The organism is Streptomyces himastatinicus ATCC 53653 (assembly GCF_000158915.1).
GTDB classification, from domain to species: domain Bacteria; phylum Actinomycetota; class Actinomycetes; order Streptomycetales; family Streptomycetaceae; genus Streptomyces; species Streptomyces himastatinicus.
On record NZ_GG657754.1, the window covers coordinates 6819400 to 6871743 of the forward strand.

Annotated in this window: 6 protein-coding genes and 3 pseudogenes; all 9 read left to right on the forward strand. The window is 73.4% G+C overall.

Annotation, left to right across the window (positions count from 1 at the left end; genetic code table 11):
* Window positions 1-16505, forward strand: a 16505-nt coding sequence (locus tag SSOG_RS46970) for a type I polyketide synthase (RefSeq protein ID WP_106516472.1), incomplete at its 5' end; no start/stop codon positions are given.
* Window positions 16388-22429, forward strand: coding sequence for a type I polyketide synthase (locus tag SSOG_RS56445; protein WP_009717831.1), 6042 nt, complete (start codon window positions 16388-16390; stop codon window positions 22427-22429). The genes SSOG_RS46970 and SSOG_RS56445, both read left to right, overlap by 118 nt.
* Window positions 22430-22545: 116 nt before the next feature.
* Window positions 22546-27504: pseudogene (locus SSOG_RS29050) on the forward strand (type I polyketide synthase); the annotation flags it as partial.
* A gap of 261 nt (window positions 27505-27765) precedes the next feature.
* Window positions 27766-37626, forward strand: coding sequence for a type I polyketide synthase (locus SSOG_RS56450; RefSeq protein ID WP_009717833.1), 9861 nt, complete (start codon window positions 27766-27768; stop codon window positions 37624-37626).
* Window positions 37535-39031, forward strand: a pseudogene (locus SSOG_RS56455) (type I polyketide synthase); the annotation flags it as partial. The gene SSOG_RS56450 and the pseudogene SSOG_RS56455, both read left to right, overlap by 92 nt.
* A 94-nt stretch (window positions 39032-39125) precedes the next feature.
* Window positions 39126-43295, forward strand: coding sequence for a type I polyketide synthase (locus SSOG_RS56460; protein WP_154685993.1), 4170 nt, complete (start codon window positions 39126-39128; stop codon window positions 43293-43295).
* A 51-nt stretch (window positions 43296-43346) separates the two neighbouring features.
* Window positions 43347-50000 carry a type I polyketide synthase gene (locus SSOG_RS56465; RefSeq protein ID WP_009717837.1) on the forward strand — a complete coding sequence of 2218 codons (6654 nt, stop codon included), beginning with the start codon at window positions 43347-43349 and terminating at the stop codon, window positions 49998-50000.
* Window positions 49966-51966 carry a type I polyketide synthase gene (locus SSOG_RS57580; RefSeq protein WP_281048130.1) on the forward strand — a complete coding sequence of 667 codons (2001 nt, stop codon included), beginning with the start codon at window positions 49966-49968 and terminating at the stop codon, window positions 51964-51966. The genes SSOG_RS56465 and SSOG_RS57580 overlap by 35 nt, the downstream gene beginning before the upstream one ends.
* Window positions 51867-52344: pseudogene (locus SSOG_RS29070) on the forward strand (alpha/beta fold hydrolase); the annotation flags it as partial. The gene SSOG_RS57580 and the pseudogene SSOG_RS29070, both read left to right, overlap by 100 nt.

Consider the following 52344-nt stretch of genomic DNA (forward strand, 5'->3'; position numbering starts at 1 on the left):
GGCTGGCCGACCATGTGGTGCGTGGCTCGGTCGTGGTGCCGGGGACGGCGTTTGTGGAGCTGGCGGTTCGGGCCGGTGACCAGGCCGGTTGCGACCGTCTCGATGAGCTGACGCTGCATGCGCCGCTGGTGCTGCCCGAGCGTGGCGGTGTCCGGCTCCAGGTCACCGTCGGCGCCCCGGACGAGGCCGGACGGCGTTCCCTCACCGTCTCCTCCCGCCCGGAGGACGCCGCCCCCGACGCCTCATGGGTCCGCAACGCGAGCGGTGTGCTGGCCTCCGGCGCCCCGAGTCCGTCGTACGACCTGACCGAGTGGCCGCCGACCGCCGCCGAGGCGATCGGGACCGACGCGCTCTACGGCCGACTGGCCGAGGCGGGCGTGCAGCACGGCCCGCTGTTCCAGGGGCTGACGGCGGCCTGGCGGCGCGGTGACGAGCTGTTCGCCGAGGTCCGGCTGCCGGAGGACGCCAACCCCGGCGCCGAACGGTTTGCCGTACACCCGGCGCTGCTGGACGCCGCCCTGCACACCCTGTGCGCCAACGAGGATGCCCCGCAGCTGGCCGCGGACTGGCAGGGCGTCTCCCTGTACGCGGAGGGAGCGTCCGCCCTGCGCGTACGGATCGGGTCGGCCGGAGCCGACACCGTGAGCGTGGCGCTCGCCGACGCTGCGGGTGAGCCGGTCGCCACCATCGACGCACTGCGCTGCCGTCCGCTTCCCGAAGACCTCGGTGGCGACGCGGACGCACTGTGGCAGCACCTGTTCCGGCTGGAGTGGGTGGCCCCGCAGGCCGCCGAGGCCGGGCCGGATGCCGCCGCCCGCCGTGTCGTCCTCGGTGACGAGGACCCGTTCGGCCTGGTCGCGGGCGGCGTGGCCGCCACCTCCGTACCGGATCTGGCGGCGCTGGGCGCGTCCGTCGAGGCGGGCGCCACCACCGCGCCGGAGCTGGTGTTCGCCTGCTTCGCTCCCGTAGCGCAGGGTCCGGACGAGGACGTGGCCGGAGCCGCCCACCAGGAGGCGCAGCGCGCGCTGGCCCTCGTACAGGAGTGGCTGGCCGACGAGCGGTTCGGGGACGCGCGGCTCGTGGTGGTCACCCGGGGCGCGATGGCCGCCGGGTCGGAGGCCGACGTCACCGACCTGGTGCACGCCCCGCTGTGGGGTCTGGTGCGCTCCGCCGAGACCGAGAACCCGGGCCGTTTCGTCCTCGTGGACCTCGACGACGACTCCTCCGTCGCCCCGCTGTCCGATGCCCTGGCCGCCGGGGAGCCCGAGTTGGCCGTCCGGGCGGGCCGCGCCCTCGCGCCCCGTCTGGCCCGTGCCACGACGGAGGACCGTACGAACGGCGCCGCCCCGGCGTTCGACGCCGACGGCACCGTCCTCATCACCGGCGGCACTGGCGCCCTGGGCCGTCTGCTCGCCCGCCACCTGGTCGCCGAGCACGGCGTACGGCACCTGCTGCTCACCAGCAGGCGCGGCGCGGAGGCCGACGGCGCCGCCGAGCTGGCCGCCGAACTCCGCGAGCAGGGCGCCGAGATCACCCTCGCCGCCTGCGACGCCGCGGACCGGGACGCGCTGGCCGCGACCCTGGCCGCCATACCGGCCGAGCACCCGCTGACGGCCGTCGTGCACACCGCCGGTGTGCTGGACGACGGCACGGCGGCCGCCCTGACGCCCGAGCAGCTGGACCGCGTCCTGCGTCCCAAGGTCGACGCGGCCTGGAACCTGCACGAGCTGACACGTGGCCGCGCCCTCTCCGCGTTCGTCCTGTTCTCCGCCATCGCGGGCACCCTCGGCGGCGCGGGCCAGGCCAACTACGCCGCCGCCAACGTCTTCCTCGACGCGCTCGCCGCACACCGCCGCGCCACCGGTCTGCCCGCCACCTCGCTGGTGTGGGGCCTGTGGGCCGAATCCGGTGGCATCACCGGCGATCTGACCGAGACCGATCTGCTGCGGCTGGCCCGCAGCGGCATGGGCGCGCTGTCCGACGACGAGGGCATGGCGCTGTTCGACACCGCCTGCTCCACCAGCCGGACCACGCTGATCCCGGCCCGGCTCGACCTCGCGGCACTGCGTGGCGCCGCCGGTACGGGCCCGGTTCCGGCCCTGCTGCGCGGGCTGATCCGTACGACCGGTCGGCGCACCGCGGCGGGCGCGCTCGCCGCCTCCGGCTCGTCCCTGGCCCAGCGGCTGCGCGCGCTCTCGGCGAGCGAGCGCCGCCGTACGCTGCTGGACCTCGTCCGCACCCATGTGGCCACGGCCCTCGGCCACGCCTCCGCTGATGCCATCGAGGCGCGCCGGGCCTTCAAGGAGCTGGGCTTCGACTCGCTCACCGCCGTCGAACTGCGCAACCGGCTCTCCGGCGCCACCGGGCTCAAGCTGCCCACCACGATTGTCTTCGACTACCCGAACCCCGTCGTCCTCGCGGACCACCTGCGCACCGAACTCCTCGGCCCGGACGCCGACTTGGGTGACGAGGACGACCGGCAGCCGGACGCCGCCGTCACGGCCGCGCCCCTCGCCGACGACCCCATCGCCATCGTCGCCATGGGCTGCCGTTACCCCGGCGATGTGCGCTCGCCCGAGGACCTGTGGCAGCTCGTGGCCACGGACGCGGACGCCATCACCGGATTCCCCGTCAACCGCAACTGGGAGACCCAGTGGACGGACGAGGACGCCGACGCGGCGACCTCCGACTACGCCCGCAGCGGTGGCTTCCTGCATGACGCGGACCTCTTCGACGCCTCGTTCTTCGGCATCTCGCCGCGCGAGGCCCTGGCCATGGACCCGCAGCAGCGGCTGCTGCTGGAAACCTCCTGGGAGGTGTTCGAGCGCGCCGGTATCGACCCGGACGCCCTGCGCGGCAGTTCGGTCGGTGTGTTCGTCGGCGCGGCCTACAGCGGCTACGACGCGGGCCTCGAACAGGCCGGTGCGGAGGTCGCGGGCCATGTGATGACGGGCAACGCGGGCAGCGTCATGTCCGGCCGCATCGCCTACGCCCTCGGCCTCGAAGGCCCCGCGGTCACCGTCGACACCGCATGCTCGTCGTCGCTGGTCGCGCTGCACTGGGCCATCCAGGCGCTGCGGCAGGGCGAATGCACCATGGCCCTCGCGGGCGGTGTCACCGTGATGACGACGCCCGGCCACTTCACCGAGTTCGGCCGCCAGGGCGGCCTCGCCGCGGACGGCCGCTGCAAGGCGTTCGCCTCCGGTGCGGACGGTACGGGCTGGGGCGAGGGCGTCGGGATGCTGCTCGTGGAGCGGCTGTCGGACGCGCGCCGCAATGGCCACCAGGTGCTTGCGGTCGTACGCGGAAGCGCCGTCAACCAGGACGGTGCGTCGAACGGTCTGACGGCGCCGAACGGCCCGTCGCAGCAGCGCGTCATCCGCCAGGCGCTGACCGGTGCGGGGCTCTCGGCTGGCGACGTGGACGCCGTGGAGGCGCACGGTACGGGGACGACGCTGGGCGACCCGATCGAGGCGCAGGCGCTGCTCGCCACGTACGGCCAGAACCGCGAGGCGGACCTGCCCCTGTGGCTGGGCTCCGTCAAGTCCAACATCGGCCACGCCCAGGCGGCGGCCGGTGTCGCGGGCATCATCAAGATGGTCATGGCCATCCGCCACGGCATGCTGCCGCGAACGCTGCACGTGGACGCGCCGTCGCCGCACGTCGACTGGGCGGACGGCGCCGTGTCGCTGCTGACGGAGGCGCAGGAGTGGCCGGAGACGGGCCGTCCGCGCCGCGCGGGCGTGTCCTCGTTCGGCATCAGCGGCACCAACGCGCACACCATCATCGAGCAGGCGCCCGCACTCGTCGTGGATGAGACGCAGCCGGAGAACCGGCCGACCGGTGTGCTGCCGTACGCGCTGTCCGCGCAGGGCACCGACGCCCTGCGGGCCCAGGCCGAGCGGCTGTACGCCCACCTCACGGCGCACCCCGCCCTCGAACCGGCCGATGTCGCCCACACCCTGGCCACCGGCCGCGCCGTGCTGGACCAGCGCGCGGCGCTGGTCGCCGACGGCCGGGACGAACTGCTGCGCGGGCTCGACGCGCTGGCCCGGGGCGAGTCCGCTCCGGGGCTCATCGACGGCACGGCCGCCGAGGGCGATGTGGCGTTCCTGTTCACGGGCCAGGGCAGCCAGCGACTGGGGATGGGGCGTGAGCTGTACGCGGCCTACCCGGTGTTCGCGGAGGCGCTGGACGCGGTGTGCGATGCGCTGGACCCGCACCTCGAACAGCCGCTGAAGACGGTGCTGTTCGGGGACGATGCGGCGGTCTTGGACCAGACCCGCTTCACTCAGCCTGCGTTGTTCGCGGTCGAGGTGGCGCTGTTCCGACTGGTGGAGGCGTGGGGTCTGCGTGCGGACTTCCTGTCCGGGCACTCCATCGGCGAACTGGCCGCTGCCCACGTGGCCGGTGTGCTCTCCCTCACGGATGCGGCGAAGCTCGTGGCCGCGCGCGGCCGTCTGATGCAGGAGCTTCCGGCTGGTGGCGCGATGATCGCCATCCAGGCGTCCGAGGACGAGGTACTGCCGCTCCTCACCGAGCGCGTCAGCATCGCCGCTGTGAATGGCCCGACCTCGGTGGTCATCGCGGGTGACGAGGACGCGGCGCTGGAGATTGCCGCTGGCTTCGAGGCGCAGGGCCGTAAGACCAAGCGCCTCACCGTCAGCCACGCCTTCCACTCGCCGCGCATGGACGGGATGCTGGAGGCGTTCCGCGAGGTGGCGGAGGGGCTTTCGTACGAAGCCCCACGCATCCCGATCGTCTCCAACCTCACCGGGGACGTCGTCTCCGCCGAGGAGATCACCGACCCGGACTTCTGGGTGCGCCACGTCCGCGAGGCCGTCCGCTTCCTCGACGGTGTCCGCACGCTCGAAGCGCAGGGCGTCACCACCTTCGTCGAGCTGGGTCCGGACGGTGTCCTCACCGCCATGGCGCAGGAGAGCGCCACCGGTACCGGCGCGGCGTTCGTGGCCGCGCTGCGTGCGGGCCGTTCCGAGGCGGAGGCGCTGACCGCCGCCGTCGGCCGACTGCACGTCCGTGGGGTGACGCCGGACTGGGCCGCGTACTTCGCGGGGACCGGTGCGTCCCGCGTCGACCTGCCCACGTACGCCTTCCAGCACCGTCGTTACTGGCCCGAGGCGCCGGTGGCGGGTCTCGCCGCCGCCGGTGTCGACGGCTGGCGGTACCAGGTGTCGTGGAAGCCGCTCTCGCTGGGTTCCGCATCCCGTATGTCCGGCGTCTGGCTCGTCGTCACTCCTGCGGAAGACGCGGAGGCCGACGCGTGGACGGCCGGTGTCGTCCGTACGCTCACCGAGCGCGGCGCCGAGGTGCGGCAGCTCGCGCTGGTGGCCGAGGACCGCGCGCGCATCGCCGAGCAGCTGCGTACGGTGGCCGACGGCGTCGCCGTCGCCGGGGTGCTCTCGCTGCTGGGCGCCGGGGACGCCGACGCCCTGCTGTCCACGGCCGCGCTCGTGCAGGCCCTGGGCGACGCCGCGATCGACGCGCCGCTGTGGTGCGCGACGCGGGGCGCGGTGTCGACGGGACGTCAGGGCGAGGCCGTTGACCCGGCCCGGGCGCGGGTCTGGGGCCTGGGCCGGGTCGCGGCCCTGGAACTGCCCGACCGCTGGGGCGGTCTGGTCGACCTCCCCGAGACCCCGACCGTCCGGGTGCTGTCGCGGCTGGCCGCGGTACTGGCCGGGTCCGGTGGCGAGGACCAGATCGCCGTCCGCCCGTCCGGTGTCTTCGGCCGCCGGCTCGCGCACGCCACCGCACGGCCGGTGCCGCAGTCCGAGAGCTGGAGCGCTCGCGGCACGGTGCTGGTGACGGGCGGTACGGGCGCCCTGGGCGGCCAGGTGGCCCGCTGGCTGATCGACAACGGCGCCGAGCACGTGGTGCTCACCAGCCGCCGGGGCCTGGACGCGCCGGGCGCGGCCGACCTGCGCGACGAACTCGCCGCATCGGGCGCCCGGGTGACCGTCGCCGCGTGCGATGTGGCCGACCGGGAGGCCCTAACCGGGCTGCTGGCCGGACTGCCCGCCGAGCTGCCGCTGACGGCAGTGGTGCACGCGGCCGGTGTGCTGGACGACGGCGTACTGGAGTCGCTGACCCCAGAGCGCATCGCTTCCGTACTGCGCGCGAAGGCCGACGCCGCGCTCGCGCTGGACGAGCTGACGCGCGACCTGGACCTGTCCGCGTTCGTGCTGTTCTCCTCGACCAGCGGCACCGTGGGCGCCGCCGGTCAGGCCAACTACGCCGCCGCGAACGCCTTCCTGGACGCGCTCGCCGAGCGTAGGCGCGCCGAGGGCCTGGCCGCCACGTCCATCGCCTGGGGCCCGTGGGCCGCGGGTGGCATGGCCGCGGACGAGGCCCTGGAGCAGCGCATGCGCCGCGCCGGTATGCCACCGATGGACGCCGACCTGGCGCTCGGCGCACTGCGGCGCGCCCTCGACCTGGGCGACGCGGCCGTGACGGTCGCGGACGTCGACTGGGACCGGTTCGCCCCCGGCTTCACCGCTGGGCGGCCCAGCCCGCTGCTGGCCGACCTGCCGGAGGTCCGGCACGCGGTCGCGGCCCCCGGCGAGACGGTGGCCGTCGAGTCGGCGTCCGCGCTGGCCCAGCGGCTCCTTGCCCTGCCCGAGGCGGAGCGCCACCGGGCACTGCTGGACCTCGTACGGACCCATGTGGCGGACGTGCTCGGCCACGCAGACGTGTCCGACATCAGCGCCGAACGGGCCTTCCGCGACATCGGGTTCGACTCGCTCACCGCCGTCGAACTGCGCAACGGCCTCAACGCCGCCACCGATCTGCGGCTCCCCGCCACGCTCGTCTACGACTACCCGACGCCGATCGCCCTCGCCGACCACCTGTTCGCCGAGCTGCTCGGCGAACCGGCCACCGCCACCGCCACCGGCACCGGCGCTGCGCTGGTCGCGGGCGCGGCGGCCGACGACGACCCGATCGCGATCGTCGCGATGAGCTGCCGCTTCCCGGGCGGTGTCCACACCCCCGAGGCGCTGTGGCAGCTGCTCGAAGCCGGTACGGACGTGATCTCGGGCATGCCCACCGACCGCGGCTGGGACCTGGCCTCGCTCTACAACCCGGACCCGGACGTCGAGGGCACCTCGTACGCTCGCGAGGGCGGCTTCCTGCACGACGCCGCCGACTTCGACCCGGCCTTCTTCGGCATCTCGCCGCGCGAGGCCCTGGCCATGGACCCGCAGCAGCGATTGCTGCTGGAGACGTCGTGGGAGGCGTTCGAGCGGGCGGGCATCGACCCGGCCACGCTGCGCGGTTCCACCGCCGGTGTCTTCGTCGGCACCAACGGCCAGGACTATCTGTCGCTGCTGCTCAGCGACTCGCAGGGCCTCGAAGGCCACATGGGCACGGGCAACGCGGCGAGCGTCATCTCCGGCCGACTCGCCTACACCTTCGGCCTCGAAGGCCCGGCGGTCACCATCGACACGGCGTGCTCATCGTCGCTGGTCGCCCTCCACTCGGCGATCCAGGCGCTGCGCGGCGGGGAATGCTCGCTCGCGCTGGCCGGTGGTGTGACCGTGATGTCCACCCCCGGTGTGTTCGTGGACTTCAGCCGTCAGCGCGGGCTCGCCGAGGACGGCCGCATCAAGGCGTTCGCGGCCGGTGCGGACGGCACCGGCTGGGGTGAGGGCGTCGGCATGCTGCTCGTGGAGCGGCTGTCCGACGCCCGCCGCAACGGCCACCCGGTGCTCGCGCTCGTACGCGGCACGGCGGTCAACCAGGATGGTGCGTCGAACGGTCTGACGGCGCCGAACGGCCCGTCGCAGCAGCGGGTGATCCGCGCGGCCCTGGCCGGTGCGGGTCTGTCGGCCGCCGAGGTGGACGCGGTGGAGGCGCACGGTACGGGCACCCGGCTGGGCGACCCGATCGAGGCACAGGCGCTGCTCACCACGTACGGCCAGGACCGCGAGGCCGACCGGCCCTTGCTGCTGGGGTCGGTGAAGTCCAACCTCGGCCACACGCAGGCCGCGGCCGGTGTCGCCGGTGTGATGAAGATGGTGCTTGCCATGCGGCACGGGGTGCTGCCGCGGACCCTGCACGTGGACGAGCCGACGCCGCACGTCGACTGGTCCGCCGGTGAGCTGGAGCTGCTGACGGAGGCGCGGGAGTGGCCGCGGACCGACCACCCGCGTCGCGCGGGCGTGTCGTCCTTCGGCTTCAGCGGCACCAACGCCCACGCGGTTCTGGAAGAGGCCCCGGCCGTCCCCGCCCTTGAGCCCGCCGAGTCCGACGCCGCGACCGATCAGGACACGGTGCTCCCGGTCCTGCTCTCCGCCCGGACGCCGGAGGGGCTGCGCGCCCAGGCCGGGCAGCTGCACACCTACCTGACCGCACGGCCCGACGTACGGACCGCCGACCTCGGCCACGCGCTGGCCGTCGGCCGCTCGTCCTTCGAGGAGCGTGCGGCGCTGGTCGCCGACGACCGGACCGGTCTGCTGTCCGGCCTGGAAGCGCTCGCCGAGGGCCGTACGACGGCCGGACTCATCGAGGGTTCGGCGGCCGGTGGCCGGGTGGCGTTCCTGTTCACGGGCCAGGGGAGCCAGCGGCTGGGGATGGGGCGTGAGCTGTACAACGCCTATCCGGTGTTCGCGGAGGCGCTGGATGAGGTGTGCGATGCGCTGGACCCGCACCTCGAACGGCCGCTGAAGACGGTGCTGTTCGGGGATGACGCTGCGCTGCTGGACCAGACGGGCTTCACCCAGCCCGCGCTGTTCGCGGTTGAGGTGGCGCTGTTCCGGCTGGTGGAGGCGTGGGGTCTGCGGCCCGACTTCCTCTCCGGCCACTCGATCGGTGAGCTGGCCGCTGCCCATGTGGCGGGTGTGCTGTCGCTCGCGGACGCGGCGAAGTTGGTCGCGGCGCGTGGTCGTCTGATGCAGGAGCTTCCGGCCGGTGGCGCGATGGTGGCGGTGCAGGCGTCGGAGGACGAGGTGGCGCCGCTGCTCACCGAGCACGTGAGCATCGCCGCGGTGAATGGCCCGACGTCGGTGGTCATCGCGGGTGATGAGGACGCGGCTCTGGAGATCGCGGCGGGCTTCGAGGCGCAGGGTCGTAAGACCAAGCGGCTCACCGTGAGCCACGCGTTCCACTCGCCGCGTATGGACGGGATGCTGGAGGCGTTCCGCGAGGTGGCGCAGGGGCTGTCGTACGAGGCCCCCCGCATCCCGATTGTCTCGAACCTGACCGGTGCCGTGGTCTCCGCCGAGGAGATCACCAGCCCCGACTTCTGGGTGCGCCACGTCCGCGAGGCGGTCCGTTTCCTGGACGGCGTACGGACCCTCGAAGCGCAGGGCGTCACCGCCTACGTCGAGTTGGGCCCCGACGGTGTCCTTACCGCCATGGCGCAGGAGTGCGTCACCGCTGACGACAACGCCTTCGCGTCTGCCCTCCGCAAGGACCGCCCCGAGGCCGAGGCACTGACGACCGCCATCGCCCGTGCGTACGTCCGCGGCGTCGCGGTGGACTGGACGGCTTACTACGCCCACGCCAAGCCCACGAACATCGATCCGGCCGAGCTGCCGACGTACCCCTTCCAGCGCCAGCGCTACTGGCCGAAGGTGTCGTCGCTGTTCCTCGGCGATGTCGCGGCCCTGGGCCTGGGCGCGGCCGAGCATCCGCTGCTCGGCGCGAGCGCCGAACTCCCCAGTGCGGACGGCACGCTGTTCACCGGCCGCCTGGCGCTGTCGACGCACCCGTGGCTCGCCGACCACACGATCATGGACACCGTGCTGCTGCCGGGCACCGCGTTCGTGGAGCTGGCGATCCGCGCCGGTGACCAGGTCGGCTGTGACGTACTGGAGGAGCTGACCCTCGAAGCGCCGCTGGTCCTGCCCGAGGAGGGCGGCGTCCAGCTGCGGCTGTGGGTCGGCGCCGCCGACGACACGGCCCGCCGCCCGCTGGAACTGCACTCCCGCGCCGAGAGCCTGTCGGCCGAGGAGCCGTGGACCCGGCACGCGTCCGGTGTGCTGGCGTCCGGTGGCATGGCGGAGGCGTCGTTCGAGCTGAGCGCATGGCCTCCGGCGGACGCGGCCGAGGTGGAGGTCGGCGACCGTTACGCGGATCTGCGGGACGTCGGTTTCGCTTACGGACCCTCGTTCCAGGGGCTGCGCAGGGCGTGGCGGCGCGACGGCGAGGTGTTCGCCGAAGTGGCGCTGGACGAGGGAGCGGCCGAGGACGCCGCCGCGTTCGCCCTGCACCCGGCGCTGCTGGACTCCGCCCTGCACGCGCTCGGCCTCGCCGGTCTCGGCGGCACCGAGACCGAGGGGCGGCTGCCGTTCGCGTGGACCGGGATGTCGCTGTACGCGAGCGGCGCGTCCACCCTGCGCGTGCGGATGGCCGCGGTGGGCGGCGACGGCGTACGACTGGAGATCGCGGACACGAACGGCGCGCCGGTCGCGGCCGTGGAGTCGCTGGTGCTGCGCCCGGTGTCGGCCGAGCAGCTCCAGAGCGCGCGTACGGCGTACCACGAGTCGCTGTACCGCGTGGAGTGGACACCGTCCGCACCCGCGGACGTGACCGACGTCCGCTGGGCCGCGCTGGGCACGGACCCGTTCGGGCTGGGCGCGACGGCGTACGAGGACCTGGCGGCGCTGGGCGAGGCCGTCGATGCGGGAACGGCGCTGCCGGAGTACGTAGTGGTGGCATCTCCAGCCCGTCCGGCGTTTGAGGACACGCCCGAAGGGCGTCCTGGGCTGTACACAGACGGCGCGGCACTCCACACCCCGAACGGTGCGGCACCTGAAGGCCCGGGTGCGGCAAATCAAGCCCGTCCGGCGCTTGAGGACCGGGGCCTTGGGGCGGAGCCCCAAGTTTCGGGAAGGGGCGGGCTAGGGGAAACCCCCACTCAAGCCGCACACGACGCCACCACCCAAGCCCTCCACCTCCTCCAAACCTGGCTGGCAGACAACCGCTTCGCGAACTCCCGCCTCGTCCTCCTGACATCCGGCACCGTGGCCACCGAGCCCGGTGAGCCGGTGCCAGACCTGGCAGGCGCCGCCGTACGCGGCCTACTGCGCTCCGCACAGTCCGAGAACCCGGACAGGCTCATCCTCATCGACCTCGACGCCGACGAGGACTCGCGGGCCGCCCTGCCCGCCGCCCTCGCGAGCGGCGAGGCCGAGGTCGCGGTCCGGCAGGGCGTCGTCAAGACGCCACGGCTGGCCCGCACCGCATCCGCGGCGACCGACAATGCGGCCCCCGCCTGGAACCCGGACGGCACGGTGCTGGTCACCGGCGCGTCCGGTTCGCTGGGCGGCCTGTTCGCCCGCCACCTGGTGGCGGAACGCGGCGTACGCCACCTCCTCCTGGTCAGCCGCCGCGGCGACCAGGCCCCCGGCGCAGCCGAACTGACCGCCGACCTCACCAACCTGGGCGCCACCGTCCACTGGTCGGCCTGCGACGTGGCGGACCGTGACGCACTCGCCGCGACCCTCGCCACCGTCCCCGCCGAGCACCCGCTCACCGCCGTCGTACACACGGCCGGTGTGCTGGACGACGGCGTGATCGGCTCGCTGACACCGGAACGACTGACCAAGGTGCTGCGCCCGAAGGCGGACGCAGCCTGGAACCTGCACGAGCTGACCCAAGACCTCGACCTGTCCGCGTTCCTGCTCTTCTCCTCCGCCGCCGGTGTCTTCGGCGGTCCGGGCCAGGGCAACTACGCCGCCGCGAACGTCTTCCTGGACGCCCTCGCCCAGCACCGCGCCGCCCTGGGCCTGCCTGCCACATCCCTCGCCTGGGGTCTGTGGGCCGGTGGCGGCATGGGCGACACCCTGGACGAGGCCGAGATCACCCGGATGCGACGGGCCGGGGTGCCCCCGCTGCCGGTGGCGGAAGGACTGCGGCTCTTCGACGCCGCGCTGACCGTCGACGAGGCATCACTCGTACCCATGCGCCTGGACCTCGCGGCGCTGCGCAACCAGCCCGCGATCTCGCCCCTCCTCCGTGGCCTGGTGCGCGCCCCCGCGCGGCGCGCGGTGGACGCGGTCGCGGCCGGTGGCGACGCCGGGCTGGCGGGCCGACTCGCCGGGCTGAGCGTGGCGGAGCAGGAGCGGCTGCTGCTGGACCTCGTCCGGGCGCAGGTGGCGACCGTACTGGGCTACGGCGGCGCGGACACCATCGGTGCCGGGCGGGCCTTCAAGGATCTGGGCTTCGACTCGCTGACGGCCGTGGAGCTGCGTAACCAGCTCAACGCGGTCACCGGGCTGCGGCTGCCCGCCACCCTCATCTTCGACTACCCGGACCCCCAGGTGCTGGCCCGCCATCTGCGGACCGAGCTGGTGGGCGACGAACCGGCGGAGGTGCACACACCGGTGCCGATGGCGGCCACCGCCACCGCCGCCGACGACGACCCGATCGTCATCGTCGGCATGAGCTGCCGCTACCCGGGCGGGGTCACGACCCCCGAGGAGCTGTGGCAGCTCGTCACGGGTGCCACCGACGCCATCTCCCCGTTCCCCGCCGACCGCGGCTGGGACCTCGACGCGCTCTACAGCGACGACCCCGACCAGGTGGGCACCAGCTACACCCGCGAGGGTGGCTTCCTGCACGACGCGGCCGAGTTCGACCCGGACTTCTTCGGGATCAACCCGCGCGAGGCCATGGCGATGGACCCGCAGCAGCGGTTGCTGCTGGAGACGTCGTGGGAGGCGTTCGAGCGCGCGGGCATCGACCCGACCGCCGTACGCGGCAGCAGGACCGGCGTCTTCGCGGGCGTCATGTACCACGACTATCTGACGCGGCTGACCGCCGTCCCCGAGGGGCTCGAGGGCTATCTCGGCACGGGTGGCGCGGGCAGCATCGCGTCGGGCCGGGTCGCCTACACCTTCGGGCTCGAAGGCCCGGCGGTCACCATCGACACGGCGTGCTCGTCGTCGCTGGTGGCGCTGCACCTGGCCGCGCAGGCACTGCGCAACGGCGAATGCTCGCTCGCGCTGGCCGGTGGTGTCACCGTCATGGCCACCCCGGACACGTTCGTGGACTTCAGCCGTCAGCAGGGCCTGTCCACCGACGGCCGCTGCAAGTCGTTCGCCGCGTCGGCGGACGGCACGGGCTGGGCCGAGGGCGCGGGCATGCTCCTCGTGGAGCGGCAGTCGGACGCCCGGAAGAACGGCCACCAGGTGCTGGCGGTCGTACGCGGCAGCGCCGTCAACCAGGACGGTGCGTCGAACGGTCTGACGGCGCCCAACGGCCCGTCCCAGCAGCGCGTCATCCGCGAAGCGCTCACCAGCGCACGGCTCACCACCGCCGACGTCGACGTGGTGGAGGCGCACGGCACCGGTACGACCCTGGGTGACCCGATCGAGGCGCAGGCGCTGCTCGCCACGTACGGCCGGGAGCGGCCGGAGGGGCAGCCGCTGTGGCTGGGCTCCCTCAAGTCGAACATCGGCCACACCCAGGCCGCGGCCGGTGTCGCGGGCATCATCAAGATGATCATGGCGATGCGCCACGGTGTGCTGCCGCAGACGCTGCACGTGGACGAGCCCACCCCGCACGTGGACTGGGCATCGGGTGACCTCGAGCTGCTGACCGACGCCCGGCCCTGGCCGGAACTCGGCCGACCGCGCCGGGCGGCCGTGTCGTCCTTCGGCGTGAGCGGTACGAACGCGCACACCATCCTGGAGCAGCCCCCGGCCCCCGAGGAGACCCCCGCGACCGCTCCGGCGGCCGTTCTGCCGACGGTGCCGTGGGTGCTCTCCGGCAAGACCGAGGCCGCCCTGCGCGGCCAGGCCGAACGGCTCCTGGCCCACCTCGGCACCCACGCCGACCTGGACGCCACGGACGTGGGCCACGCGCTGGCCACCGGCCGGGCGGCCCTGGACCACCGTGCGGTGGCGGTCGGCGAGGACCGCGCCGCGCTGGTCGCGGGACTGGAGGCGCTGGCGCGGGGTGAGTCGGCTGCGGGGCTGGTCGAGGGCTCGGTGGGCGATGGCAAGGTGGCGTTCCTGTTCACGGGACAGGGCAGCCAGCGGCTCGGGATGGGGCGTGAGCTGTATGCGGCGTACCCGGTGTTCGCGGAGGCGCTGGACGCGGTGTGCGACGCGCTGGACCAGCACCTCGAAACGCCGCTGAAGACGGTGCTGTTCGGCGACGACGCCTCGGCGCTGGACCAGACCGGTTACACCCAGCCCGCGCTGTTCGCCATCGAGGTGGCGCTGTTCCGGCTGGTGGAGGCGTGGGGTCTGCGTGCGGACTTCCTCTCCGGCCACTCCATCGGCGAGCTGGCCGCTGCCCATGTGGCGGGCGTGCTCTCGCTGGCGGACGCGGCGAAGTTGGTCGCGGCGCGTGGTCGCCTGATGCAGGAGCTGCCTGCCGGTGGCGCGATGATCGCCGTCCAGGCGTCCGAGGACGAGGTGCTGCCTCTGCTCACCGAGCGCGTGAGCATCGCCGCCCTCAACGGGCCCACCTCCGTGGTCATCGCGGGTGACGAGGACGCCGCCGTACAGATCGCCGCGTCGTACGAGGCGCAGGGTCGTAAGACCAAGCGGCTCACCGTCAGCCACGCCTTCCACTCGCCGCGCATGGACGGGATGCTGGAGGCGTTCCGCCAGGTAGCGGAAGGGATTTCGTACGAAGCCCCCCGCATCCCGATCGTCTCCAACCTCACCGGGGACGTCGTCCCCGCCGAGGAGATCGCCAGCGCCGACTTCTGGGTGCGCCACGTCCGCGAGGCGGTCCGCTTCCTCGACGGCATCCGCACACTCGAAGCCCAGGGCGTCACCACCTACGTCGAGCTGGGCCCGGACGGTGTCCTCACCGCCATGGCGCAGGAGTGCATCACCGACACCGCCACCTTCGTCCCGGCGCTGCGCAAGGGCCGTGCCGAACCGGAGTCGCTGACCGGTGCTCTGGCCGCGCTGTACACCCGGGGCGTCGCCCTCGACTGGCGGGCCTTCTTTGCCGGTACGGGCGCCGCGCAGGTCGACCTGCCGACGTACGCCTTCCAGCGGCAGCGCTTCTGGGTGGAGAACCCGGAGGAGGTCCGCGAGGCGGTGGCGGCCATGGATTCCGTGGACGCCCGGTTCTGGGAGGCCGTGGAGCGCGAGGATCTGACCGCGCTCGCCGGGGCGCTCCAGTCCGAGGACGCGGACGAGCTGTCCTCGCTGAGCGCCGTCCTGCCGATGCTGTCCTCGTGGCGGCGTCGGCAGAGCGAGCGGTCGACCGTCGATGCCTGGCGCTACCAGGTGACCTGGAAGCCGGTGACCGCCCGTGGCGCGGGGACGTTGAGCGGCCGGTGGCTGGTCGTCGCGCCCGCCGACGGAACGCTCAACGGGACAGGCGACATCTGGGCCGAGGGGATCGTACGGACGCTGTCCGCACGCGGCGCCGTGGCGCAGCGGATCGAGCTGGCCGCCGACGACCGTGCGGGCATGGCCGAGGGGCTGCGCGAGGCGGTCGCGGAGGGCCCGGTGGCGGGTGTGTTCGCGCTGCCGTCCGTCGCCGCGGGCACCGATGGCCTGCTCCGTACGGCCGCCCTGACGCAGACGCTGGTCGACCTGGGCGTGGACGCGCCGCTGTGGGTCGCCACGCGCGGCGCGGTCTCCACCGGCCGGTCCGACGGTTCGGTGGACGCGTGGCAGGCACGGGTGTGGGGCCTGGGGCGGGTTGCCGCCCTGGAGCTTCCCGAGCAGTGGGGCGGGCTCGTCGATCTGCCGGAGACGGTGGACGACCGGGCGCTGTCCCGACTGGTGGGCGTGCTGGCCGGGGTTGACGGCGAGGACCAGGTGGCGGTGCGCGCTTCCGGTGTCTTCGGCCGTCGTCTGACCCGCGCCACCGCGTCCTCGCGTGGCCGCACCTGGCAGCCGGGTACGGGATCCGTCCTGGTGACCGGCGGTACGGGCGCGCTGGGCGGGCAGGTGGCCCGCTGGCTGGTGGCCCAGGGCGCCGCACACGTGGTGCTCACGAGCCGCCGCGGTCCCGACGCGCCCGGCGCGGCCGAGCTGCGGGACGAACTCACCGCCGCCGGGGCCAGGATCACGGTCGCGGCCTGCGACGCCGCCGACCGTGACGCGCTGGCCGCGCTGGTGGCCGGGCTGCCGTCCGAGCTGCCGCTGACGGCCGTCATCCACGCGGCCGGTGTGCTGGACGACGGCGTACTGGAGTCGCTGACGCCCGAGCGTTTCGCCACCGTGCTGCGCGCGAAGGCCGACGCCGCCGCCAATCTGCACGAGGTGACGCGGGACCTGGACCTCACGGCCTTCGTCCTCTTCTCCTCGTTCGGCGGTTCGTTCGGCGCCGCGGGCCAGGGCAACTACGCGGCCGCCAACGCGCCTACCTCGACGCGCTGGCCGAGTCGCGCTGGGCCGAGGGCCTGCCCGCCACGTCCATCGCCTGGGGCCCGTGGGCCGAGGGCGGCATGGCCGCGGACGACGCGCTGGAGCAGCGCATGCGCCGCGCCGGTGTGCCGCCGATGGCGGCGGACCTGGCCATCGCCGCGCTCCAGCGCGCCCTGGACCTGGACGAGACGACCGTGATGGTCGCGGACATCGACTGGGAGCGGCTGGCCCCCGGCTTCGCCGTGTCCCGGCCGAGCCCGCTGCTGCGGGATCTGCCCGAGGCGCGTACGGCGCTGGAGGCCGAGGCCGGGCAGTCGGCCGATACCACCGGTGGCGGCGAGACCTCGCTCGCGCAGCGGCTCGCGGCCGTTCCGGCGGCGGAGCGCGCGCGCGTGCTGCTGGACCTGGTGCGTTCCGCCGTGGCGGACGTACTCGGCCACGCCGATGCCGAAGCGGTGGAGGCGAGCCGGGCGTTCAGCGAGCTGGGCTTCGACTCGCTGACCGCCGTCGAGCTGCGCAACCGGCTGAACACCGTGACCGGGCTGCGGCTGCCGCCCACCCTGGTCTACGACTACCCGACGTCGACGGCGCTCGCCGACCACCTCCGTACGGAAGTCCTGGGCGAGGAGAGCGCGGCCGAAACCGCGACCACGTCCGTGGGCGTCGTGGTCGACGACGATCCGATCGCGATCGTGGGCATGAGCTGCCGTTTCCCGGGCGGGGTGGACTCGCCCGAGGAGCTGTGGCGGCTGCTGTCCTCCGGGCAGGACGCGGTGACGGACTTCCCGGCCGACCGCGGCTGGGACATCGAGTCGCTGTACGACCCGGAGCCGGGCGCCGAGAACACCACGTACGTCCGCGAGGGCGGATTCCTGGCGGACGCCGGGGACTTCGACGCGGCGTTCTTCGGGATCTCGCCGCGCGAGGCCATGGCGATGGATCCGCAGCAGCGGTTGCTGCTGGAAACCTCCTGGGAGGCGTTCGAGCGGGCGGGCATCGACCCGACGACGCTGCGCGGTCAGCAGGTCGGCGTGTTCGCCGGTACGAACGGCCAGGACTACATGTCCCTCGTCCTCCACTCGCAGGACGGCGGCGACGGCTTCATGGGCACGGGCAACGCGGCCAGTGTGATGTCCGGCCGCGTGTCGTACGCGCTGGGGCTCGAGGGCCCGGCGGTCACCGTCGACACGGCCTGCTCCTCATCGCTCGTCGCGCTGCACTGGGCGATTCAGGCGCTGCGGGCGGGGGAGTGCTCCCTCGCCCTGGCCGGTGGTGTGACGGTGATGTCGACGCCGGGTTCGTTCGTGGACTTCAGTCGTCAGCGTGGGCTGGCGGCGGACGGTCGGATCAAGGCGTTCGCGGCCGGTGCGGATGGCACCGGTTGGGGCGAGGGCGTGGGCATGCTCCTCGTGGAGCGGCTGTCGGACGCCCGCCGCAACGGGCACACCGTACTGGCGACCGTGCGCGGCAGCGCGATCAACCAGGACGGTGCGTCGAACGGCCTGACGGCGCCGAACGGCCCGTCGCAGCAGCGCGTCATCCGGCAGGCGCTGACCAGCGCCGGACTGTCGGCCGGCGACGTGGACGCCGTCGAGGCGCACGGCACCGGTACGACGCTGGGCGACCCGATCGAGGCGCAGGCGCTGCTGGCCACCTACGGTCAGGACCGGCCGGAGAACCTGCCCCTGCTGCTCGGCTCCATCAAGTCCAACATCGGCCACACGCAGGCCGCGGCCGGTGTGGCGGGCGTGATGAAGATGGTGCTGGCGTTGCAGCACGGCGTACTGCCGCAGACCCTGCACGTGGACGAGCCGACCCCGCACGTCGACTGGTCCGCCGGTGAGCTGGAGCTGCTGACGGAGACGCGCGAGTGGCCGGAGACGGGCCGTCCGCGCCGGGCCGCGGTGTCGGCGTTCGGCATCAGCGGTACGAACGCGCACACCGTGCTGGAGCAGGCCCCGGCCCCCGAGGAGACCCCCGCCGCCGGTCCGGCGGCCGTTCTGCCGACGGTGCCGTGGGTGCTGTCCGGCAAGTCCCGGGCCGCCGTACGCGGTCAGGCCGAACGGCTGCTGGCCCACCTCGGCGGCGACGAGGCACCCATCGATGTTGCGTACTCGCTGGCCACGACCCGCACCGCTATGGACCACCGGGCCGTGCTCACCGCGGACGGCGGGGGCGGGCTGCCGGCCGGTCTCGCGGCGCTGGCGCGCGGCGAGTCCGAGGTGCCGGGCCTGGTCGAGGGCTCGGTGGCCGGTGGCAAGGTGGCGTTCCTGTTCACGGGCCAGGGCAGCCAGCGGCTCGGCATGGGGCGCGAGCTGTACGCGACGTGCCCGGTGTTCGCGGACGCACTCGATGAGGTGTGCGCCCACCTGGACGCGCATCTGGAACGGCCGCTGCGGGACGTCCTGTTCGGGGACGACTCCGCCGCGCTGGACCAGACGGCGTTCACTCAGCCCGCCCTCTTCGCCATCGAGGTGGCGCTGTTCCGCCTGGTCGAGGCGTGGGGGCTGAAGGCGGACTTCCTGTCCGGGCACTCCATCGGTGAGTTGGCCGCCGCCCATGTGGCAGGTGTGCTGTCGCTCGCCGACGCGGCGAAGCTGGTCGCGGCGCGTGGCCGTCTGATGCAGGAACTCCCGGCCGGTGGCGCGATGATCGCGGTGCAGGCGTCCGAGGACGAGGTGCTGCCGCTGCTCACCGAGCGCGTGAGCATCGCCGCCCTCAACGGGCCCACGTCGGTGGTCGTCGCGGGTGACGAGGATGACGCCGTGCAGATCGCGGCGTTCTTCGAGGCGCAGGGTCGTAAGGCGAAGCGGCTCACCGTGAGCCACGCTTTCCATTCGCCGCGTATGGACGGGATGTTGGAGGCGTTCCGCGAGGTGGCGGAGGGGCTTTCGTACGAGGCCCCGAGCATCCCGATCGTGTCCAACCTGACCGGTGCCGTCGTCTCCGCCGAGGAGATCGCCACTGCCGACTTCTGGGTGCGTCACGTCCGCGAGGCGGTCCGCTTCCTCGACGGCGTACGCACCCTCGAAGCGCGAGGCGTCACCACGTACGTCGAGCTGGGCCCGGACGGTGTGCTCACCGCCATGGCCCAGGAGTGCATCACCGACACCGCCGCCTTCGTCCCGGCCCTCCGCAAGGACCGCCCCGAGGCCGAGGCGCTGACGAACGCCCTCGCGCGGCTGTACGTCCGTGGCCTGGCCCCGGACTGGGAGGCGTTCTTCGCCGGTACGGGCGCGCGGAAGGTCGGGCTGCCGACGTACGCGTTCCAGCGCAGCCGCTACTGGGTGGACGCGCTGCTCAACCTGGACGAGGTGGCCTCGGCCGGGCTCGGTTCGGCCGGTCACCCGCTGCTGGGTGCGGCGGTGGAGCTGCCCGACGCGGACGCGTACCTCTTCTCCGGGCGGCTCTCGCTCGCGTCGCACAGCTGGCTGGCGGACCACACGGTCGCCGATACGGCCGTGCTGCCCGGCTCCGCGTTCGTGGAGCTGGCAGTGCGCGCCGGGGACCATGTGGGCTGCGGGCTGCTGGAGGAGCTGGACCTTGAGGAGCCGCTGATCCTGCCGGAGCGCGGCGGGGTTCAGCTGCGCGTGTCGGTCGGCGAGCCCGACGGCGAGGGCCGTCGCCCGCTGGCGGTGTACTCGCGCCCGGAGGGTGCGGAGCAGGACCAGGTGTGGACGCGGCACGCCGGTGGCGTACTCGCATCGACCGAGGCCCCGGCTCCCGTTGCCGAGTTCGCCGTATGGCCGCCCGCCGGCGCCGAGCCGGTGGACACCGATGCGCTGTACGCCGGCATGGCACGCGTCGGGCTGCTGCACGGCCCGGCGTTCCAGAGCCTGCGCCACGTGTGGCGGCGCGGCGAGGAGCTGTACGCGGAGGTGCGCGTCGGCGAGGCGCAGCAGGCGGACGCCGCCCGCTTCGCGCTGCACCCGGCCCTGCTGGACGGTGCGCTCCAGCCGCTGGGGCTGGGCGGTGGCGGTGCCGTGGTGGCGGCCTCGTGGCGGGGGCTGAGCCTGTACGCGGTGGGCGCCGAGGCGCTGCGCGTACGGCTCGCGCCGACGGAGAGTGGCACGGTGTCGCTGGCGGCGGCCGATGAGACGGGTGCGCTCGTCGCGTCGGTGGACGCGCTGACCGCCGAGCCGCTCGACGCGGAGCGGATCGCCGGAGCGGCGGCGACGTCCGAGCGGCGGGACACGCTGTTCCGGGTCGACTGGGCCCCGCTGGCGGCGGCTTCGGAGAGCGCACCGACGCGCTTCGCCGTGGTCGGCGGCGACGACCTCAAGTTGAGCGTGGCCCTCGACGCGGCCGGGCACACCGCCACGGTCCACGACGACCTGACGGCGCTCGACATGGCGGTCGTGATGGACGGGACGGCGCCGGACACGGTGCTGATCCCCTTCCTGCCCGACGGCGGCGATGACCTCGTCGCGGATGCGCACGCGGCCACCCACCGGGCCCTGGGCCTGGTCCAGGAGTGGCTGAACGGCGGTCGTCCCGACGGCGCCCGGCTGGTGCTGGTCACGCGCGGCGCGGTCGCCGCGGCCGGGGACACCGAGGTCGCTGACCTGGTGAACGCGCCCGTATGGGGGCTACTGCGGTCCGCGCAGACGGAGAACCCGGGCCAGTTCGTCCTGCTCGACGTCGACGGCGAGGTGTCGTACCCGGCGATCGCGGCGGCGCTGGACTCGGGCGAGCCCGAGATCGCGCTGCGCGCGGGGGCGGCGTACGCACCGCGCCTGGCCTGGGTCGAGGCCCCGGCCGACGAGCCGGTACGGAACACCCTCGACCCCGAGGGCACCGTCCTGGTCACCGGTGCCACCGGCGGTCTGGGCAGGCTGGTGGCCCGCCATCTGGCCACCGCGCACGGCGCCCGCCATCTGCTGCTGACCAGCCGCAGCGGACCGGCCGCCGAGGGTATGGCCGAACTCGTCGCCGAACTGGCCACGTTGGGCGCCGAGGCCGCCGTCGTCGCGTGCGACGCGGCCGACCGGGAGGCGCTGGCCGGGCTGCTGGCCGGGATTCCGGCGGACCGTCCGCTGACGGCCGTGGTGCACACCGCGGGCGTCCTCGACGACGGTGTCATCGACATGCTGACGCCGGAGCGGGTCGACCGCGTCCTGCGGCCGAAGGTCGACGCGGCGGTCAACCTGCACCAGCTGACCCGCGATCTGGACCTGTCCGCGTTCGTGCTCTTCTCGGCCGCGGCCGGCACGATCGGCGGCGCGGGCCAGGGCGGTTACGCGGCGGCGAACGTGTTCCTCGACGCGCTCGCCGGACACCGCCGCGCCACCGGCCTGGCCGCGCAGTCCCTCGTGTGGGGCATGTGGGCCGAGGCGCGCGGCATGGGCGGCCGGATCGGCGAGGCCGACCTGAAGCGGGCGGCGCGCGGCGGTGTGCTGCCGCTGTCCGCCGAAGAGGGCCTCGCCCTGTTCGACGCGGCGCGCACGGTGACCGGTGAAGCGGTGCTCGTGCCCGTACGGCTGGACCTGGCGGCGCTGCGCGGCGCCGCCTCCGCCGGGGAGCTGCTGCCGCTCTACCGCGGCCTGGTGCGCACCCCGGCGCGGCGGGCCGCCGACGGCGGCGGCCCGGCCGTGCCCGAAAGCGCCGCTGAGACGGACACCCTGGCGCAGCAGCTGGCGCGGCAATCGGAGGCCCAGCAGGAGCGGACCGTTCTCGACCTGGTGCGCCGCCAGGTGGCCGCCGTCCTGGGCTACGCGTCGAAGGAGCAGGTGGGCGCCGAGCAGGCCTTCAAGGAGCTGGGCTTCGACTCGCTCACCGCGGTCGAACTGCGGAACCGGCTGAACACGGCCACCGGGCTGAAGCTGACGGCGACGCTGGTGTACGACTACCCGACGCCGGTGGCGCTCGCGCGGCAGCTGCGCCACGAGGTGGCGCCGGAGCCCGCGGACACCGGACTGTCCCTCACGGAGGAGCTGGAGCGGCTGGAGAACAGCCTGTCCTCGCTGCGCCGGGAGGACCTGGCGTGGTCGCGGCGACGAGCCGCGCATGCGAACATCACGGTGCGCTACGACGCTGCTGGCGAAGTGGCACGACGTGCGTCGCACCGCGGACGACGACGGGGCGGACGCCGAGGCGGACGCGTTCGAAGAGGTCAGCGATGACGAACTCTTCGACTTCATCGACAAGAGGTTCGGCAACGGCTGAACGCGAACGGCACCCACTCCCGCACCCCCGACGATCCAGAGCACTTGCGAATAGGTGAAGGTCCATGGCGACTGCCAACGAAGCCAAGCTCCGCGAATATCTGAAGAAGGTCACCACCGATCTCACCGCCGCCCACCGGCGTCTCCAGGAGGTCGACGAACAGGCCCATGAGCCGATCGCGATCGTGGGCATGAGCTGCCGCTTCCCCGGCGGTGTCGACACCCCCGAGGAGCTGTGGCAGCTCATGGCCTCCGGTGGCGAGGCGCAGACGGCGTTCCCCGCCGACCGGGGCTGGGACCTCCAGAACCTGTTCGACGCGGACCCGGACACCCCGGACACCACGTACACCCGCGAGGGCGGATTCCTCGGCGACGCCACCCGGTTCGACGCGGCGTTCTTCGGGATCTCGCCGCGTGAGGCGATGGCGATGGACCCGCAGCAGCGGCTGCTGCTGGAGACGTCGTGGGAGGCGTTCGAGCGGGCGGGCATCGACCCGGCCGCGCTGCGCGGCAGCCGTACCGGTGTGTTCGCGGGCATGAACGCCTCCGACTATCTGACGGTGGCGCTCGACGCGGACGACGACTTCGGCGGACACCTGGGCACGGGCAACGCCAGCAGCGTCGTCTCCGGCCGCCTCTCGTATGCCTTCGGCCTGGAGGGCCCGGCCGTCACCGTGGACACGGCCTGCTCCGCGTCCCTGGTGGCGCTGCACCTGGCGGTGCAGTCGCTGCGGCTGGACGAGTGCTCGCTCGCGCTGGCGAGCGGTGTGCATGTGATGTCCACGCCGGGTCTTTTCATCGAGTTCAGCCGTCAGCGCGGGCTGTCCAAGGACGGCCGCTGCAAGGCGTTCTCGGCCGACGCCGACGGCTTCGGCCCGGCCGAGGGCGTGGGCGTCCTGCTGCTGGAGCGGCTGTCGGACGCGCGGAAGAACGGCCACCAGGTGCTCGCGGTCGTCCGCGGCTCGGCGGTCAACCAGGACGGTGCGTCCAACGGCCTCACCGCGCCCAACGGCCCGTCCCAGCGGCGCGTCATCCAGCAGGCACTGGCCAACGCGCGGCTGTCCGGCGCCGACGTGGACGTGGTCGAGGCGCACGGCACGGGTACGTCGCTGGGCGACCCGATCGAGGCGCAGGCGCTGCTCGCCACCTACGGCGCGGACCGGCCCGAGGAACTGCCGCTGCTGCTGGGGTCGGTGAAGTCCAACATCGGCCACACCCAGGGCGCCGCGGGTATCGCGGGCGTGATGAAGATGGTGCTGGCCATGCGGCACGGTGTGGTGCCCGAGTCGCTGCACATCGCCGAACCGTCCCCGCACATCGACTGGTCCTCGGGCGCGGTCTCGCTGGTCAGGTCGGCCACGCAGTGGCCCGAGACGGGCCGTCCGCGCCGCGCGGGCATCTCCTCGTTCGGCTTCAGCGGCACCAACGCGCACACCATCATCGAGCAGGCGCCCGCCGAGGAGCGGGAGCCGGTCGAGCTGGTGGCGAAGCAGCCCGGCGTGGTGCCGTGGGTGGTGTCCGGCAAGAGCGAGGCGGCGCTGCGCGCCCAGGCCCGGCGGCTGCTGGACCGCCTCCACGACGAACCCGCGCTGCGCCCGGTGGACATGGGCCTGTCGCTGGCGACGACCCGCGCCGCGCTGGACGTACGCGGTGTCGTCCAGGGCCGGGACCGCGACGAACTGATGGCCGGGCTGACGGCGCTGGCCGACGGCGGCATGGCGGCGGGCGTCGAGCGGGGTTCCGTCGTCGCAGGTCAGACGGCGTTCGTCTTCCCGGGGCAGGGGTCCCAGTGGGTGCGGATGGGCGTGGGTCTCATGGACGCCTCGCCGGTGTTCGCCGCCCGTATCGATGAGTGCGCCGCCGCGCTCGCCGAGTTCACCGACTGGTCGCTGGTCGATGTGCTGCGCGGGGTGGACGGGGCGCCGTCGCTGGACCGGGTGGACGTGGTCCAGCCGGTGCTGTTCGCCGTGATGGTGTCCCTGGCGGAGCTGTGGCGCACACTCGGCGTCGAACCGGCCGCCGTGGTCGGCCACTCGCAGGGCGAGATCGCCGCCGCGTGCGTGGCGGGCGTTCTGTCGCTGAAGGACGCGGCGCGCGTGGTGGCGTTGCGCAGTCAGGCGATCGGCCGGGTGCTGGCGGGCAAGGGCGGCATGGTGTCGCTGGCGCTGCCGGTGTCCGAGGTACGGGAGCGGATCGCCGCGTGGGGCGAGGAGCGCATCTCGGTGGCGGCCGTCAACGGCCCGTCGGCCGTGGTGGTGTCGGGCGAACCGGCGGCGCTGGACGAACTGCTGGCCTCGTGCGAGGCGGACGAGGTGCGGGCGCGCCGGGTGCCGGTGGACTACGCCTCGCACTCCGCGCAGGTGGAGTTGCTGCGCGACGAACTCCTCACGCTGCTGGCCCCCGTACAGCCCAGGACCGCGCGGGTGCCGTTCCTGTCGACGGTGACGGGGGAGTGGGTCGAGGGTCCGGAGCTGGGCGCCGAGTACTGGTTCACCAACCTCCGTCGCACGGTCGAGTTGGAGAACGCCGTCCGCCGTCTGCTGGACGAGGGCTTCGGCGTGTTCATCGAGTCCAGCGCCCATCCGGTGCTGACGATGGGTGTGCAGGACACCGCCGAGGACGCCGGTGTGGACGCCGCCGCGATCGGTTCGCTGCGCCGCGACGAAGGCGGTCTCGACCGCTTCTGGGCGTCGGTCGGCGAGGCGTGGTCGCGCGGCGTCGCCGTGGACTGGCACGCGGTGTTCGACGGTACGGGAGCCCGCCGTATCGAACTGCCCACGTACGCCTTCCAGCAGCAGCGCTACTGGCCGGAGGCCGGGCCGGGGCGCGCGGCGGGGGAGACCCGGCACGATGCCGTGGAGGCCAAGTTCTGGGCGGCGGTGGAGGCCGAGGACTGGCAGGCCCTGGCCGCCGAGCTGACCGTCGACGGCGACCAGCCGATGAGCGCCGTCCTGCCCGCCCTCGCGTCGTGGCGCAAGCAGGCCCGCGAGCAGTCCACCGTGGACGGCTGGCGCTACCGCGTGACGTGGCGGCCGCTCGCCGAGGCGCGGTCCGCGCGCCCGGGCGGCAGCTGGCTCGTCGTCGCGGCCAGCACCGACGACGCGTGGACGGCCGCCGTGACCGGCGCGCTGACCGGGCGCGGTGCCGCCGTCCAGCAGATCGTGGTGAAGCCCGGCACCGATGGCCGCGAGCAGCTCGCCGAGTGGGTGCGTACCGCGCTCGCGGAGGCCGATGGTGAGTTCACCGGAGTGCTGTCGCTGCTCGCCCCGGCCGGGGAAGGCGGTGACGCGGGGAACGCTGGCCTGCCCGCCGGAGCCGCCGCCCAGCTCGCCCTGATCCAGGCGCTCGGTGACGCCGGGGTCGGCGCCCCGCTGTGGTGCCTGACGCAGGGCGCCGTCTCCACTGGCGGCGACGACCGGCCGGAATGCCCCGAACAGGCCCTCGTCTGGGGCCTGGGCCGGGTGGCCGCGCTGGAGCACCTGGAGCGCTGGGGCGGTCTGGTCGACCTGCCCCGGGCGCCCGACGAGCAGGCGCTGTCCCGGCTCATGGGGGTCCTCGCCGCCGAGCACGACGAGGACCAGGTGGCGATCCGTGAGGCGGGCGTCTTCGGGCCCCGGCTGGTGCGCGCCCCGCTCGCCGACACGCCCCCCGTACGCTCCTGGAAGCCCTCCGGCACCACACTGGTCACCGGCGGTACGGGACGCCTCGGCGCGGAGGTCGCCCGCTGGCTGGCCCGCAACGGCGCCGAACACCTGGTGCTGGCGAGCCGCCGGGGCGCGGACGCGCCCGGCGCGGTGGAGCTGGAGGCCGAACTGACCGGGCTCGGCGCCAAGGTCACCCTCGCCGCCTGCGATGTGACCGACCGCGCCGCGCTCGCCGACACCCTCGCCGCCATCCCGGCCGACCAGCCGCTGACGGCCGTCATGCACACCGCCGCGGTCATCGAGGACGGGGTGATCGAGGGGCTGACCCCGGATCAGGCCGAGCGCGTACTGCGGCTCAAGGTGGACGCCACGCGCCATCTGCACGAGCTGACGCGGGAGCTGGACCTGACCGCATTCGTGCTGTTCTCGCACTTCTCCGCCACGTTCGGCGCACCAGGGCAGGGCAACCAGGCGCCCGGTAACGCGTTCCTGCACAGCTTCGCCGAGCAGCGCCGCGCGGACGGGCTGCCCGCCACCACCGTGTCCTGGGGCCCGTGGGGCGACGGCGGCACGGTCGACGGCGCCACCGGCGACCGGATGCGCCGCCACGGCATCAACGAGATGGCGCCGCTGCCCGCCACCGCCGCGCTCCAGCACGCCCTGGACCGGGACGAGACGGCGCTCACCGTCATCGCCATGGACTGGCGCCGCTTCACCCTCGCCTTCACCGCCGACCGGCCGCGGCCGCTGCTGGACGAACTGTCCGAGGCGCGCGAGGTCGTGGCGGAGATGCGGGCCGACGCGGCCGACGAGGCCGCCGCCGGGGAGGCGCTGGCCGGTCAGCTCGCGGCGCTGCCGGAGACCGAGCGGGAGCGGGTGCTGCTGGAACTGGTCCGCGGCGCGGTCGCCGCCGTGCTGGGGCACTCCGGGGCCGAGGCGATCGAGGCGGGCCGGGCGTTCAAGGACCTGGGCTTCGACTCGCTCACCGCGGTCGAACTCCGCAACCGGCTGGGCGCGGCCAGCGGACTCAAGCTGCCGCCGACCCTCATCTTCGACCACCCGACCCCGGCCGCCGTGGCGGCCCATATGCGGGCCGAGATCGCGCCCGACGCGGCGGCCACCGGCGCCCCGGTGCTCGAAGAACTCGACAAGCTCGAGACGGTGCTCGCCGACAGCGCACCCGACAACATCACCCGGGCGCGCATCACCATGCGCCTCCAGTCGCTGCTGGCGAAGTGGAACGAGTCGGACGACACGGCGGCCCCGGCCGAGCCCGCGGCGGCCCCGTCCGAGGCCCTCGCCCAGGGCGCGGCCGACGCCGATCAGCTCCAGTCGGCCAGCGACGAAGAGCTGTTCGCATTCATCAACAAGGGTCTGGGAAGGGCATGACGAGAATTCTGCTATTGACGTCGTTCTCGATGTCGGACAGGATTTTCCTCACCCTTGAATAGAGTTCTCCAATACCGGCTGCCCCCTATCGGGTTCCCTGGGTCACCAGGGGGTCATAGGGGGCAGCTAGGGGTTGTCGGGAGGGTTAACCCGCACATAGCCTCTCGTGGAGAAGTCGACTAATTGGTTGTTGGTTACCGGCTCCCCTGTGAGGATCTGTGGAGCATTTCCGATGCCGTCTGCCGTAAATGGATTGCGTAAATGGCGAATGAAGAGACGCTGCGGGACTACCTCAAGCTGGTAACGGCGGATCTGCATCAGACTCGCCTCCGCCTGCAAGAGGCCGAGGCGAAGAACCACGACCCCATCGCCATCGTGGGGATCGGCTGCCGTTATCCCGGAGGCGTCCGGTCGCCCGAGGACCTGTGGCGCATCGTCAGCGAAGGCGTCGACGCGGTCAGCGACTTCCCGGTCGACCGCGGGTGGAATGTCGACAGGATGTACCACCCGGACCCGGACCACCCCGGCACCAGTTATGTGCACGAGGGCGGATTCGTCGACGGAATCGCCGACTTCGACCCGTCGCTGTTCGGCATCAGCCCCCGTGAAGCGCTCGGCATGGACCCCCAGCAGCGGCTGCTGCTGGAAACCTCCTGGGAAGCCTTCGAGCGGGCCGGAATCGACCCGCTTTCGGCGCGCGGCAAGCAGGTCGGCGTCTTCGTCGGCACCAGCAATCACGACTATCTCGGGGCGATCCTCAGCTCCAACGAGAACTTCGAGGGCTACTTCGGTACGGGCAACGCCGCGAGCGTCGCCTCCGGCCGCCTCTCGTACACCTTCGGCTTCGAGGGCCCGGCGGTCACCGTCGACACCGCCTGCTCTTCGTCGCTGGTGGCGCTCCACCTCGCCGTCCAGGCGCTGCGCCAGGGCGAATGCTCGCTCGCCCTGGCCGGCGGCGCGACCCTGATGTGCGCGCCCGGCGTCTTCGTCGACTACAGCAAGATGCGCGGGCTGGCCCTCGACGGCCGCTCCAAGCCCTTCGCCCCGGAAGCCGACGGCTTCTGCCTCGGCGAGGGGGTCGGCATTCTGCTGGTCGAGCGGCTGTCGGACGCCCAGCGCAAGGGCCACCCGGTGCTCGCCGTGGTCCGGGGCTCCGCCGTCAACCAGGACGGTGCCAGCAACGGCCTCACCTCCCCCAACGGCCCCTCGCAGCAGCGCGTCATCCTCCAGGCGCTCGCCAATGCCCGGCTCTCCCCGGACCAGGTCGACGCCGTCGAGGCACACGGCACCGGCACCGCCCTGGGCGACCCGATCGAGGCGCAGGCGCTGCTTGCCACGTACGGCCAGGACCGGCCCGTGGGCAAGCCGCTGCTGATCGGCTCCATCAAGTCCAACATCGGCCACGCCCAGGCGGGCGCCGGTGTCGGCGGCGTCATCAAGATGGTCATGGCCATGCGCCACGGGGCGCTGCCCAAGACCCTCCACCTCACCGAGCCCACCCCGCACGTCGACTGGACCGCCGGGGACGTCGAACTGCTCACCGCCACCCGCGAGTGGGCGCACGACCCGGAGAGCGCCGAGCCGCGCCGCGCGGGTGTGTCGTCGTTCGGCATGAGCGGCACCAATGTGCACACCATCCTGGAGGAGGCCCCCGCCCCGGCCGCTCCCAAGGACCTGGTGGCCGAGCCCGTGGCGGCCCGGGAGACGCTGACACCGGTCGCGCTGTCCGGCAAGAGCCAGGACGCGCTGCGCGCCCAGGCCGCCCAGCTCCACGCGCACCTCACCGCCCGCCCCGGCCACCGCCCCGCCGACATCGGCTACTCGCAGGCCGTCACCCGCGCCGCCCTCGACCGCCGCGCCGTGGTCGCCGCGGCCGACCGGGACGAACTGCTCGCGGGCCTCGCGGCGCTCGCCGAGGGCCGCCACCACCCCGAGGTCACCGAGGGCCTGGCCGTCGAGGGCAACGTCGCGTTCCTCTTCACCGGCCAGGGCAGCCAGCGGCTCGGCATGGGCCGCGAACTGTACGAGACCCACCCGGTGTTCGCCGAGGCGCTGGACGCGGTCTGCGCCCAGCTCGACCGCTTCCTCGACCGGCCGCTGAAGGACGTGCTGTTCGGCGACGACGCCGCGGCGCTCGACCGGACCGGCTACACCCAGCCCGCGCTGTTCGCGGTCGAGGTGGCGCTGTTCCGCCTGGTCGAGTCGTGGGGTCTGAAGCCCGACTTCCTCTCCGGCCACTCCATCGGCGAGATCGCCGCCGCCCACGTGGCCGGGGTGCTGTCCCTCACCCACGCGTCCGCCCTGGTGGCCGCGCGCAGCCAGCTGATGCAGCAACTCCCCGGCGGCGGCGCGATGATCGCCGTGCAGGCGTCCGAGGACGAGGTGACGCCGCTCCTGACCGAGCGTGTCTCGATCGCCGCTGTGAACGGCCCGACGTCGGTGGTCATCGCGGGCGACGAGGACGCGGCTGCCGCCATCGCCGCGTCGTTCGAGGCGCAGGGCCGCAAGACCAAGCGGCTCACGGTCAGCCACGCGTTCCACTCCCCGCACATGGACGCGATGCTGGACAACTTCCGCCAGGTCGCCCATCGCCTCACCTACGAGGCCCCGCAGATCCCCATCGTCTCCAACCTCACCGGCGACCTGGTGAGCGCCGACGAGATCACCACCCCCGAGTTCTGGGTCCGCCACGTCCGCGAGGCCGTCCGCTTCCTCGACGGCGTGCGCCGCCTCGAGGACCTCGGCGTGACCACCTTCGTCGAACTGGGCCCCGACGGGGTGCTCTCGGCGATGGCGCAGGAGTGCGTGACCGAGGCGAAGACCAGGACGTTCGCGTTCCTGCCCGCCCTGCGCCCCGGCCGCAACGAGTCCCGCACCGCCCACCAGGCGCTCGCCCACGCCCACGTCCGCGGCGTCCCGGTCGACTGGAACACGTACTACGCGGGCACCGGCGCCCGCCGCGTCGAGCTGCCCACCTACGCCTTCCAGCGGCAGCGCTACTGGCCCGCCAACCCGTTCTCGTACGGGGAGGAGTCCGCCGCCGAGACGAGCGCACCGGCCGTCGCCGACGCCCGGTTCTGGGAGGTCGTCCACAGCGAGGACCTGGCCGCCCTGGTCGACACCCTCGGGCTCGACGGCGACCAGCCGCTCAGCGAGGTGCTGCCCGCGCTGTCCGCGTGGCGCCACCGCAACCACGTCGACACCACCGTCAACGGCTCGCGCTACCGCACCACCTGGAAGCCGCTGCCGTCGTTCCAGGCCACACCGCTCACCGGTACCTGGCTCGTCGCCACCCCCGCCGGACACGACGAACACCCCTGGGTCGCCGGGCCGCTGCGGGCCCTGGCCGAACGCGGCATACGCGTCCACCAGATCACCGTCGACGGCACCACCGACGACCGCGCCACGGTCGCCGAACACCTCCGCGCCGCCGAGCAGGACGCGCGCGTCGACGGCGTGCTGTCCCTCCTCGGCCTCGACGAGCGCCCCCACGCCGCGCACCCCGCGCTCACCGCCGGACTCGCGGGCACCCTCGCCCTCGTCCAGGCCCTCGGCGACGCCGGTACGGACGCGCCCCTGTGGTCCGCCACCCGGGGCGCCGTCTCCGTCAGCCGCTCCGACCGGCTCACCAGCGCCGCCCAGGCCCAGATCTGGGGCCTGGGCCGCACCGTCGCCCTCGAACAGCCCGACCGCTGGGCCGGGTCGATCGACCTCCCCGAGACCGCCGACGACCGCGCCCTCGCCCGGCTCGCCGACATCCTCGCCGGACCCGCCGCCCTCCGCGACGAGGACCACCTCGCGATCCGCCCCCAGGGCGTCCACGCCCGCAGGCTGGCCCGCGCACCGCACCACGAGACCACCGGCGACGGCTGGTCCACCCACGGCACCGCACTGATCACCGGCGGCACCGGCGCCCTCGGCGCCCACGTCGCCCGCTGGCTGGTCGCCCACGGCACCCGGCACGTGCTGCTCGCCGGACGCCGCGGCCCCGACGCCCCCGGCGCGAACGACCTGGCCAACGAACTCACCGCCCAGGGTGCCGAGGTCACCATCGCCGCCTGCGACGTCGCCGACCGCGACGCCCTCGCCGCGCTCCTCGCGACCGTACCGGCGGAACACCCGCTGACCACCGTCGTCCACGCCGCCGGTGTGCTGGACGACGGCGTACTCGACGCGCAGACCCCGCAGCGCATGGCCGACGTGCTGCGCGCCAAGGCCGACGCCGCACGCCACCTGGACGAGCTGACCCGCGGACACGACCTGTCCGCCTTCGTGCTGTTCTCCTCCATGGCCGCCACCTTCGGCGCCGCCGGCCAGGCCAACTACGTGGCCGCCAACGCCTACCTCGACGCGCTCGCCGAACAGCGCCGCGCCGAGGGCCTGCCCGCCACCTCCCTCGCCTGGGGCGCCTGGGCCGAGGGCGGCATGGCCACCGACGAACTCGTCGCCGAACGCCTCCGGCAGTCCGGGCTCCCCGCCCTCGACCCGGAAGCCGCCACCACCGCCCTGGGCGCCGCGCTCGACCTGGGCGAGACCTTCTCCCTCGTCGTGGACATCGACTGGGACCGCTTCGCGCCCGGCCTCACCGCCAACCGCCCGAACCCGCTGATCGCCGACCTCCCCGACGCCCGGCGCGCCCTCGACGCGGCCCGCGCCGCCGCCCAGGCCACCCCCGGCGCCACGCAAGGCGACCCGTCGTCGCTGGCGCGGGAGCTGGCCGGTGCCGCGACCGACGAGGAACGCGACCAGCTCACCCTGGACTTCGTCCGCACCCAGGTGGCCGTCGTCCTCGGCCACCCCGGGCCGGACTCGGTGGAACCCAGCCGCGCCTTCCGGGACCTCGGCTTCGACTCGCTCACCGCGGTCGAGATCCGCAACCTGCTCGGCACGCTCACCGGGCTGCGGCTGCCCGCCACCATCATCTTCGACTACCCGACCCCGATCGCCCTCGCCGACCACCTCCAGGCCGAACTCATCGGCTCGCGCCCGGCCGTCACCGGTGCGTCGTCCGTGGGCGTGGCCGTCGACGACGACCCGATCGCGATCGTCGGCATGAGCTGCCGCTTCCCGGGCGGTGTCCGCACCCCCGAGGAGCTGTGGCGGCTGCTGTCCTCCGGACAGGACGCGGTGACGGACTTCCCGGCCGACCGCGGCTGGGACATCGAGTCGCTGTACGACCCGGAGTCCGCCTCCGAGCACACCAGCTATGTGCGCGAGGGTGGATTCCTCGCGGACGCCGCCGAGTTCGACCCCGTCTTCTTCGGGATCTCGCCGCGCGAGGCCATGGCGATGGATCCGCAGCAGCGGTTGCTGCTGGAGACGTCGTGGGAGGCGTTCGAGCGGGCGGGCATCGACCCGACGACGCTGCGCGGTCAGCAGGTCGGCGTCTTCGCCGGTACGAACGGCCAGGACTACCTGCCCGTGATCCTGTCCGCCCCCGATGGGTCGGAAGGCTTCATGGGGACGGGCAACGCGGCCAGTGTGATGTCCGGCCGCGTGTCGTACGCGCTGGGGCTCGAGGGCCCGGCGGTGACGGTCGACACGGCGTGCTCCTCGTCGCTCGTCGCGCTGCACTGGGCGATTCAGGCGTTGCGGGCGGGGGAGTGCTCCCTCGCCCTGGCCGGTGGTGTGACGGTGATGTCGACGCCGGGTTCGTTCGTGGACTTCAGCCGTCAGCGGGGGCTTGCGGCGGATGGTCGTATCAAGGCTTTCGCGGCCGGTGCGGATGGCACCGGTTGGGGCGAGGGCGTGGGCATGCTGCTCGTGGAGCGGCTGTCCGAGGCCCGGCGCAACGGCCACCCCGTGCTCGCCGTCGTCCGTGGCTCGGCCATCAACCAGGACGGTGCGAGCAATGGTCTGACGGCGCCGAACGGCCCGTCGCAGCAGCGCGTCATCCGGCAGGCGCTCGCTGGTGCGGGGCTGTCCGCCGCCGAGGTGGACGCGGTCGAGGCGCACGGTACGGGCACCCGGCTGGGCGACCCGATCGAGGCACAGGCGCTGCTCGCCACGTACGGCCAGGACCGCGAGGCCGACGTGCCCCTGTGGCTGGGCTCCATCAAGTCCAACTTCGGCCACACGCAGGCCGCCGCGGGTGTCGCGGGCGTGATGAAGATGGTGCTGGCGTTGCAGCACGGGGTGCTGCCGCAGACCCTCAACGTCGACGAGCCGACGCCCGAGGTCGACTGGTCGGCGGGCGCGGTCGCGCTGCTGACGGAGGCGCGGGAGTGGCCGGAGACCGGCCGTCCGCGCCGGGCCGCGGTGTCCTCGTTCGGCATCAGCGGCACCAACGCGCACACCATCATCGAGCAGGCCCCGGCCCTCGATGAGGAAGCCGGGACGGTCTCCCGGACCGGCGGCCCCGCCGCCTGGGTGCTGTCGGCCAAGACCCCCGAAGCGCTGCGCGACCAGGCCGCGCAGCTGCGCGCCCACCTGGACTTCCGCCCCGAGCTGGACGGTCGCGACGTGGCGTTCACGCTCGCCACGCGCCGTACGGCGTTCGAGGAGCGGGCCGCGCTGGTCGCCGACGACCGCGCCGGGCTGCTGACCGCTCTGGACGCGCTGTCAGCGGGCGAGCCCGCCCCGGGCCTGGTCAAGGGGTCGGTGGCCGGTGGCAAGGTGGCGTTCCTGTTCACGGGCCAGGGCAGCCAGCGGCTCGGCATGGGGCGCGAGCTGTACGAGGCGTACCCGGTGTTCGCGGACGCGCTGGACGAGGGGTGCGCGCACCTGGACGCGCATCTGGAACGGCCGTTGCGGGATGTGCTGTTCGGGGACGACTCCGCCGCGCTGGACCAGACGGCGTTCACTCAGCCCGCCCTCTTCGCCATCGAGGTGGCGCTGTTCCGGCTGGTCGAGGCATGGGGTCTGAAGGCGGACTTCCTGTCCGGCCACTCCATCGGCGAGATCGCCGCCGCGCATGTGGCGGGTGTGCTGTCGCTGGCGGACGCCGCCGCGTTGGTGGCGGCGCGTGGCCGTCTGATGCAGGAGCTTCCGGCTGGTGGGGCGATGATCGCGGTGCAGGCGTCCGAGGACGAGGTGCTGCCGCTGCTCACCGAGCGCGTGAGCATCGCCGCTCTCAACGGGCCGACGTCGGTCGTGATCGCGGGCGACGAGGACGCGGCTGCCGAGATTGCGGCGGGCTTCGAGGAGCAGGGTCGTAAGACCAAGCGCCTCACCGTGAGCCACGCCTTCCACTCGCCCCGTATGGACGGGATGCTGGAGGCGTTCCGCGAGGTCGCGCAGGGGCTTTCGTACGAGGCTCCGAGCATCCCGATCGTCTCCAACCTCACCGGGGACGTCGTCTCCGCCGAGGAGATCACCACCCCGGACTTCTGGGTCCGCCACGTCCGCGAGGCCGTCCGCTTCCTCGACGGCGTACGCACTCTCGAAGCGCAGGGCGTGACGACGTACGTCGAGCTGGGCCCGGACGGTGTGCTCACCGCCATGGCTCAGGAGTGCGTGACCGGCGAGGAGGCGGCCTTCGCCTCCGTCTGCCGCAAGGACCGCCCCGAGGCCGAGGCGCTGTTGTCGGCCCTCGCGCGGGCGCACGTCCGTGGCGTGGCGGTGGACTGGGCGGCGTTCTACGCCGGTACGGGCGCCGCGCAGGTCGAGTTGCCCACGTACGCCTTCCAGCGGCAGCGCTACTGGCCGAAGGCGTCGTCGCTGTTCCTCGGCGATGTGGCCGCGGTGGGCCTGGGCGAGGCCGAACACCCGCTGCTCGGCGCGAGCGCCGAACTGCCGGACTCGGACGGGACGCTGTTCACCGGCCGACTGGCGTTGTCCACCCACCCCTGGCTCGCGGGCCACACGATCCTGGACAGCGTGCTGCTGCCGGGCACCGCGTTCGTGGAGCTGGCGATCCGCGCCGGTGACCAGGTCGGCTGCGACTACCTCGAAGAACTGACCCTCGAAGCGCCGCTGGTTCTGCCCGCGCAGGGCGGCGTACAGCTGCGGCTCTCCGTGGCCGCCGCGGACGAGTTGGGCCGCCGCCCGCTCACGCTGCACTCGCGCCTGGAGAGCCTGCCCGCCGGTGAGCCGTGGACCCGGCACGCGACCGGTGTCCTGGCGTCGGGCGGTCGCCCGGAGGCGATGTTCGAGCTGGGCGCCTGGCCGCCCGCCGACGCCATCGAGATCGACCTCGACGGCCGCTATGAGGGCCTGCGGGACATCGGTTTCGCGTACGGCCCGGAGTTCCGGGGCCTGCGCAGGGCGTGGCAGCGCAACGGCGAGGTGTTCGCCGAGGTGGCACTCCCCGAGGACGCCGCCGAGGACGCCGCCGCGTTTGTTCTGCACCCGGCGCTGCTGGACTCCGCCCTGCACGCCATCGGGCTCGACGGCCTGGGCAACACGGGCGGCGAGGGGCGGCTGCCGTTCGTCTGGACCGGGGTGTCGCTGTACGCGAGCGGTGCGTCGGCGCTGCGCGTCCACCTGGTGCCCGCGGGCAACGACGGGGTGCGGCTGGAGATCGCCGACACCACCGGCGCGCCGGTCGGGGCCGTCGAGACGCTGGGGCTGCGCCCGGTTTCGGCCGAGCAGCTCCAGAGCGCGCGTACGGCGTACCACGAGTCGCTGTTCCGCCTGGAGTGGACGGCGTCCGGGCCCGTGGCCCTGACGGACACCCCGGCCGAGGGCCGCTGGGCCGTGCTGGGCACGGACACGCCGGGGCTCGGCGGCACGGCGTACGCGGACCTCGCGGCGCTGGCCGAGGCGGTCGCCTCGGGTACGGCTCCGTCGCCCGAGTACGTCGTCGTGGCGCCGTCCACGGAAGCCCACGACGGTGACGTGGCCGGGGGCGCGCACCGGGCCGCCGCCGATGCGCTTGCCACCGTCCAGCAGTGGCTGGGCGAGGAGCGGTTCGGGGACGCCCCGCTGGTGGTCGTGACCCGTGGCGCGGTGGCCGCCGGCGCCGGTGAGCCGGTGGCGGATCCGGCCGGTGCGGCCGTCTGGGGTCTGCTGCGCTCGGCGCAGTCGGAGAACCCGGGCCGTTTCGTCCTGGTGGATGTGGACGGAAGCCACGAGTCGGCGCAGGCGCTGCCCGCCGCCGTCGCGTCGGGCGAGCCGCAGCTCGCGATCCGCGCGGGTGTGGTGTCGACGCCACGGCTGTCGCGGGTGCCCGTGGAGCCGGAGGCGGACGACGCCCGTGGTCTGGACCCCGAGGGCACGGTGCTGGTGACCGGTGCGTCCGGTTCGCTGGGCGGACTGGTGGCGCGCCACCTGGTGGCGGAGCGTGGCGTACGGCAGCTGCTGCTGGTGAGCCGTCGCGGCTACCAGGCGCCGGGTGCCGCCGAACTCGGCGCCGAGCTGGCCGCGTTGGGCGCCAAGGTGCGCTGGGCTGCCTGCGATGTGGCGGACCGGGACGCGGTCGCCGCGACCCTCGCCACCGTCCCCGCCGAGCATCCGCTGACCGCCGTGGTGCACACGGCCGGTGTGCTGGACGACGGTGTGATCGGCTCGCTGACGCCCGAGCGCATCGACCACGTCATGCGCCCGAAGGTGGACGCGGCGTGGAATCTGCACCAGCTGACGGCGGACCTCGACCTCGCGGCCTTCGTCCTGTTCTCGTCCTCCTCCGGTGTGTTCGGCGGTCCGGGACAGGGCAACTACGCCGCCTCCAACGCCTTCCTCGACGCGCTCGCGCAGCACCGCGCCGCCCTGGGGCTCCCCGCCGCGGCGCTGGCGTGGGGCCTGTGGGCCGGTGCCGGTATGGGCGACACCCTGGACGAGGCCGACATCAACCGCATGCGGCGGGGCCGGACTTCCGCCGCTGCCGGTCGCGGACGGCCTCGCGCTGCTCGACACCGCGCTGACCGTGGACGCGGCGTCGCTGGTGCCGATGCGGGTGGACCTCGCGGCGCTGCGCAACCAGCCCGCCATCTCGCCCCTCTTCCGTGGCCTGGTGCGCACCCCCGCGCGGCGCGCGGTGGACGCGGTCGCGGCCGGTGGCGACGCCGGGTTGGCCGGTCGGCTGGCCGGGCTGAGCGTGGCGGAGCAGGAGCGGCTGCTGCTGGACCTGGTGCGGGCGCAGGTGGCGACCGTGCTGGGCTACGCGGGTGCGGACACCATTGGTTCCGGGCGGGCGTTCAAGGATCTGGGCTTCGACTCGCTGACGGCCGTGGAGCTGCGTAATCAGCTCAATGCCGTGACCGGGCTGCGGCTGCCCGCGACCCTCATCTTCGACTACCCGGACCCGCAGGTGCTGGCCCGCCATCTGCGGACCGAGCTGGTGGGCGAGGAGCAGCAGGCAGCGGTGCACACGCCGGTGCCGGTGTCGGCCGCCACCGACGACGATCCGATCGTCATCGTGGCGATGAGCTGCCGTTACCCCGGCGGGGTCACCACGCCCGAAGAGCTGTGGCAGATGCTCGCGGCGGGCGAGGACGGCATCACCCGCTTCCCGGACAACCGCGGCTGGGACCTCGACGCCCTGTACGACCCGGACCCGGAGACCCCGGGCACCTCGTACGCCCGCGACGGCGGTTTCCTGCACGACGCGGCCGAGTTCGACCCGGCGTTCTTCGGGATCTCGCCCCGCGAGGCCCTCGCCATGGACCCGCAGCAGCGGCTGCTGCTGGAGACCACCTGGGAGGCGTTCGAGCGCGCGGGCATCGACCCGTCGTCCGTACGCGGCAGCAAGACCGGTGTGTTCGCGGGCGTCATGTACCACGACTACGGATCCCGGCTGCACTCCGTGCCCGACGGGGTCGAGGGCTACCTCGGCACCGGCAGCTCCAGCAGCGTGGTGTCCGGCCGCGTCGCGTACACCTTCGGCCTGGAGGGCCCGGCCGTCACGGTCGACACGGCATGCTCGTCGTCGCTGGTGGCGCTGCACCTGGCCGCGCAGGCGCTGCGCAACGGCGAATGCTCGCTCGCGCTGGCCGGTGGTGTCACGGTGATGTTCACCCCGGGTACGTTCATCGACTTCAGCCGTCAGCGCGGACTGGCCCGCGACGGCCGCTGCAAGTCGTTCGCGTCGGCCGCCGACGGCACTGGCTGGGGCGAGGGCGCGGGCATGCTGCTGCTGGAGCGGCTGTCGGACGCCCGGAAGAACGGCCACGAGGTGCTGGCGGTCGTACGCGGAAGCGCCGTCAACCAGGACGGTGCGTCGAACGGTCTGACGGCGCCCAACGGCCCGTCGCAGCAGCGCGTCATCCGGCAGGCCCTCGCCAACGCCCGCCTGGCCACCGGCGAGGTCGACGTGGTCGAGGCGCACGGCACGGGGACGACGCTGGGCGACCCGATCGAGGCGCAGGCGCTGCTCGCCACGTACGGCCGGGAGCGGGACGCGGAGCAGCCGCTGTGGCTCGGCTCCGTCAAGTCCAACCTGGGCCACACCCAGGCCGCCTCCGGTGTCGCCGGCGTCATCAAGATGGTGCTGTCGATGCGCCACGGTGTGCTGCCGCGCACCCTGCACGTGGACGAGCCCTCACCGCACGTCGACTGGGAAGCGGGCGCGGTCTCGCTGCTCACCGAACAGCGGACGTGGCCGGAGACCGGCCGTCCGCGCCGCGCCGCGGTGTCGTCGTTCGGCATCAGCGGCACCAACGCGCACGCCATCATCGAGCAGCCGCCCGCTCCCCGACGCGACCGAGGCCCCGGCGGACACCACGGCCCTGCCGTACGTCCCCGTGCTGCTCTCCGCGCGCGACGAGGACGCCCTGCGCGCCCAGGCGCGGCGGCTGCGCTCGCGGATCGCCACCGGCGCCGATCTCACCGACCTCGGGTTCTCCCTCGCGACGACCCGCGCCGCCCTCGAACACCGCGTCGCCCTGGTCGCCGACGGCCAGGACGAGGTGCTGGGCGCGCTGGACGCGCTGGCGCGCGGCGAGCACCCGGCGGCAGAGCTGCGCGGGGTCGCCGCCGACGGCGGCAAGGTGGCGTTCCTGTTCACGGGGCAGGGCAGCCAGCGGCTCGGCATGGGCCGCGAGCTGTACGCGACGTTCCCGGCGTTCGCGCAGGCCCTGGACGAGGTGTGCGACGCGCTGGACCTGTACCTCGAACGGCCTCTGAAGACGGTGGTGTTCGGGGACGATGCCTCGGTGCTGGACCGGACCGGCTTCACTCAGCCTGCGCTGTTCGCGGTCGAGGTGGCGCTGTTCCGGCTGGTGGAGGCGTGGGGTCTGCGTGCGGACTTCCTCTCCGGCCACTCCATCGGTGAGCTGGCCGCCGCCCATGTGGCGGGTGTGCTGTCGCTCGCGGATGCGGCGAAGTTGGTGGCGGCGCGTGGTCGTCTGATGCAGGAGCTTCCGGCCGGTGGCGCGATGATCGCCGTCCAAGCCTCGGAAGCCGAGGTGGCGCCGCTGCTCACCGAGCGCGTCTCCATCGCCGCGCTCAATGGCCCCACGTCAGTGGTCATCGCGGGTGACGAGGACGCGGCTCAGGACATCGCGGCTGGCTTCGAGGCGCAGGGTCGTAAGACCAAGCGCCTCGCCGTCAGCCACGCCTTCCACTCGCCGCGCATGGACGCCATGCTCGCCGACTTCCGCAAGGTCGCCGAGGGTCTGACGTTCAACGCCCCGACGATTCCGCTGGTCTCCTGCCTCACCGGCACCGTGACCACGGCCGATGAGATCCGCATGCCGGACTTCTGGGTCCGCCACGTCCGCGAGTCCGTCCGCTTCGTCGACGGTGTGCGCACCCTGCGCGACAACGGGGTGACCACCTTCGTGGAACTCGGCCCCGACGGGGTGCTCTCCGCGATGGGCGAGAACTGCCTCGCCGAAACCGAGACGGAAGCCGACGCAGAGCACGACGGTGACAGGGCGGCGTTCGTCCCCGCCCTGCGCAACGGCCGCCCCGAGGCCCAGGCGCTGGCCACCGCCCTCGCGCAGCTCCATGTGCGGGGCGTGGCCCTGGACTGGACGGCGGTCTACGCCGGGCGCGGCGCCCGCCGCGTCGAGCTGCCCACGTACCCCTTCCAGCGTCAGCGCTACTGGCTCGACGTGGGCATCTCCGCCGAGGACGTGGCGTACGCGGGCCTCGGCACGGCGGGTCACCCGCTGCTGGGCGCGGCGGTGGAACTGCCCGACACCGGCGGCTTCGTGTTCACCGGACGGCTGGCGCTGCTGACGCACCCCTGGCTGGCCGACCACGCCGTCATGGACACCGTCCTGCTGCCCGGCACCGCCTTCGTCGAACTCGCCCTGCGGGCCGGTGAGGAGGCGGGCTGCGACACGATCGAGGAGCTGACCCTCCAGGCCCCGCTGGTCGTGCCCGAACAGGGCGCCGTCCAGCTGCGGCTGGAGCTGGCCGCGGCTGACGAGACGGGGCGGCGCCAGCTGACCCTGCACTCCCGCCGGGAGGACGTCCCCGCCGACGAGCCGTGGACCCGGCACGCCACCGGCTTCCTCACCCCGTCGTCCGGGACCGCCGACCAGGCCGACCTCACTGTGTGGCCGCCCGCCGACGCGACCGCCCTCGAAACCGAGGCGTTCTACGAGCACGCGGCCGCCGCCGGACTCGGCTACGGCGCGGTCTTCCAGGGCCTGCACGGCGCCTGGCGGCGCGGCGACGAGCTGTTCGCCGATATCCGCCTGCCGCGCGCCCATGAGCCCGAGGCCGCCACGTACGGTGTGCATCCCGCCCTGCTGGACGCCGCCCTGCACACCCTCGGCCTCGACACGCCGGACGGTGAGACCCCCGAGGGCGCGCGGCTGCCGTTCGCCTGGACGGGCGTACGGCTGCACGCCGGGGGCCCCGCGTCGCTGCGCGTACGGCTGCGCCCGGCCGCCGAAGGCGTGTCGCTCCACCTCGCGGACGGCACGGGCGCCGCCGTCGCCACCATCGACGGTCTGGTGCTGCGCCCGCTGTCGGCCGACCAGCTGAACGCCTCGCGTGCCGCGTACCACGAGGCGCTGTTCCGCCCGGAGTGGACGGACCTGGCGGCCCCCGTGTCCGCCACCGGCATCCCGGTCGGCGAGCGCTGGGTGACCCTCGGCGCCGACGCCGCCTTCACGGCCGCGGGCGAGCGGCTGGACGACTACCCGCACTTGGCGGCTCTCACCGCCGACGGCGCCGCGCCCGATGTGGTGCTCGTCCCCCTCGCCGCCGCCCAAGGGCAGCCGCTGCCCCAGGCGGCCAAGGCCGCCGCCCGGGACGCCCTGGACCTCGTCCAGAAGTGGCTGGACGACCAGCGGTTCGCCGACACCCGCCTGGTGTTCGTGACCCGCGGCGCGGTCGCGGCACGCCCCGATGAGGACATCGCCGACCTGGCCCACACCACCGTGTGGGGCCTGGTGAAGTCCGCCCAGTCGGAGAACCCGGGCCGGTTCGTCCTGGTCGACGTCGACGGCACCGACGCCTCCCAGCGCGCCCTGCCGACGGTGCTCGCCACCGACGAACCACAGCTCGCGCTGCGCTCCGGCACCGCCCACGCCTACCGCCTCGCCCGGGTCCCGGCCGACCCGGACACCCCGCAGCCAGCAGGCTCAGGCTTCGGCGACCCGCAGGGCACCGTGCTGCTCAGCGGCGCGAGCGGCGCCCTGGGCGGCCTGTTCGCCCGCCACCTGGTGGCCGAGCGCGGCGTACGGCAGCTGCTGCTGCTCAGCAGGCGCGGCGGCGACGCCCCCGGCGCGGCCGAACTCGCCGCCGAACTGGGCGCGTTGGGTGCCACGGTGACCTGGGCGGCCTGCGACACCGCCGACCGGGACGCACTGGCCACCGTCATCTCCGCGATCCCGGCCGAACACCCGCTCACCGCCGTGGTGCACACCGCGGGCGTCCTGGACGACGGTGTGATCAGCTCGCTGACCGGCGAGCGGATCGACGCGGTGCTGCGCCCCAAGGTGGACGCCGCGTGGAATCTGCACGAGCTGACCCGTGGGCTGGACCTGTCCGCGTTCGTGCTCTTCTCCTCGGCCGCCGGAGCCTTCGGCAGCTCGGGACAGGGCAACTACGCCGCCGCGAACACCTTCCTGGACGCGCTCGCCCAGCACCGCGCGGCGCACGGCCTGCCCGCGTCGTCGCTGGCCTGGGGCCTGTGGGAGACGGCCGACGGCATGGCGGGCAGCCTGGACAACGCCGACGTGGGCCGCATCTCGCGCGGTGGCTACGAGGCACTGCCGCAGGACGAGGGCCTGGCCCTGTTCGACGTGGCGGGCACCCTCGCCGAGGCCGTGTCCGTACCCATCCGCATCGACACCGGCGCCCTGCGCGGCCAAGCCGCCGCCGGGCTGCTGCCGCCGCTGCTGCGCGGCCTGGTCCGTACCCCCGTACGGCGCTCCGCCGACACCGGAGCCACCGGTGTCGCCGGAACCGCCGCAGACTCCGGTGCCGGTTCGCTCACCGAGCGGCTCGCGGGGCTGTCGGACACCGAACGCGACCGGGAGCTGCTGGAGGTCGTACGGACCCATGTGGCGGCCGTCCTCGGACACGCCACACCCGACGACGTCGACGCCGGGCGCGGCTTCCTCGACCTGGGCTTCGACTCGCTCACCGCCGTGGATCTGCGCAACCGACTGGGCGCCGCCGCCGGACTGCGGCTGCCGGTCACGCTGATCTTCGACTACCCGACGCCCACCGCCCTCGCCGGGTATCTGCGCGAGGAACTCGGCCTGGACGACACCACGGCCGCACACCAGCCCGTGCACGCGGAACTCGACAAGCTCGAAGCGATCCTCGCCACGATCGCCCCCGACGACGCCGAGAGCCCCGGCATCACCACCCGCCTGCGCGACCTCCTGTCGAAGTGGAATGAAACGCACAGTGCTACGGACAGCACCGCACAAGACCGTGAAATCCAGTCCGCGACAGCAGACGAGATCTTCGATCTCCTCGACGACGAGCTCGGGCTCTCCTGACCTGCTCCACAAGAGCGCATCGACTCATCTCAGCACCGCGGAGACGGCGTAATGGCGACGGCGAACGAAGAGAAGTACCTCGACTACCTCAAGCGGGCCACCACCGACCTGCGCGAGGCGCGGCGGCGGCTGCGCGAGGTCGAGGACCGCGAGCAGGAGCCCATCGCCATCGTCGCGATGAGCTGCCGCTACCCGGGCGGCGTCCGGACGCCCGAGGAGCTGTGGGAGCTGGTCGCCCGCGGCGGTGACGCGGCCTCGCCGTACCCCACCGACCGCGGCTGGGGTACGGAGGTCCTCTTCGACCCCGAGCCGGACAGCGGCCAGGAGCCGTACCTCCGCGAGGGCGGCTTCCTGCACGACGCCGCCGAGTTCGACCCGGCGTTCTTCGGCATCTCGCCGCGCGAGGCCCTTGCCATGGATCCGCAGCAGCGGTTGCTGCTGGAGACGTCGTGGGAGGCGTTCGAGCGCGCGGGCATCGACCCGACGACGCTCCAGGGCAGCCGGACCGGTGTGTTCGCGGGCGTCATGTACCACGACTACGCGTCCCGGCTGTTCTCCGCGCCCGAGGACGTCGAGGGCTTCCTCGGCAACGGCAGCTCCGGCTCCATCGCCTCCGGCCGCGTCGCGTACACCTTCGGCCTGGAGGGCCCGGCCGTCACCATCGACACGGCCTGCTCCTCCTCCCTGGTCGCCCTGCACTTCGCCGCCCAGGCGCTGCGCCGCGGCGAGTGCTCGCTGGCGCTGGCCGGTGGCGTCACGGTCATGGCCACCCCCGGTACGTTCACCGAGTTCAGCCGCCAGCGCGGGCTGGCCGTCGACGGCCGCTGCAAGTCGTTCGCCGAGGCCGCCGACGGCACCGGCTGGGGCGAGGGCGCGGGCATGCTGCTGCTGGAGCGGCTGTCCGACGCCCGCGCCAACGGCCACCAGGTGCTCGGCCTCGTACGCGGCTCCGCCATCAACCAGGACGGCGCCAGCAGCGGCCTCACCGCCCCCAACGGCCCCTCCCAGCAGCGCGTCATACGCCAGGCCCTGGCCGGGGCCCGGCTCACCGCCGGACAGATCGACGTCGTCGAGGCGCACGGTACGGGAACCACACTGGGCGACCCCATCGAGGCACAGGCGCTGCTCGCCACCTACGGGCGCAACCACAGCGAAGAGCAGCCGCTGTGGCTGGGTTCGGTGAAGTCCAACATCGGCCACACCCAGGCCGCCGCCGGTGTCGCGGGCATCATCAAGATGGTCATGGCGATGCGCCACGGCGTCCTCCCGCAGACCCTGCACGTCGACCAGCCCACCTCCAACGTCGACTGGTCCGCCGGCGCCGTCTCGCTGCTCACCGAGACCCGCGCCTGGCCCGACACCGGTCAACCGCGCCGCGCCGCGGTGTCGTCGTTCGGCATCAGCGGCACCAACGCGCACACGATCCTGGAGCAGGCACCCGACCCGGCCGCCGACGAGTCGCAGGCCGCCGCTGACGACGCCGCCCCCGCGATCGCGCTGCCGCTGTGGACCGTCGCGGCCAAGACCCGGTCCGCGCTGGTTGCCCAGGCCGCGAACCTCCGCGCCCACTTGGACGCCAACCCCGGACTCCCGCTCGCTGACGCCGCGTTCTCCCTGGCCACGGGCCGGGCGGCCTTCGAGCACCGCGCGGCGATCGTCGCCGACGACCGCGAGGGCCTGGTACGCGCCCTCGACGCGCTGACCCGCGAGGAGCCCGCGACCGGGCTGTTCGACGGCAAGGTGGCGGGCGGCAAGGTGGCGTTCCTGTTCACGGGGCAGGGCAGCCAGCGCCTCGGGATGGGGCGCGAGCTGTACGAGGCGTACCCGGTGTTCGCCGGTGCCCTGGATGAGGTGTGCGCGGAGCTGGACCAGCACCTTGAGCAGCCCCTGAAGGGTGTCCTGTTCGGGGATGACGCCGCGGTGCTGGACCAGACCGGCTTCACCCAGCCTGCGCTGTTCGCCATCGAGGTGGCGCTGTTCCGGCTGGTGGAGGCGTGGGGTCTGCGGCCCGACTTCCTGTCCGGTCACTCGATCGGTGAGCTGGCAGCCGCGCATGTGGCGGGAGTGCTGTCCCTCGCCGATTCGGCGAAGTTGGTAGCCGCACGTGGTCGCCTGATGCAGGAACTCCCCGCTGGTGGCGCGATGGTGGCGGTGCAGGCGTCGGAGGACGAGGTGGCGCCGCTGCTGACCGAGCGCGTCAGCATCGCCGCTGTGAATGGCCCGACGTCGGTCGTGATCGCGGGCGATGAGGACGCGGCCCTGGAGATCGCGGCGGGCTTCGAGGCGCAGGGTCGTAAGACCAAGCGGCTCACGGTCAGCCACGCCTTCCACTCGCCGCGCATGGACGGCATGTTGGACGCGTTCCGTGAGGTGGCGCAGGGGCTGTCGTACCAGGCCCCGAAGATCCCCATCGTGTCGAACCTGACCGGCGCCGTGGTCTCCGCCGACGAGATCACGACCGCCGACTTCTGGGTGCGCCACGTCCGCGAGGCAGTGCGCTTCCTCGACGGTGTGCGCGCCCTTGAGGACCGTAACGTCACGACGTTCGTGGAACTGGGCCCGGACGGCGTCCTCAGCGCCATGGCACAGGACTGCCTGACCCGTGACGACGCCACCCTTGTCTCCGCGCTGCGCACCGGCCGCCCCGAGGTCGGCTGCCTGGCCACCGCCCTCGCGCAGGCCCACGTACGCGGCGTCTCGCCCGACTGGAACGCGGTGTTCGCCGGTACGGAGACGGCACGTACCGACCTTCCGCTGTACGCCTTCCAGCGCGAAACGTACTGGCTGGACGCCGGATACCCGATGGGCGACGTGGCGTCCGCCGGGCTCGGCGCCGCCGACCACCCCCTGCTGGGCGCCGCCGTGGCGCTCGCCGACACCGACGGCTTCCTCTACACCGGCCGCCTCGCCCTGGACACCCACCCGTGGCTGGCCGACCACACGGTGGCCGGTTCGGTGCTGCTGCCCGGGACCGCGTTCGTGGAGCTGGCGGTGCGCGCCGGTGACCAGGTGGGATGCGATCTGCTGGAGGAGCTGACCCTGGAGGCGCCGTTGGTGCTTCCCGAGGTGGGCGGCGTGCAGCTCCAGCTGTCGGTGGCCGCGCCCGACGCGTCGGGGCGGCGTGCGCTGACGGTGTACTCGCGGCCCGAGGACGCGGCCGTGGACGAGGTCTGGGAGCGGCACGCCTCGGGTGTGCTGGGCTCGGGGGCGTCGTCTTCCGCCGCCTTCGACCTGGGCGTATGGCCCCCGCAGGGCGCGACGCCGGTCGCGGTCGAGGGCCTGTACGAGGGCCTGGCCGACGCCGGGCTCGCCTACGGCCCGGTGTTCCAGGGGTTGAAGTCTGCGTGGCGGCTGGGTGATGAGGTCTTCGCGGAGCTGGAGTTGGCGGAGGGTGCGAGGTCCGAGGCGGGTGCGTTTGGTTTGCATCCGGCGCTGTTGGATTCGGCGTTGCATGCGGTGGGTTTGGGTGGCTTGATCGAGGGTGAGGACGGGGCTCGGTTGCCGTTCTCGTGGTCGGGTGTGTCGTTGCATGCGGTGGGTGCGTCGGTGCTGCGGGTGCGTTTGTCCGCTGCCGGTACGGATGCGGTGTCGTTGGCGGTGGCTGATGGTGCGGGTCGTGCCGTGTTGTCGGTGGATTCGCTGGTGCTGCGGCCGGTGGCCGTCGAGCAGATCCGCGGCGCGCGGGGCGGGCGTCAGGAGTCGCTGTACAGGCTCGACTGGGCCGAGGTCTCGGGCGCGGGCGCGGCGGGGAAGTGTGTGCTGCTGGGGCCTGATGTTCATGGCTTGGCGCAGCGGTTGGACACGTACGCGGACTTGGACGCGCTGGCGGCTGCGGTGGACGGGGGTGCGGAGTCCCCGGAGTATGTTGCGGTGTCCCTGGCGGCTGCGCTCGTAGGCGACGCGGCAGTTGAACACCGGAGCGCGGCGAATCAGGCTCTGTCCGGCGCGGCAGTTGAACGCTCGGGCGCGGCGAATCAGGCTCTTCCCCGGGCGGGAGTTGAACGCTCGGGCGCAACCAATCCGGCTCTTTCGGACGCGGCAGTTGAACGCTCGGGCGCGGCGAATCAGGCGCTTCCCGGCGCGGCAGTTGAAAGCCCGGGTGCGGCAAATCAAGCCCGTCCGGCGATTGAGGACACGCCCGAAGGGCGTTCCGGCCCGCACACGGACGGTGCGGCATCTCCAGCCCGTCCGGCGTTTGAGGACCGGGGTCAAGGGGCGGAGCCCATTGGTTCGGGAAGGGGCGGGCTAGGGGAAAACCCCATCCAAGCCGCACACGACGCCACCACCCAGGCCCTCCACCTCCTCCAGTCCTGGCTGTCCGACGACCGCTTCGCGGACACCCGCCTGGTCCTGCTGACCTCGGGTGCCGTGGCGGCCGGTACGGGCGAGCCGGTGGCCGACCTGGCCCACGCCGCCGTGTGGGGCCTGGTGCGCTCGGCGCAGTCGGAGAACCCGGACCGGTTCGTGCTCGTCGACATCGACGGTGCGGCCGACTCGCGTGTGGCGCTGTCGGGCGCGCTGGCGTCGGGTGAGCCGCAGGTGGCGGTGCGGGATGGTGCGCTGCGGGCGCCGCGTCTGGCACGAGCCGTGGTGGACACCGAGCAGCAGCAGGTGCCTGACTTCGACGCCGACGGCACCGTGTTGATCACCGGTGCCAGCGGCACGCTCGGCGGTCTGCTGGCCCGGCATCTGGTGGCGGAGCGTGGCGTACGTCAGCTGCTGCTGGTGAGCCGTCGTGGCGACCAGGCTCCCGGTGCGCCCGAACTCGGCGCCGAACTGACCGAACTGGGTGCCAAGGTGCAGTGGGCCGCATGCGACGTGGCCGACCGGGACGCGCTCGCCGCAGCCCTCGCCACCGTCCCCGCCGAGCATCCGCTGACCGGCGTCGTCCACACCGCTGGTGTGCTGGACGACGGCGTAATCGGCTCGCTGACGCCGGAACGGCTGGCCAAGGTGCTGCGGCCCAAGGCGGACGCCGCCTGGAACCTCCACGAGCTGACCGCTGACCTGCACCTGAAGGCGTTCGTCCTCTTCTCGTCGGCCTCCGGTGTCTTCGGCGGCGCGGGGCAGGGCAACTACGCGGCGGCCAACGCCTACGTCGACGCGCTGGCGCAGCAGCGCAGGGCGCGTGGCCTGCCCGGTACGTCCCTCGCCTGGGGTCTGTGGGCCGATGCCAGCGGGATGACCGGTGCGCTGGACGACGCGGACGTATCCCGGATGAACCGGGGCGGCGTCGCCGCGCTCTCGGCCGCCGAAGGGCTGGAGCTGTTCGACGCGGCTCGCGGTGCGGGCGAGGCGTTGCTCGTACCGGTGCGACTGGACCTGGCGGCGGTACGGGCCGAGGCCGCGTCGTCGGGTGTGGTGGCGCCGTTGATGCGTGGGCTGGTGCGGGCGCCCGCGCGGCGTACGGCGGAGGGCTCCACCGGGACGGGCGCGCTGGCGCAGCGGCTGGCCGGGCTCCACGAAACCGAACAGCTCGACCTGCTGCTCGGGCTGGTCCGTACCCAGGTCGCCGCCGTCCTGGGCTACGGCTCCGCCGACTCCGTGGACCCCGATCGCGCCTTCCGTGACCTGGGCTTCGACTCGCTGACCGCCGTCGAGCTGCGCAACCGGATGAACGCGGCCACCGGCATGCGGCTCCCCGCCACCCTGGTCTTCGACTACCCGACCTCCCTCGTCCTCGCCGAACACCTTCGGGACGAACTGGCGGGCACGCAGGGCCAGGTGTCCGTACCGGCGTCGACCGTGGGCGCGGTCGACGACGAGCCGATCGCCATCGTCGCCATGAGCTGCCGCTTCCCGGGCGGGGTGCGCACCCCCGAGGAGCTGTGGCAGCTGCTGGCCTCCGGCCAGGACGCGATCTCCGGCTTCCCCGTGGACCGCGGCTGGGACCTGGACACGATCTACCACCCGGACCCCGAGCACCCGGGCACCTCGTACACCCGTGAGGGCGGCTTCCTCCACGACGCCGCCGACTTCGACCCCACCTTCTTCGGGATCTCGCCGCGTGAGGCCCTCGCCACCGACCCGCAGCAGCGGTTGCTGCTGGAGACGTCGTGGGAGGCGTTCGAGCGGGCGGGCATCGACCCGACGACCCTGCGCGGCAGCCGGACCGGTGTCTTCGCGGGCGTCATGTACCACGACTACGCCACGCTCGTGGAGCAGGCCCCCGACGGCGGCGGCGAGGGCGCGATCGGCTCCGGCAGCACCGGCTCCATCGCCTCCGGCCGGGTCGCGTACGCCCTCGGTCTTGAGGGCCCGGCGGTGACGGTGGACACGGCCTGCTCGTCGTCGCTCGTCGCCCTGCACTGGGCGATGCAGGCGCTGCGGGCGGGGGAGTGCAGCATGGCGCTCGCCGGTGGCGTCACCGTGATGGCCACCCCGGGCACCTTCATCGGCTTCAGCCGCCAGGGCGGCCTGTCCGCCGACGGCCGCTGCAAGGCGTTCTCGGCGGACGCGGACGGCACGGGCTGGGCCGAGGGTGCGGGCATGCTGCTCGTGGAACGGCTGTCGGACGCTCGGCGCAACGGCCACCCCGTGCTCGCGGTCGTACGCGGCAGCTCCGTCAACCAGGACGGTGCGAGCAATGGTCTGACGGCGCCGAACGGTCCGTCGCAGCAGCGGGTCATCCGGCAGGCGCTGGCCGGTGCGGGGCTGTCGGCCCGCCGATGTGGACGACGGTGGAAGCGCCACGGATACGGGTAAGACGCTGGGCGACCCGATAGAGGGCACAGGCGCTTGCTCGCCAAGTACGGATCGCGACCGGTCCGAGGACCTGCCCCAGATGCTGGGTTCCCATCAAAGTCCAACATGGGCCACAAAACAGGCTGCGGCCGGTGTCGCGGGCGTGATGAAGATGGTCCTCGCCATGCGTCACGGGGTGCTGCCGCAGACCCTGCACGCGGGCGAGGCGTCCCCGCACGTCGACTGGTCGGCGGGTGCGGTGTCGCTGCTGACCGAGCAGACGCCGTGGCCGGAAACCGGCCGTCCGCGCCGGGCGGGTGTGTCGTCGTTCGGCATCAGCGGCACCAATGTGCACACGATCATCGAGCAGGCCCCGGCGGTCGAGGCGGAGCCCGTCGCCGACATCACCCCGACCGCGCTGCCCTCGGTGATCTCCGGCCGCAGCGCCGCCGCACTGCGCGCCCAGGCCGAACGCCTCCGGGCCCACGTGGACGCCCACCCCGAACTGCGCCCCGCCGACCTCGGCTACTCGCTTGCGACCACCCGTTCCGCCTTCGACCACCGCGCGGCCGTCGTCGCCGAGGACCGCGCCGGGCTGCTGGCCGGTCTGGAGGCGCTGGCGGAGGGTCGAGGTGCTTCGGGGCTCGTCGAGGGCTCGGTGGCGGGCGGCAAGGTGGCGTTCCTGTTTACGGGGCAGGGCAGCCAGCGGCTGGGGATGGGTCGTGAGCTGTACGCGGCCTACCCGGTGTTCGCGGAGGCGTTGGATGCGGTGTGCGATGCGTTGGATGCGCATCTTGAGCAGCCGCTGAAGACGGTGCTGTTCGGTGATGACGCCTCGGTGCTGGACCAGACGGCGTTCACCCAGCCTGCGCTGTTCGCGGTTGAGGTGGCGTTGTTCCGGCTGGTGGAGGCGTGGGGTCTGCGTGCGGACTTCCTGTCGGGGCACTCCATTGGCGAGCTGGCTGCCGCGCATGTGGCAGGGGTGCTCTCTCTCGCAGACGCTGCGAAGTTGGTGGCCGCTCGTGGGCGGTTGATGCAGGAGCTTCCGGTCGGTGGCGCGATGATCGCCGTCCAGGCTTCGGAAGACGAGGTGCTGCCGCTGCTCGGGGAGCGGGTGAGCATTGCCGCCCTCAACGGGCCCACTTCGGTGGTCATCGCGGGTGACGACGATGCTGTGGTCGAGGTCGCGGCGGGCTTTGAGGCGCAGGGTCGTAAGACGAAGCGGCTCACGGTCAGCCATGCGTTCCACTCGCCACGTATGGACGGGATGCTGGAGGCGTTCCGCGAGGTCGCCGAGGGGCTTTCGTACGAGGCTCCGCGCATCCCGATCGTGTCCAACCTGACCGGGGATGTCGTCTCCGCCGAGGAGATCGCGACCGCCGACTTCTGGGTGCGGCATGTGCGCGAGGCGGTCCGCTTCCTCGATGGTGTGCGTGCTCTGGAGGCCCAGGGCGTCAGCACGTTTGTGGAGCTGGGCCCCGACGGTGTGCTCACCGCGATGGCGCAGGAGTGCGTGACCGGGGACGACGCGGCGTTCGCGTCCGTCTGCCGCAAGGGCCGTGCCGAGGTCGAGGTGTTGGTGTCGGCTGTCGCGCGGGCACATGTGCGGGGCGTGACGGTGGCCTGGGATGCCGTCTTCGCCGGTACGGGCGCCGTTCGCGTCGACCTGCCCACGTACGCCTTCCAGTACGCCCGCTACTGGCCGGAGGTCTCGGCCGCCGCTGCGCTGGGCGGTACGGCCGGGCTGGGGCTCGCGACCGTGGATCACCCGTTGGTGGGGGCTGCTGTGCCGCTCGCGGGTGGTGATGGGTTGCTGCTGACGGGGCGGTTGTCGGTGCAGACGCATCCGTGGCTGCTCGATCACGTCGTGATGGGTTCGGTGCTGCTGCCGCCCAGCCCTGGTGCACCGGCAAGGTGGGGATGTTCGGGATCTCCTGGGGCGGCTTCAACGCGCTCCAGATCGCCGCCCTGCGCCCCGAGCCGCTGAAGGCGATCGTCACGGTGTGCTCCGCGGACGACCGTTACGACAACGACGTCCACTACATCGGCGGCGCCGTCCTCGGCATCGACATGCTCGCCTGGGCGGGCACCATGCTGGCGTTCACCGCGCGCCCCCCGCACCCCACCTCCGTCGGCGAGGACCGCTGGCTGCCGATGTGGCGGGAGCGGCTCGACGCCCTGGAGCCGTATCTGCACACCTGGCTCGCGCACCAGGAGCGGGACGCGTACTGGCGGCACGGCAGCGTGTGCGAGGACTACGCGGCGGTCGACGCCGCCGTGCTCGCGGTCGGCGGCTGGGCGGACCCGTACCGGGACACCGTGCTGCGCCTGGTGGAGCACCTCGACGCGCCCGTACGCGGACTGA

Coding starts and splice junctions, on each gene's coding strand:
- SSOG_RS56445 (WP_009717831.1), top strand. CDS start 16,388: ATGGCCGCGGACGACGCGCTGGAGCAGCGCATGCGCCGCGCCGGTGTG.
- SSOG_RS56450 (WP_009717833.1), top strand. CDS start 27,766: ATGGCGAATGAAGAGACGCTGCGGGACTACCTCAAGCTGGTAACGGCG.
- SSOG_RS56465 (WP_009717837.1), top strand. CDS start 43,347: ATGGCGACGGCGAACGAAGAGAAGTACCTCGACTACCTCAAGCGGGCC.